This is a genomic window from Enterobacter cloacae complex sp. 394I7, from assembly GCF_057320345.1.
This window is the reverse complement of record NZ_JBXWCR010000009.1, coordinates 1-57671: the sequence shown is the minus strand read 5'-3', so window position 1 is coordinate 57671 and position 57671 is coordinate 1. Positions and strand designations below refer to the sequence as shown.

Genomic DNA, 57671 nt, shown 5'->3' with positions numbered 1-57671 from the left:
CCTTCCTGGTTTGCGATACCTCGCCCTTAACCACGCTGTTTTATATGCTCGACCAGTTTGACAGCGCGCCACGCGAGCTAGAGGAATTAGCCGGGCGCGCATATTCTCTGGTGGTGCTCTGTGGCGATGAGTTTCCTTTTGTTCAGGATGGTACCCGTCAGGGGGCTGCATTCCGCCAGCGACAACAGGCATGGTACATCCGCGCGTTAACAGACAGAAATATCCCCTATCTGCCTGTTTCTGGTTCGCTTGCTGAACGCATTGAACAGATTCGACGACATCTGCAGGAACGGATCTGATATCGCTCTCGATCTTCTGTCATATCCGGTTTATTGTTGAAATCCCTGCCTCATCGAATTCCGGAGAATCATCGCGTGTTTCAGAAAGTTGACGCCTATGCCGGCGACCCCATTCTCTCCTTAATGGAGCGTTTCAAAGAAGATCCTCGCAGCGACAAAGTTAACCTCAGTATTGGTTTGTATTACAACGAGGAGGGCATTATTCCTCAGCTGCAAGCTGTGGCAGAAGCGGAAGCGCGTCTTAACGCCGTCCCGCACGGGGCCTCGCTCTATCTGCCAATGGAAGGGTTAAACAGCTACCGCAACACCATTGCGCCGCTGCTGTTTGGTGCCGATCACGCCGTGCTGACACAAAAACGGGTGGCGACCATCCAGACGCTGGGTGGTTCGGGCGCATTAAAAGTTGGCGCTGACTTTCTGAAAAAATACTTCCCGGATTCTGGTGTGTGGGTCAGTGACCCGACGTGGGAAAACCACGTGGCGATTTTTGAGGGTGCGGGCTTTACGGTGCAGACCTATCCGTGGTTTGACAGCGAAACCAACGGTGTGCGCGTTGACGCGCTGCTGGAAAAACTGAATACGCTGCCGGAGCGCAGTATTGTTCTGCTGCATCCGTGCTGCCATAACCCGACCGGTGCAGATCTGACTAATGCCCAGTGGGATGCGGTAATCGACGTGCTGAAGACGCGTAACCTGATCCCCTTCCTCGACATCGCCTATCAGGGCTTTGGCGCGGGCATGGAAGAAGATGCCTACGCTATCCGCGCCGTTGCCAGCGCCGGACTGCCTGCGCTGGTCAGCAACTCGTTCTCAAAAATCTTCTCCCTGTACGGTGAGCGCGTCGGCGGCCTGTCAGTGGTCTGTGAGGACGCTGAAGCGGCCGGGCGAGTGCTCGGACAGCTGAAGGCGACCGTGCGCCGCATTTACTCCAGCCCGCCAAACTTTGGTGCGCAGGTAGTCGCCACGGTGCTGGGTGACGATCGGCTGAAAGCGTCGTGGCTCGCCGAAGTGGAATCTATGCGCAAGCGCATCCTGACGATGCGTCAGGAGCTGGTCGATGTGCTGAAAGAGGCCGTCCCAGGGCATAATTTTGACTATCTGCTTAAGCAGCGTGGGATGTTCAGCTACACCGGCCTCAGCGCGGCTCAGGTCGATCGCCTGCGTGAAGAGTTCGGCGTCTACCTGATTTCCAGCGGCCGTATGTGCGTGGCGGGGCTTAATGCCAGCAACGTTCATCGTGTTGCGCAGGCGTTTGCTGCAGTGATGTAAGCGCTCACTATCATCCCTCTCTCCCTGCGGGAGAGGGCCGAGTGAGAGCATCAGGACGCACAAAAATCTTGCCCGGTGGCGCTGCGTCTACCGGGCCTTCAGACCTCATCCGCGCTTTGTGATCTTCTTCTTTTTATTCAGCTTCATAAGTAAAAACTCCTTCCCTTCATCTCCCCCCGGGGTTATGGTCGGATAGTTTTTTGACCATTCACTCAAAATAAAACGATAACAAACTGAATATTCAGGGGAAAACATGCGCAAGATCACACTGGCGCTCAGCGCCGCCTGCTTATTGTTCTCGCTAAATAGTGCCGTCGTGGCGCGCGCTTCCGCACCGACGCCGCTTTACACCGGCACAACAGCCGCCATGCTTGCCGAGCAGGCACCTGTTCACTGGGTATCCGTAGCCCAAATCGAAAATAGCCTGTTAGGGCGCCCGCCAATGGCTGTAGGCTTTGATATCGACGATACGGTCCTGTTTTCCAGCCCGGGATTCTGGCGGGGCAAAAAAACCTACTCACCGGACAGCGAAGCGTATCTGAAGAACCCCGAGTTCTGGGAAAAGATGAATAACGGCTGGGACGAGTTCAGCATTCCTAAAGAGGTGGCGCGCGCGCTTATCGCCATGCACGTTAAACGCGGTGACAGCATTTACTTTGTGACCGGACGCAGCCAGACCAAAACCGAAACCGTCTCTAAAACGCTGCAGGATGATTTTCAGATCCCGGCTTCCAGCATGAATCCGGTTATTTTTGCCGGCGACAAACCCGGCCAAAACACCAAAACCCAATGGCTGGAACAGAAGAACATCAAAGTCTTCTATGGCGATTCAGATAACGATATCACCGCCGCGCATGACGTCGGAGCCAGAGGGATCAGGGTGTTACGCGCCTCAAACTCTACGTATCGACCGTTGCCAATGGCCGGAAAGTTTGGCGAAGAAGTAATTGTTAATTCTGAGTATTAACCGCCGGGCGGCGAGGCTGCCTCTTTTTTAATCAAATCTCGCCGCTGTGGGTTTTACCTTTCGCTTTCTTGCTGCACACTTAGAAAGATTCATCTTTCATAACGGAGCAGCACATGTGGTATCAACAGACCCTGACCTTAAGCGCGAAACCTCGTGGATTTCATCTGGTGACTGATGAAGTCATTGGGCAAATTCGCGACCTCTCGCGCATCAGGACGGGGTTACTGCATCTGCTGCTTCAGCACACGTCAGCCTCTCTCACGCTTAATGAAAATTGCGATCCCACCGTCCGGTCTGACATGGAGCAGCATTTTCTCAAAACCGTTCCGGACAACGCCCCTTATGAACATGACTATGAGGGAGCAGATGACATGCCGTCGCATATCAAATCCTCTCTGCTGGGCGTATCGCTGATGCTGCCGGTGCACAATGGTCGGTTACTGCTGGGAACGTGGCAAGGGATCTGGCTGGGAGAACATCGTATTCACGGTGGTTCGCGTAAAATTATCGCAACGCTACAAGGGGAATAAAGATGACAATTTCGGAGCTACTTCAGTACTGCATGAGTAAACCTGGCGCGGAGCAAAGCGTTCACAGCGACTGGAAAGCCACGCAGATTAAAGTGGGGGATATTCTGTTTGCGATGGTGAAAGAGGTTGAGGGTCGCCCGGCGGCGTCGCTGAAAACCAGCCCGGAACTGGCGGAGCTGTTACGCCAGCAGCACCATGACGTCCGGCCAAGCAAGCATCTCAACAAAGCGCACTGGAGCACCGTTTATCTCGACGGTTCACTGCCGGGTTCGCAAATTTACTATCTGGTGGACGCGTCTTATCAGCAGGCGGTAGAGCTGCTGCCGGAAGCGACCCGACAGCAACTCTCCGTGTGACAATTACAGCAACGGTTTGAGGAAGCGCGCGGTGTGCGAGGCTTCGCACTCTGCCACGGTCTCTGGCGTACCGGAGACGAGGATTTCACCGCCGCCGCTGCCGCCTTCCGGGCCGAGATCGACAATCCAGTCCGCGGTTTTAATCACGTCCAGGTTGTGTTCAATGACCACAATTGTGTTGCCCTGATCGCGAAGCTGATGCAGAACATCAAGCAGCTGCTGGATATCGGCAAAGTGCAGACCGGTGGTCGGCTCATCGAGAATGTACAGCGTCTGGCCGGTACCGCGTTTGGAGAGCTCACGCGCCAGCTTCACGCGCTGTGCTTCACCGCCAGACAGCGTGGTGGCAGACTGCCCCAGACGAATATAGGTCAGGCCCACATCCATTAGCGTCTGCAGCTTACGCGCCAGCGCAGGGACCGCGTCAAAGAATTCACGCGCCTCTTCGATGGTCATATCCAGCACTTCGTGGATGGTTTTGCCTTTGTACTTAATCTCCAGCGTTTCGCGGTTATAGCGTTTGCCTTTGCACTGGTCGCACGGCACGTAAATATCCGGCAGGAAGTGCATCTCAACCTTGATAACCCCGTCTCCCTGGCACGCCTCACAGCGTCCGCCGCGCACGTTAAAGCTGAAACGTCCTGGCGTATACCCGCGTGAACGCGCTTCCGGCACACCTGCAAACAGTTCACGTACGGGTGTGAACACGCCCGTATAGGTGGCAGGGTTGGAACGCGGAGTCCGCCCGATTGGACTCTGATCGATATCGATCACTTTATCGAAATGCTCCAGCCCCTGGATGTCACGGTACGGCGCCGGTTCGGCCAGCGTCGCGCCGTTCAACTGCGTCTGCGCAATCGGGAACAGCGTATCGTTGATCAGCGTCGACTTACCGGAACCGGATACGCCGGTGATACAGGTAAACAGCCCAACCGGCAGCGTCAGCGTCACATCTTTCAGGTTGTTGCCGCGAGCACCGGTCAGCTTCAGCACTTTTTCCGGGTTCGCCGGTACACGCTGTTTCGGCACTTCAATCTTGCGCTTGCCGCTCATGTACTGGCCGGTCAATGACTCCGGCACCGCCATAATATCTTTCAGCGTTCCTTCCGCGACCACCTGGCCGCCGTGTACGCCAGCGCCCGGGCCGATATCGATAACGTGGTCAGCGGCGCGAATCGCGTCTTCATCGTGCTCAACCACAATCACCGTGTTACCGAGATTACGCAGGTGGACAAGCGTGCCGAGCAGACGCTCGTTGTCACGCTGGTGCAGGCCGATTGAGGGTTCATCCAGCACATACATCACGCCGACGAGGCCTGCGCCAATCTGGCTCGCGAGGCGGATACGCTGAGCTTCGCCACCGGAGAGGGTCTCTGCGGAGCGGGAAAGCGTCAGGTAATTCAGGCCGACGTTCACCAGGAACTTCAGACGATCGCCGATCTCTTTCAGCACTTTTTCCGCGATTTTCGCGCGCTGGCCGGAGAGCTTCAGGTTGTTGAAGAAGTCCATCGCGTGACCGATGCTCATGTCTGAGATGGTCGGCAGCGCCGTGTTTTCAACAAACACATGGCGAGCTTCACGGCGCAGACGCGTACCTTCACAGGTCGCACAGGAACGGTTGCTGATAAACTTCGCCAGCTCCTCGCGAACCGCGCTGGATTCGGTCTCTTTGTAGCGGCGCTCCATATTATGCAGCACCCCTTCAAATGGGTGACGGCGCACGGAGGTATCACCGCGATCGTTCATGTACTTGAACTCGATGTTCTCTTTGCCGGAACCGAACAGCACCACTTTGTGCACGTTCGGGTTCAGGCTGGCCCACGGGGCCTCGACGTCGAATTTGTAGTGCTCTGCCAGCGACTTCAGCATCTGGAAATAGTAGAAGTTGCGGCGATCCCATCCGCGGATCGCACCGCCAGCCAGCGACAGCTCCGGGTTTTGGATCACGCGGTCCGGGTCAAAATATTGCTGTACGCCCAGTCCGTCACACGTCGGACAGGCGCCCGCCGGGTTGTTGAACGAGAACAGACGCGGCTCCAGCTCGCGCATGCTGTAACCACAAATCGGACAGGCAAAGTTGGCGGAGAAGAGCAGCTCTTCCGCTTTCGGGTTGTCCATATCGGAGACCACGGCCGTACCGCCAGAGAGTTCCAGCGCGGTTTCGAAGGATTCGGCCAGGCGGGTCGCCAGATCGTCACGGACTTTGAAACGGTCAATCACCACTTCGATGGTGTGCTTCTTCTGCAGCTCCAGCTTAGGCGGATCCGACAGGTCACACACTTCGCCGTCGATACGGGCGCGGATATAGCCCTGGCTTGCCAGATTCTCCAGCGTTTTGGTGTGCTCGCCCTTACGCTCTTTAATGATGGGAGCCAGCAGCATCAGGCGTTTACCTTCCGGCTGCGACAGCACGTTATCCACCATCTGGCTTACGGTCTGCGCGGCCAGCGGGACGTCGTGATCCGGGCAGCGCGGCTCACCCACGCGTGCATACAGCAGACGCAGGTAGTCATGAATTTCGGTAATCGTACCAACCGTTGAACGCGGGTTATGCGAGGTGGATTTCTGCTCAATGGAGATAGCAGGTGATAACCCTTCAATATGGTCTACATCCGGTTTTTCCATCAGTGACAGGAACTGACGTGCGTATGCAGAGAGTGACTCCACGTAACGACGCTGTCCTTCGGCATATAAAGTGTCGAAAGCCAGTGAGGATTTGCCAGACCCCGAAAGCCCGGTCACGACGATGAGTTTGTCGCGAGGGATTATGAGGTTGATATTCTTGAGATTGTGGGTGCGGGCGCCCCGAACTTCGATCTTATCCATTCACCTTTCCCGGTTGGAACACGGATTGCCTGGTTTGTTTGAAGGACAAACGGCTGTCAGAAACGGCTAATTATGACACAAAATGACCTGTTTGAATATACAGTATTGGAATGCATTTTCTGATTCACTGTGTAACAATGTCGAGTTCGCGAGAGATTTCGGAACCGACTACGCAACTATGCAAATTGCAGCGTGGAAATGGTACACTCGCGCGTTTACACTATTAAGAAACGTATTCAGGAGACACGAACATGGCCAGCAGAGGCGTAAACAAGGTGATTCTCGTCGGTAATCTGGGCCAGGACCCGGAAGTACGCTACATGCCGAGTGGTGGCGCAGTTGCCAACATTACGCTGGCTACTTCCGAATCCTGGCGTGATAAAGCGACCGGTGAGATGAAAGAGCAGACCGAATGGCACCGCGTTGTGCTGTTTGGCAAACTGGCGGAGGTGGCTGGTGAGTATCTGCGTAAAGGTTCACAGGTTTATATTGAAGGCCAGCTGCGTACCCGCAAATGGACCGATCAAGCCGGCGCTGAGAAGTACACCACGGAAGTTGTGGTTAACGTGGGTGGCACCATGCAGATGCTCGGTGGCCGTCAGGGCGGTGGCGCACCAGCAGGTGGCGGTCAGCAGCAGCAGGGCGGTTGGGGTCAGCCTCAGCAGCCACAGGGCGGCAACCAGTTCAGCGGTGGCGCGCAGTCTCGCCCACAGCAGCAGTCCGCGCCAGCACCGTCTAACGAACCCCCAATGGACTTCGACGACGATATTCCGTTCTGATATCCGACGGTTTAAAATAAAAAACCCAGACCTCGGTCTGGGTTTTTTTATTCATCTCAGGGATCAGGTAATCACCATCGGCCAGTCTGGCGGGGTATGGCTCATGGCTTCCACCATGACCACTTTAATATTTTCCCAGACGGCAGCGAGATCCAGCAGGGTGATGCCAAGCAGGCCCGTTGCGAACCAGCATGCTGCGCCCAACCCCAACAGGGTGCTGATGACAGCAAGGCCAGCATAGTCAGATTTACGAAACTGAATGTTTAGCGTGCTGGCCAGGAACATCAGCACCGCACTTAACAAAGGCCAGCGCAGGAGAACCATGCTGGTAGTAATGGTTGCCATAAAACCCATCCTCAACAAAGCAGACGAACTGAATGAAACAGTGTTTCTCGTTACACAATATGTGTGAACTATATCACATTTGCTGATTTATTCGCCAGCCTCAGACGGGTGAAAAAAGCAGGAATTATCACAGCCAGGCGTCGCACGAGGATTGAGGGGAAAATATATCTTTGCACGCTAATGACCCCCTTTTATCGCTTCCAGGTAATAAATTCATTGAGATAACAAAACCTCTGCAAATTGAGGTGTGCTGTAGAACGTTTACAGCAACAACCCTTTGGATTATGCTTGAGTGGATAAATAAATTTACTCGCATTCTATAATTCAGGTTTTTGAATTTTATTGGGTTTTTCTCTTTGTACGTTTTTAATTACACACAACGTCTCGCACTCCAGCTGTGCTGATATTCAGCATCCTGCTCTGGCTCGCCGATTTTTGAATCTGAAGAAAGTTGCGTCCGGTTTAACGCTTAATAATCTGCGAAAAAAATGAAAGAAAAACGACGTGAGATTGTTAATGACAGCCTGCGGGCGTTGCATGCGCTGGCAGATCTGATGCCCCAGCTTCACGCCCATTGTTCGCTGAGTGAGATGCTTGAGACGATCAACCGGGCCTTCGGGGCAAGCCTGGCCTGGATTAGCGTTGATACTGACGGGCTACAGCGCGTGGTCTGTGCCGGTGAAGTGACCTGTCACTCATTTGAGGTGGCCGATTTTCTTGCCGGTACCCTGCTGGAGAAGCATCACCGTGCGTGGCGGGTCGTCTACTGGAAAGAGAATATCGGCCGCGCATTATTCTCCGCTCATCATCCTGGCTATTCGCAATTGCAAAGCGGGGTGTTATGTAAGCTTTCAACCCATAACGGACAAGGCAGCGGCTATTTCTTTCTGGCGTTTGCTGAGCCGTTATATTCTCTGGCCATCCTGAAAAGTATTGTTGCGGTGCTGGTCGAAAAATTAAAAGACTATTTTTCAGAAATTATCGTTCGTGAAAAAACAGCGCAGGAAATGCAGCGTGTGGTGACCCAATATAAAACCCTGTTTGAACGAGCGCCTGTTTTAATGAACTCATTCGATAAATTTAACCGCTGCGTGCTGTGGAATGCTGAGTGTGAAAAAGTGTTTGGCTGGACAATGGCGGAGATCAGCGCCCATGCCGATCCGCTCTCACTGTTTTACCCCGACCCGGAAGAGCGGCGACGGGTCAGGGAGTCGGTAAATGTCTCGCCGCTAAAGGATATGTACGAGTGGCATCCACTGCGTAAAGACGGTACGCCGTTGACGGTTTTGTGGTCAAACATTCTGCTGCCGGACAGCTCAGTCCTGAATATCGGGCTTGATATTACCGAGCGTAAAAAAGCCGAACAGCAACTGGAAGTGAAAGCCACCACGGACGATCTTACCGGGTGTTTTAACCGTTCAACCATTTTACAGCAGCTGGAATCCGCGCTGGCGGCAAATGCCAGGCAGGATGCTGACAGCCATTTTTGCGTGCTCATGTTTGACCTTGATTTTTTCAAACAGATCAACGATCGGTGGGGGCATCAGGTGGGCGATCGGGCGCTTATCCACTTTTGCCAGGCTATCCGTGAGTTAAGCCCCGAGAACGCTGCGCTTGGCCGTGTGGGCGGCGAGGAGTTTTTGCTCCTGCTGGCACGAACCGACGGCAACGCGGGCGCCCTTTTTTCGGCGAGGCTACGTACTGCCCTCAAAACCAACCCGCTCGTGGTGGGAGAGAAAAAGCTGGTGCTGTCATTCAGCGCCGGGGCGGTGGAGGTTTGCCAGGGCCAACGCGATACTTCAGGATTACTGATGCGTGCCGATAAAGCATTATATGACGCCAAGCGTACGGGTCGGGGGAAAACGGTGGTGGCTGCTGATTATTTATAAATCAAAAAACAAAATACGCGCGAGTAAATAGCATAAAATGTCATGTTGCCGTTGTTGTTTTTTCACACTGCCAGAAGTTTGGCTTAATCAACGATCCTCTGTTGTGTTATCTTCAAACCTCCCGTACCCGCTGGATAATTATTTTCCTTAATTGAAACGGAACGAATACTTACAGTTTAGCTTACGGGAAAATATTATCGTCATAACGAAAATTAAGATTTTTAATACTAAAAGTCAGTTGCTAACTTCGCATGATTCATGCAACGTAATCACCTGTTAAACAAAGCATCCGGCCTTCATTACTACAGGCGTACAACATGCAGGGATATAGGGCGGGAAATGAATCGTAGCGCGCGGCGCAAGATGCTCAGGGTGGTAGGGATCATCATGGTAGTTATGCTGCCGGTGATGCTTGCGCTATGGTTTGCCCAGATAAGAGCCGTGTCGGAAACAAGCGCCCAGCTACGCACCTTTGCTGAACTGGCGTTAGACAAAACAGAGCTGGTAATTCAACAGGTTGATCTGGCCCGCGACGAGGCTGAAAAATATCAGGGTGAGCGTTGTACACCAGAACATCGCCAATATATGTTGAACGTTGTTCGCGGTCGTCTGTTTGTTGCGGATTTAATTTATGCAGAAGGTCAGAATTTTCTTTGTTCGACCGTTTTTACACCCGCCAAACCTTATCTGATATCCACGGCTAATTACACACGTAAACCTGACGTTGCTATCTATTATTATCGCGATACGCCATTTTTTACTGGCTATAAAATGACATATATGCAGCGCGGAAATTATGTTGTGGTGGTCAATCCGCTTTCCTACAGCGAAGTAATGTCGACAGATCATTCCCTTTCGTGGGGGGTATACGACACGGTAACGAATGCATTCTTTTCCGTCAGTCAGCGCGCGAATGTTTCTTTATTAAGTTCGATGATTCGGGATAAGGAATCGGTATTTCAAAAAGATAACCGTTTTTATACGGTCGTCAAATCCCCAAAACGGCCTATTGCCGCTATCGTGTCGACGTCGAATAAACGTTTTTATGAAATGCTTTATCACCAGGCGACGTTGACGCTACCGCTGGGGATGATCTGCAGCATAATTATTTTGCTGGTGTGGTCTCGCACCCATCGTGAACTCAATTCTCCCGGGCGGTTACTGCAGCGAGCGCTCAATAAACGCCAGCTTTGTGTCCACTATCAGCCGATTATTGATATCAAGAACAACCAGTGCGTGGGAGCCGAGGCGTTATTACGCTGGCCTGGCTTTAACGGACCGGTCATGAGCCCGGCTGAATTTATTCCGCTGGCGGAAAAAGAGGGCATGAGCGAGCGAATTACGGATTATGTTGTCGAAGAGGTATTCAGCGATCTGGGCACATTCCTGGCAACGCATCCGCATCTCTATATTTCGATTAACCTGTCGGCCACGGATTTCCACTCTTCACGGCTGATCGCCATGATTTCGGACAAGGCCCGACACTACGCCGTGCGTGCGCAGCAAATTAAAATCGAAGTCACGGAGCGCGGTTTTATTGATGTCCCTAAAACCACTCCGGTTATTCAGGCGTTCCGTCAGGCGGGTTACGAAGTGGCGATTGATGATTTTGGAACGGGTTACTCTAACCTGCACAACCTTTATTCGCTGAATGTCGATATTCTGAAAATCGACAAATCCTTTATCGACACCCTAACAACCAACAGCACCAGCCACCTTATCGCCGAGCATATTATTGAGATGGCACAAAGCCTGCGGCTTAAAACCATTGCGGAAGGGGTGGAAACGGCAGAACAGGTGAGCTGGTTGTTGAAACGTGGCGTTCAGTTCTGTCAGGGATGGCACTTCGCGAAAGCGATGCCGCCCCAGGAGTTTATGACCTGGCAGCAGCAACCTTTGCATTGAGAGCCATTAATTCAACTGGTGGCGATAGTCGCTCGGTGTGCGGTCAAACTCGCGGCGAAACACGCGGGAAAAGGTTTGTTGCGACACATATCCCAGATCCATCGCGATATCAAAAATGGGCCGCTGCGTTGAGCGTAAGGCCTGCGCTGCCAGCAGCAGTCTGCGCTGACGAATGTACTCACCCAGCGTCTGGTGCATAACGGTACGGAACATTCTCTGTAAATACCATTTCGAATAGCCGGATTTTTTAGCGACCACATCAATGTTCAACGGTTGGTCGATATGTTCATCAATCCATTCAATAAGTGTCTGAATAATTTGCTGATGCGACATAAGGTTGCCCCTCTGTAGATACAACTGCCCTGGTTGATTCGTCGTTTTCTCTGCGGGCGAGTATAATTCCTCAAGTTAACTTGAGGTAAAGAGGTTTTATGGAAAAGAGATTGCCGCGAATTAAAGCGTTGTTAACCCCCGGCGAAGTGGCGAAGCGAAGCGGCGTTGCGGTGTCGGCGCTCCACTTCTATGAAAGCAAAGGGTTAATTAAAAGCATCCGAAACGCCGGAAACCAGCGACGCTACACGCGTGACGTGCTCCGTTATGTCGCGATTATCAAAATTGCCCAACGAATCGGAATCCCCCTGGCCACCATCGGCGATGCGTTCGGCGTGCTGCCGGAAGGGCACTCTCTCAGCCCGAAAGAGTGGAAAGAGCTTTCCTCTCAGTGGCGTGAAGAGCTGGATCGACGCATTCACACGCTGGTAGCGCTGCGTGATGAACTGGACGGATGTATTGGCTGCGGCTGTTTGTCGCGCAGTGATTGTCCGTTGCGTAACCCGGGCGACAGGCTGGGTGAGCAGGGGACAGGGGCGCGGTTGCTGGAGGAAGACTGAGATGCGGCAGAAAACCGCACCTCATACCGCACCTCATAAAGAACTAAAGCGCCACAAAAGGGCGCTTTAGTTTTTCCCGGTCTTTGTCTTTCACTCTATCCCGCTGGTTCACGGGAGGGTTTCCCCCGACATCAGCACCCCTCATGTCGAGCGTGTTGGGGAGGTTCCGGATTGTGCTGACACTTTAATTCTATGCAAGACCCGTCTTTTCGCCAGTCGGTCAGGCCGTTTTTTAGGCGAATTTTTTTCGCGGTGTTGTTCGATTTTCTATAGTTAAAAAGTATGAATAAAAGGAGAACACAATGCTCACGGTACACCACCTGAACCAGTCCCGCTCACACCGTGTGATCTGGGCGCTGGAAGAACTTTCCCTGCCCTATGAGATTGTTCGTTACCAGCGCGAAAAGAGCATGCTGGCGCCTGAGTCGCTCAAAAAAGTGCACCCGCTGGGCAAATCGCCGGTTATTGAAGATAACGGCCTGATCCTCGCCGAGTCGGGGGCCATCCTCGAATATCTTCAGGAAACCTACGATCCTGAGTCGCGGCTTAAGCCTCTGGATCCTGCGCATAAGGTGCAGTACCGCTTCTGGTTGCACTATGCCGAAGGTTCGCTAATGCCGCTGCTGTTGATGAAGCTGGTTTTCAGTAGCCTCGGTAAGCCGCCCGTGCCGTTTGGTATCCGCACGTTGGGTAAAGCGCTGGGGCAGGGAGTGCAAAAAGCGTATCTCAACCGCCAGCTTGAAACCCATGCACGCTTTATTGAGTCGCATCTTGCCGAAAACAGCTGGTTTGCCGGCGACGCGCTCAGCATGGCGGATATTCAGATGAGCTTCCCGATTTTTGCCCTGCTGGCGCGCGGTGGCATCGATAACCTCCCGCATACCCAGGCCTGGAAGAAAAAAGTGGAGAGCAGCCCTGGCTGGCAAAAAACGCTGGAGCAAGGTGGCCCGTTATCGATTCCGGGTGGGGAGTGAAATGTAAACAAATTGCGCACAGACGATAACGTTTGCGCATCCTCTGTTTATTTCTTCAGCGTCATAAGGGAATTTTAGCGAAAAACGATAAAGTTCAGTTGAAAAGGGCGGGGATTAGGCTAGATAATCGTTTGCCTTAATTTGACCACCCGTTTGTAAGCGCGGAGCTAAACGTTTGCTTTTTCTGTGACGCCCCTTTCGTCGCAAATGCAAAACACGGATTTGACGTTTAGCTGGCAGTGGCGTCTCCACCACGCTTACGGACTTTCTATAAAAACTCTCAGGGGATGTTTTCTATGTCTACGCCATCTGCGCGTACTGGCGGTTCGCTTGACGCCATCTTTAAAATTTCGGCTCGCGGCAGCACCGTGCGTCAGGAAATCGTTGCCGGTCTGACCACGTTTCTGGCGATGGTTTACTCCGTCATTGTCGTTCCGGGTATGCTGGGTAAAGCGGGCTTCCCGCCGGCTGCTGTCTTTGTTGCTACCTGTCTCGTGGCGGGCGTTGGCTCCATCGTGATGGGCCTGTGGGCGAACCTGCCGCTGGCGATCGGTTGTGCAATCTCGTTGACCGCCTTTACCGCTTTCAGCCTGGTTCTGGGTCAGCACATCAGCGTACCGGTTGCGCTCGGTGCCGTGTTCCTGATGGGTGTACTGTTTACCGTTATCTCCGCCACCGGCATCCGTAGCTGGATTTTGCGCAACCTGCCTCACGGCGTGGCGCATGGCACCGGCATTGGTATCGGGCTGTTCCTGCTGCTGATTGCCGCAAACGGCGTCGGCCTGGTGATCAAGAACCCGCTGGACGGTCTGCCGGTGGCGTTGGGGCACTTCGCGAGCTTCCCGGTCATTATGTCCCTGATCGGTCTGGCGGTAATTATTGGTCTGGAAAAACTGAAAGTCCCGGGCGGCATTTTGCTGACCATTATCGGGGTGTCCATTGTTGGCCTGATTTTCGATCCTAACGTTCACTTCTCCGGGATTTTCGCCATGCCGTCGCTGAGCGATGACAAAGGCAACTCTCTGATTGGCAGTCTGGATATCATGGGGGCATTGAACCCGGTGATCCTGCCAAGCGTGCTGGCGCTGGTGATGACCGCGGTGTTTGATGCAACGGGTACCATCCGTGCCGTCGCGGGTCAGGCGAACCTGCTGGATAAAGACGGTCAGATTATCGATGGCGGCAAAGCGCTGACCACCGACTCCCTGAGCAGCGTCTTCTCGGGTCTGGTGGGCGCGGCTCCGGCTGCGGTGTATATCGAGTCCGCTGCGGGTACGGCGGCAGGCGGTAAAACTGGCCTGACGGCCATTACCGTTGGCGTGCTGTTCCTGCTGATCCTGTTCCTCTCTCCGCTCTCCTACCTGGTGCCGGCCTACGCGACCGCACCTGCGCTGATGTACGTTGGTCTGCTGATGCTGAGCAACGTGGCGAAAATCGATTTTGCTGATTTTGTGGATGCGATGTCAGGCCTCATCACGGCGGTCTTTATCGTGCTGACCTGTAATATCGTTACCGGCATCATGATCGGTTTCGCGTCGCTGGTGATTGGGCGTCTGGTCTCCGGCGAGTGGTGCAAGCTGAACATCGGCACCGTTGTGATTGCCGTCGCGCTGGTGGCGTTCTACGCGGGCGGCTGGGCAATCTAAGTTGTCCATTGATGCGAAAACGGGTGGCTCAGGCCGCCCGTTTTTATTTTCAGGACTCATCCCGTTGTCTTTTGCGTTACTCTGGGGAAGATAGAATAACAGGCACGACGCCTTAGGTTTGGCTTTTAAGAAACACAGCAAACAGGGAACGCATGGAAATCTTCTTCACAATACTCATCATGACTCTTGTGGTCTCGCTATCCGGGGTAGTCACACGCGTACTGCCCTTTCAGGTCCCCCTGCCATTAATGCAAATTGCCATCGGCGCGCTGCTGGCGTGGCCGACGTTTGGCCTGCACGTGGAGTTCGACCCCGAACTGTTCCTCGTGCTGTTTATTCCGCCGCTGCTGTTTGCCGATGGCTGGAAAACGCCCACGCGTGAATTCCTTGAGCACGGGCGAGAGATATTAGGTCTGGCGCTGGCGCTCGTGGTGGTCACGGTGGTCGGGATTGGCTTCCTGATCTACTGGGCGGTACCGGGCATTCCGTTAATTCCGGCCTTTGCGCTGGCCGCGGTGCTGTCACCAACCGATGCCGTGGCGTTGTCCGGCATTGTCGGTGAAGGCCGTATTCCGAAGAAAATCATGGGGATTTTACAGGGTGAGGCGCTGATGAATGACGCCTCTGGCCTGGTTGCCCTGAAATTTGCCGTGGCCGTCGCGATGGGCACGATGATCTTTACCGTAGGCGGCGCGACCCTGGAATTCTTCAAGGTGGCGATTGGCGGTATCCTGGCCGGGTTTGTGGTGAGCTGGCTGTATGGTCGTTCGCTGCGCTTCCTCAGCCGCTGGGGCGGCGATGAACCGGCGACACAGATTGTGCTGCTGTTCCTTCTGCCGTTTGCCTCTTACCTGATTGCCGAACATATCGGCGTGTCGGGCATTCTGGCGGCGGTGGCGGCGGGGATGACCATCACCCGCTCCGGCGTAATGCGCCGCGCGCCGCTGGCCATGCGCCTGCGTGCGAACAGCACCTGGGCGATGCTGGAATTTGTCTTTAACGGGATGGTGTTCCTGCTCCTGGGCCTGCAGTTGCCGGGCATCATGGAATCCTCGCTGGTGGCGGCCGAGGCCGACCCGAACGTCGAAACGTGGATGTTGTTCACCGATATCGTGCTGATCTACATGGCGCTGATGCTGGTGCGTTTCGGCTGGCTGTGGACGATGAAAAAATTCAGCATGCGCTTCCTGACGAAAAAACCGATGGAGTTCGGCTCGTGGACCACGCGGGAGCTGCTGATTGCTTCTTTTGCTGGCGTTCGCGGGGCGATTACGCTTGCCGGTGTGCTGTCCATTCCGCTGCTGCTGCCCACGGGCGATGTCTTCCCGGCGCGCTATGAACTGGTGTTCCTGGCGGCAGGGGTGATTCTGTTCTCACTGTTTGTCGGCGTGATAATGCTGCCTCTTCTGCTGCAGCATATTGAGACGGGTGACTCGACTCAGCAGCATAAAGAGGAGCGTATTGCCCGCGCGGCGACCGCCGAAGTGGCGATTGTGGCCATTCAGAAGATGGAAGAACGTCTTGCGGCGGACACGGAAGAGAACATCGACAACCAGCTGCTGACTGAAGTGAGTTCGCGCGTGATTGGTAACCTGCGTCGTCGTGCCGATGGCCGCAACGATGTGGAAAGTTCGCTGCAGGAGGAGAACCTGGAGCGCCGGTTCCGTCTGGCGGCGCTGCGCTCAGAGCGTGCCGAGCTGTACCATCTGCGCGCCACGCGGCAAATCAGCAATGAGACGCTGCAAAAACTGCTGCACGATCTGGATTTGCTGGAAGCCTTGCTGATAGAGAATCAGTAGCCCGTGCGGGCTGATGCCCTCACCCTGACCCTCTCCGCCCGGAGAGGGTCAGGGAACCCAAAACCCTTCACAGCATTTCAGCCACGCCTGCGCGCTGTGCGATAAATAAACCCCTTCGCGCCAAATCATCCCTAACTGCCAGTGCAAATCGCTTTCCAGCGGGATCCAGCGCAGGGTATTTTTATCGAGCCGTTCGCAAATCGGCTGCGGCAATATCGAAATGCCGACGCCTGCCTGCACCATCGCAGCCAGGAAATCCCACTGCCCGCTGCGCACCGCAATGCGCGGCTTCACGTTGTGTTGATTAAACAGCGCCATCAGCTGGCGGCTGAGGGCGAAATCTTCGTTGTAAATCAGCAGCGGGTGTTCACCGAGCCGTTCGGGTTTCACCGTGTCGACCTTCAGCCAGTCACCAGAGCGGGGCACCAGCACGCACAGCGGGTGGCTAAAGAGCGGCAGCGTCGCCAGACCGCTCTCTTCCTCCACAGGGAGGGCGGTCATGGCGACATCCAGCTCGCCGTTGGTGACCGCCTGTTGAACCGTTAAGCCGCCAAACTCGGAAATTTTCAGTTCAACGCCGGGATAACGCTGGCGAAACAGGCTGATGGGGCCGGCCATCATCATCCCAACCATCGGCGGGATGCCGAGGCGCAGCAGCCCTTTTGTCAGGTGATTGATATCGCCAAGCTCCGCTTCCAGCTGGCGGAACTCCGCCAGGATCGCCAGCCCGCGTTCAAAGACGACCCGCCCGGTATCGGTCAGCAGCAGCTTGCGTCCGTCGCGGATAAGCAGGGTGCAGTTCAGTTCATCTTCGAGGTTTTTCAGCATCTTGCTGATGGTGGGTTGGGTGACAAACAACTTCTCCGCTGCGCGGGTAAAACTTTGCTGACGAACCACTTCGACAAAATAGCGCAGCGTTCTTATGTCCATGATTATTCCTCGGAACTATACCTTTGATGATTTTAATTCATTTCAGTCCATTACGTGCGCTCACTATACTGGCGCCTCGTCTCATTTTTGAGGAAAACCCCCATGGCCATGGCGTTAAGCCGTGTTACGCCTGCCGTTGTGCAACGACTTCAGGTACCGGTTCAGGTACTGCTTTATGCGGGACTGTTTGTTTTCGCGGAATATCTTGTCAACTGGTTGCATCTGCCGCTGCCTGCCAACCTGGTCGGAATGGTGCTGATGCTGACGCTTATCCTCTGCCGCGTTATCCCCCTCAACTGGGTACGCGCCGGCGCGCGCTGGCTGCTGGCGGAGATGCTGCTGTTCTTTGTGCCTGCCGTGGTCGCGGTGGTGAACTATGCGCAACTGCTGAGGGTAGATGGCTGGCGCATCTTCGCGGTCATTGCGCTGAGCACGCTGATGGTGCTGGGGGCCACCGCCTGGGTGGTTGATAAAGTGTATCGGTTTGAAATCAGCAGGCAAAAGCATGACTAACTTCCAGATAAGCGTGTTGTGCCTGATTGCCACTCTGGCGATCTACTTTGCCAATAAACGCCTGTATCGCCGTTTTCACGCGCTGCCCCTGATGCCGCTGGTCTTCACGCCGATCCTGCTGGTCCTGATGCTGGTCTTCGGGCATATCTCCTGGCAGAACTACATTGGGGAATCCCACTGGCTGCTGTGGCTACTGGGGCCTGCGACCATTGCCTTTGCGGTACCGGTGTATGACAACCTGGCGATCATCAAACGCCACTGGATGTCGCTCAGCGCTGGCGTGATCACGGCCACGGTGGTGGCGGTCTGCAGTTCCGTCTGGCTGGCACGGCTGTTTACGCTGCCCGATGAAATTCAGCGCAGCCTGGCCGTCCGTTCGGTCACCACCCCGTTTGCGCTGGCCGCGGCCAAGCCGCTCGGTGGACAGCCGGATCTGGTCGCGTTATTTGTGGTCGTGACGGGTGTCTTCGGGATGGCGGTTGGCGACATGCTTTTTTTGCGGCTGTCGATCCGTGAAGGAATGGCGAAAGGGGCGGGATTTGGCGCGGCATCGCACGGTGCGGGAACGGCACGTTCGTATGAACTCGGGCAGCAGGAAGGGGTGGTGGCAAGCCTGGTGATGATGCTCTCGGGCGTGGTGATGGTATTGATTGCACCGCTGGTGGCGTGGGTGATGTTCTGATTTCCCCGGCCGGTAAGGCCGGGGAGACGAGGTTAGTGCGCACGGCCTTGCTCGACGCCCAGACCCGTTTGTGAGCGGATAAACTGGGCGCGGAATTTCTCACGCTCCAGGTTACCTTCCGGCGAGTTATCGGTCGCGGAGAAGACCCAGATACCAATAAACGCCACGGCAATGGAGAACAGCGCCGGGTATTCATACGGGAAGATAGCGCTTTCGTGACCGAGGATCTGTACCCAAATCGTCGGGCCAAGGACCATCAGAATCACTGCCGTCAAAAGCCCCAGCCAGCCGCCAATCATCGCCCCACGGGTGGTCAGTTTTGACCAGTACATGGAGAGCAGGATGATAGGGAAGTTACAGCTTGCCGCAATGGAGAAGGCCAGCCCCACCATAAAGGCGATGTTCTGCTTCTCGAACAAAATCCCCAGCAGAATAGCGACCACGCCCAGCACCAGCACGGTGATTTTCGAGACTTTCAGCTCATCACGTTCGCTTGCACCTTTGCGGATAACGTTGGCATAGAGGTCGTGCGATACCGCAGACGCGCCCGCCAGCGTCAGCCCGGCAACCACCGCGAGGATGGTGGCGAAGGCCACGGCCGAGATAAAGCCAAGGAACAGGTTACCGCCTACCGCGTCGGCCAGATGCACTGCCGCCATGTTGTTACCGCCAATCAGCCCGCCCGCCGCGTCTTTAAACGCCGGATTCGCCCCCACCAGCATGATGGCGCCAAAACCAATGATAAAGGTCAGGATGTAGAAGTAACCCATAAAGCCCGTGGCGTAGAAGACGCTTTTGCGCGCTTCACGCGCATCGCTCACGGTGAAGAAACGCATCAGGATGTGTGGCAAGCCGGCCGTACCAAACATCAGACCCAGACCGAGCGAAAGCGCAGAAATAGGGTCTTTCACCAGCCCGCCAGGGCTCATGATCGCTTCCCCTTTCGGGTGTACCGCCATCGCTTCAGTGAACAGATTATTGAAGCTGAACCCGACGTGTTTCATGACCATAAAGGCCATAAAGCTGGCGCCGAACAGCAGCAGGACCGCTTTGATGATTTGCACCCAGGTCGTGGCCAGCATGCCGCCGAACAGAACGTACATCACCATCAGCACACCCACCAGCACCACCGCGATGTGGTAGTTCAGGCCGAACAACAGTTCGATCAATTTACCCGCGCCGACCATCTGCGCAATCAGATACAGCGCGACCACCACTAGCGAGCCGCAGGCGGAGAGGGTACGAATCGGCCCCTGCTTCAGCCGGTAGGAGGCCACGTCTGCGAAGGTATAGCGGCCCAGGTTGCGCAAGCGTTCTGCGATCAGGAACAAAATAATCGGCCAGCCCACGAGGAAGCCGAGGGAGTAAATCAGACCATCGTAGCCGGAGGTGTACACCAGCGCGGAGATACCGAGGAAGGAGGCAGCGGACATAAAGTCGCCTGCAATCGCCAGCCCGTTCTGAAAACCGGTAATGTTGCCGCCTGCGGTGTAGTAATCATTACGGGAGCGCACGCGTTTCGAGGCCCAGTACGTGATGTACAGCGTCAGCAGCACGAAAATCAGGAACATGATAATCGCCTGCCAGTTGGTTGGCTGGCGCTGTACCTCGCCGGTGATGGCATCAGTGGCGTTGGCGGCAAAGGGAAGTGTGGCGGCAAGCGCCGTCAGGACTCTCTTCATGATGCTTTTACCTCTGCCAGGACTGCTCTGTTAAGACGATCGAATTCGCCATTGGCGCGCCAGACGTACACGCCGGTCAGCACAAACGAAATGATTATCACGCCAATCCCAATCGGAATTCCGCGCGTGACGCTGGTGCCCGCGTGCAGCGGCGTACCGAGCCAGTGTGGGGCAAAGGCAATCAGCAGAATAAAGCCGACGTAAATAATCAGCATGATGATGGAAAGTAAGAAGGCAAACCGTTGCCGTTTATCCACGAGCTCCCTGTAGTGCGCACTATTCTCTATCTGCTGACAAATATCGTTATTCATCAGAGGTCTCCAGAAGTATTTATAGGGGAGGTTTTTTTATTCCCTCTCCCGGGGGGAGAGGGGAGATCGCGTTACGATGGCATTGCGATGGACTGCTTCTCTTCGAGCAGTTTTTCCACCACGCCAGGATCGGCAAGCGTTGAGGTATCACCGAGGTTGCTGGTGTCACCGGCTGCGATTTTGCGCAATATGCGGCGCATAATTTTGCCTGAGCGGGTTTTCGGCAGAGAGTCGGTCCAGTGCAGCACGTCCGGCGTGGCAAGCGGGCCAATCTCTTTACGTACCCAGTTGCGCACCTCGGCATACAGCTCTGGTGACGGCTCTTCGCCATGATTCAGCGTGACGTAGGCGTAAATCGCCTGGCCTTTAATGTTGTGTGGGATCCCGACGACGGCGGCTTCGGCGATCTTCGGATGAGATACCAGCGCGGATTCAATCTCCGCGGTACCCAGACGGTGGCCGGAGACGTTCAGCACGTCGTCCACGCGCCCAGTTATCCAGTAATAACCGTCCTCGTCACGCCGGGCGCCGTCACCGCTAAAGTACATATTTTTAAAGGTCGAGAAGTAGGTCTGCTCAAAGCGCTCGTGGTCGCCGAACAGGGTACGCGCCTGGCCCGGCCAGGAATCGGTGATCACCAGATTGCCTTCGGTGGCCCCGTCCAGCGGATTACCTTCGTTATCCACCAGCGCAGGTTGTACGCCGAAGAACGGTTGAGTTGCTGAACCGGCTTTTAACTGCGTCGCACCCGGCATAGGGGTGATCATAAAGCCGCCGGTTTCGGTCTGCCACCAGGTGTCCATTACCGGACATTTTTCGTTGCCGATTTTCTTCCAGTACCACTCCCAGGCTTCCGGGTTGATGGGCTCGCCAACGGAACCGAGGATGCGCAGCGAAGAGCGGTCAGTGCCTTCAATGGCCTTATCGCCTTCCGCCATTAATGCGCGGATCGCCGTTGGGGCGGTGTAGAGAATATTGACCTTGTGTTTGTCGACCACCTGACACATGCGTGCCGGCGTTGGCCAGTTCGGTACGCCTTCAAACATCAGCGTAGTGGCACCACAGGCCAGCGGGCCGTATAGCAGGTAGCTGTGACCGGTGACCCAGCCTACGTCGGCAGTACACCAGTAAATGTCGCCCGGATGGTAGTCGAATACGTACTTGAAGGTGGTAGCGGCATAGACCAGATAGCCGCCGGTGGTGTGCAACACGCCTTTCGGTTTGCCGGTTGAGCCGGAGGTGTAAAGAATAAACAGCGGGTCTTCCGCGTTCATCTCTTCCGGCTGATGCTGGTCGCTGGCTTTTTCAATCAGATCGCTCCACCACAGGTCGCGTCCTTCGTTCCAGTCAATCTTGCCGCCGGTACGCTTGAGGACGATGACGTTGCTGACGGTTTTCACGTTCGGATTTTTCAGCGCTTCATCGACGTTTTTCTTCAGGGGAATGCCACGGCCAGCGCGCACGCCTTCATCGGCCGTGATCACCAGTTTCGAGCTGGAATCGACAATACGTCCGGCGACCGCTTCCGGTGAGAAGCCGCCAAAAATCACCGAGTGAATCGCACCGATGCGCGCGCAGGCCAGCATGGCTACCGCCGCTTCAGGCACCATTGGCATATAGATAGCCACTACGTCGCCTTTTTTAATGCCCCTTTCCAGCAGAACGTTGGCAAAGCGGCACACGTCGCGGTGCAGTTCTTTATATGTAATGTGTTTGCTTTGAGAGGCGTCGTCGCCCTCCCAGATAATGGCCGTTTCATTACCGCGTTCGGCAAGGTGGCGGTCAAGACAGTTTGCTGCCAGGTTCAGCGTGCCGTCTTCGTACCATTTAATGGAGACGTTGCCGGGCGCAAAGGAGGTGTTCTTCACCTTCTGATAAGGTTTAATCCAGTCAAGAATATGGCCCTGCTCACCCCAGAAGACGTCCGGGCTGGAGACGGAGTGCTGATACTTCTCGTGGTACTGCTCCGGGTTTATCAGGCAACGGTCCGCAATGTTGGCGGGAATGTCGTGTTTATGTACTTGGCTCATGGCTTTTTTTCTCCTTGTAAGATGTTAATAATATGTCGCAAAAACGTTAATAGTAGGGGCTTTACAAGCTTTGTTTATTATTTGGGCTACAGATCACGCATTGTTTGAAGAGTATGAAAAATGAGCGAATGAAACTTTGAAGGAAAATAATTCACCGTGCCGATTATTCACAATTTCGATTAAAAAAGCCTTTTTATAACAAAAAGTTATTGATTGGAATTGTGACAAACTCACGTCATGACCGCTTTTTGCAGCGAAATGTGCCGTTCTTTAAGGCTTGCGCAACATGCCGCGCAAATGATACTCATACGCCGCGTTAAAAAATCCCATAAACCAACGCAACACAATTCATACCCTTTCAGTATGTATCCATATTCATGCAGTTTATGTGAATAGGGCGCTTCATTGAGGAAGTCAGTTTCTATGAAAAACGTTAAAGTCAGCCTGGCCTGGCAAATCTTGCTAGCCCTTGTGCTGGGTATCCTGCTGGGTAGCTACCTGCATTATCACAGCGACAGCCGCGAGTGGCTGATTGCGAACCTGCTCTCGCCGGCAGGGGATATCTTTATTCATCTGATCAAGATGATTGTCGTACCGATTGTTATCTCAACGCTGGTCGTCGGCATTGCCGGTGTGGGGGATGCAAAACAGTTAGGCCGTATCGGCGCGAAGACAATTCTTTATTTCGAAGTGATCACGACGATTGCCATCATTCTGGGCATCACACTGGCGAACGTGTTCCAGCCAGGATCCGGGATCGATATGTCGCAGCTGGCGACGGTGGATATTTCGAAATATCAAAGCACTACCGCTGAAGTACAGAGCCACGCGCATGGCCTGATGGGAACCATCCTTTCGCTGGTGCCGACCAACATCGTGGCTTCCATGGCGAAGGGCGAGATGCTGCCGATCATCTTCTTCTCGGTGTTGTTTGGTCTGGGTCTCTCCTCCCTGCCTGCCACGCACCGTGAACCGCTGGTCACCGTGTTCCGCTCAATTTCTGAAACCATGTTCAAAGTGACTCACATGGTGATGCGCTACGCGCCGGTTGGGGTGTTTGCGCTTATCGCGGTAACCGTGGCGAACTTCGGTTTCGCCTCCCTGTGGCCGCTGGCGAAGCTGGTGATTCTGGTTCACTTCGCCATCCTGTTCTTCGCGCTGGTGGTGCTGGGAATTGTGGCGCGCCTGTGTGGGCTGAGCATCTGGATCCTGATCCGTATTCTCAAAGATGAGTTGATTCTCGCGTACTCCACGGCAAGCTCTGAAAGCGTACTGCCGCGTATTATCGAGAAGATGGAGGCCTACGGCGCGCCGGCGTCGATTACCAGCTTTGTGGTGCCAACCGGCTACTCCTTTAACCTGGACGGCTCAACGCTGTACCAGAGTATTGCGGCTATCTTTATTGCTCAGCTGTACGGCATTGACCTGTCTCTGTGGCAGGAGATCGTGCTGGTGCTGACCCTGATGGTGACCTCAAAAGGCATCGCAGGCGTACCTGGCGTCTCCTTTGTCGTGCTGCTGGCAACCCTGGGCAGCGTAGGGATCCCGCTGGAAGGTCTGGCGTTTATCGCCGGTGTCGACCGTATCCTCGACATGGCGCGTACGGCGCTGAACGTGGTGGGTAACGCCCTGGCGGTGCTGGTTATCGCTAAGTGGGAGCACAAATTCGACCGTAAAAAAGCGCTGGCGTATGAACGCGAAGTGCTGGGTCGTTTTGATAAGACCGCAGACCAGTAAAATAAAAAGGCCGGGGTTAACCCGGCCTTTTCGCATTCCCTCTCTGCCAAAAGAGAGGGCCGTGTAAGAGATTTTACTCCCCACTCAACGCGTCAAATTCTTCACATCCCGTATCAAACCCTTCGGTACAGCTCAGGTTCAGCCAGTAGAGCGCTTTCTGCTTATTCGGCGTTATAAAGCCTTTCTCGCCCTGCTGGAACAGCATTCCGGCCCAGTACTCCGCGTAACCCGTACGCGAAAGGGAGGAGCTGCGTTTGAACCACGACGCGGCTTTGACGTCGTCCTGCGCCACCTCAACGCCGTTGGCATAAATCATCCCCAGCAGCATTTGCGCATCCACCGCGGAGTCGTTGTCGATATCTTCGGTTGCCGTTTGCAGCAGTGCGATGGCCTGTGGGTAGTCAGTTTTCCCTGCCTGGGTGTTGACCAGCACGCGCGCCAGCATAATTGCGCCGCGTTTACTGCCGGCGATAGTGGCCTGCTGCGCCAGCGCTTTGGCCTGCGCGTAATCGCCCTGTGTAAACTGGATTTGCGATAACAACGCCATGGCGTCGACATCGCCCCCTTTTGCTGCTTTCTCTGCCCACTGCGCGGCCTGCTTGCTGTCGCCGGAACTGAAGTAGGTATCGGCAAGGTAATACTGGGCGCGGGCGTCACCCGCTTCCGCCTGTTGCTTGTACTGGCTGCCAATCTCATCCGCGTGGACGAGTGACGTAAAAAATAACAACATCAGAAAAATTGATTTCATGGATTCTTATCATCTGGGTACACGCCGCGCAGTATAATCGTCGTCGCAGAAGAAAAAAACGGGCGCGGTAAAGGTGAATGAACATTTCCGGGTGTCCGCCGCGTTTTGTCTCACAATAATGCTTGTGAAAGAGGGTATTAGACGCTCGCGGGAGAGATTCTCTCACTGAATTAAAATACAAAGCCGGGTATTTATTTCGGTGCTAATGACATTATTGCTGCGGGGCAGCGTGCACAATATATATTGATAATATAAATAGCTTATTAAGAAATAAAAAAGGGGTGAATAAGTCACCCCTTTTATTCATCAATTAATTAACGGCATTAACCCAACGCGCTTTCACGCAGTCTGGCTTTCAGCTTGCTATATTCGTCAATCACATACTGTTCCGCGGCGTGCTGGTCAGCAATCGGCTCCACGCGTACGGCGCAGTACTTATACTCCGGCGTTTTGGTTATCGGGCTTAAGTTCTCCGTCACCAGTTCGTTGCAGGCACCAATCCACCACTGGTAGGTCATATAGACCGCCCCTTTGTTAGGTCGGTCGCTGACCTGCGCACGGGTAATGATGCGTCCTTTACGCGAGTGCACCCAGATCAGGGCTTCATCTTCAATACCCAGACGCTTTGCGTCAGCGGTGTTGATCTGCGCATAGCCCGGTTCATCCGCCAGTGCCGCCAGCGCAGCGCAGTTACCGGTCATCGAACGACAGGAGTAGTGGCCCACTTCACGCACGGTAGAGAGCACCATCGGATACTCATCGGTGAGTTTATCGATTGGCGCGACCCAGTCGCAGGTGAAGAACTGCGCCAGTCCGTTCGGGGTGTCGAACTTCTCTTTAAAGAGATACGACGTGCCCTGATCGGCCTCTGACTCATCGCGGCACGGCCACTGGATATACCCCAGCTCACCCATTTTCTCATAGGTGGCACCGGTGAAGTCCGGACACAGTTTGCGCAACTCGTCCCAGATTTCCTGAGTGTTGTTGTAATGCATCGGATAACCCATGCGGGTGGCGATTTCGCTGATGATCTGCCAGTCGGTTTTCAGATCCCACTTCGGCTCCACCGCTTTGAAGAAGCGCTGGAAGCCGCGGTCTGCCGCCGTGTAGACACCTTCATGCTCGCCCCATGACGTTGACGGTAAAATCACATCCGCCGCCGCCGCGGTTTTGGTCATAAAGATATCCTGGACAATCACCAGTTCGAGATCCTCAAAGCCTTTACGCACCGCTGACAGCTCGGCGTCGGTCTGCAGCGGATCTTCACCCATAATGTAGGCGGCACGCACTTCACCGTGCGCCGCACGGTGCGGCAGCTCGCTGATGCGATACCCGGTATGTTCCGGCAGGCTCTCCACGCCCCAGGCCTTCGCGAATTTCTCACGATTTTCCGGGAACTTAACGTACTGATAGCCCGGATAGGTATCCGGCAGTGCGCCCATGTCACACGCACCCTGCACGTTATTTTGACCACGTACCGGGTTCACGCCCACATGCGGTTTGCCCAGATTTCCGGTCAACATCGCAAGGCTTGTCAGGGAGCGTACGGTTTCCACGCCCTGATAGAACTGGGTTACGCCCATGCCCCACAAAATGGCCGCGGTTTTCGCTCCGGCGTACATCCGCGCTGCCTGACGGATCTCTTGCGCGCTTACGCCGGTTATCGCTTCGACGGACTCCGGCGTGTAGCCTTCGACAATTTTCCGATACTCGTCAAACCCTTCCGTACGGGTCGCGACGAACGCCTGGTCGTAGAGATTCTCCTCAATAATGACGTGGCCCATCGCATTCAACAGCGCGATATTCGAGCCGTTTTTCAGTGCAATGTGCATATCCGCAATACGTGCCGTTTCAATTTTGCGCGGATCGCAGACGATGATTTTCGCCCCATTCTGTTTGGCGCGAATCACGTGGTTCGCGACGATAGGGTGAGAATCCGCCGGGTTATAGCCAAAAATAAACACGAGATCGGTGTTATCTATCTCGTTGATCGCGTTACTCATAGCGCCGTTACCGACCGACTGGTGCAGACCTGCAACCGATGGGCCGTGTCAGACGCGAGCGCAGCAGTCGACGTTATTGGTACCAATAACGGCGCGCGCGAATTTTTGCATTACATAGTTGGTTTCATTACCGGTACCGCGTGATGAGCCGGTAGTCTGGATCGCATCCGGGCCATACTTGGCTTTGATGGCGCTCAGGCGCGTGGCGACATAATCCAGCGCCTCGCTCCAGGAGACGGCTTCCAGCTTGCCACCGCGCTCGCGGCGGATCATAGGGGTTTTCAGGCGTGGGGTAAGGATTTGGGTATCGTTAATAAAATCCCAGCCGTAGTAGCCTTTCAGGCACAGCGTGCCCTGGTTGGTTTTCCCCTGGGCGGCCTCCGCCCGGACGATTTTGCCGTTATCGACCACCAGGTTGATCTTGCAACCCGAGGCACAATAAGGGCAAACCGTGACGACTTTTTTCATCAGTCTGCTCCAGTTAATCAATGCTTACGCCCCACTATGCAGCTTCTATGCCATGTTTTTATTGTGGGTATCAGCAGACTTTACGGCCAACAGAGGGGCAAAACCCTGACGAAAAACAGCCAATCGTCAAAATTGACGTGTCGAATGGGCAGTGGATGTGACATGGGTTGTAATTCCGTCATGTAAAAGTCAAATTGGCTGGAGCCGACGGCAGAATAGTTCAGACTTAACATAATCCCCTGATGGAAGCATGCGATGAAACCGGCGATTCTGGTGGTTGATGACGATACCGCAGTTTGCGAGCTGCTGCAGGATGTGCTGAGTGAGCACGTCTTTAGCGTGCTTGTCTGCCATAACGGCCAGGACGCGCTGAGTCTGGTTCAGCATGAGCCACACATCGCCCTTGTCCTGCTGGATATGATGCTGCCGGATATCAACGGCCTGCAGGTATTACTGCACCTGCAAAAGCAACGTCCGGAGCTGCCGGTGGTGATGCTGACCGGGCTGGGCAGTGAGTCAGACGTGGTGGTGGGGCTGGAGATGGGGGCCGACGATTATATTGGCAAACCGTTTAACCCGCGCGTGGTGGTTGCCCGTGTTAAAGCCGTGCTTCGCCGTACCGGGGCGCTGGCCGCAGACACCCCGGTGCCACGCGTGGCGGGCGTGACGTTCAATGGCTGGACGCTGGATACCTCCCGCTGTGAACTCAGCGATCCGCAGCGTAACCCCGTACCGTTGACCCAGGGAGAATATGGTCTGCTGCTGGCGCTCACCCAGAACGCCCGGCGGGTGCTCAGCCGGGAACAACTGCTCGAGCTGACGCACAGCGAAAGTGCCGAGGTGTTCGACCGCACAATCGATGTGTTGATCATGCGCCTGCGCCGTAAAATCGAAGCCAACCCGCATCAGCCCGCACTCATTAAAACCGTCCGTGGGCTGGGCTACGTCTTTGCTGCCGATGTGTCTCACAGCGAGAAAGCGGCTTAAATATTCTCTTTAATAAACAGCTGCAACTCGGCCAGCGTTTTTGCCCCATCAATGGCGTTCGCAGCCAGCAGGCTTGCCCGCGCGCAGGCATGGGCCAGATAAATACTCTCGACCAGCGGCAACGCTTCATGGCAGCCGTATAAGAAGCCTGCGCAGAAGGCATCACCCGCCCCGACGCTGCCGATAATCTCTTCCCGCTCCAGCAACCAGGAGGGGATCCAGCGCCCTTCATCGTCCGGTGTTAACCCCCACGCCCCTTCCGGACAGTGGATCACCACCCGCTGACGCACGCCAGCCGCCAGAAGCTGTGAGGCGGCTTCCGCGATATGGGCAATGTGCGGAGCATCGTTCTCGTCGCGCATCTCCAGCCCGCTAAACTCGCCGGCTTCCAGTTCGTTGATGACCAGATAATCAAGATGGCGCAGGGCAGGGAGGACCAGCGGCTGATAGCGCGGGTCACCCTTTCGCGAGACCAGGTCGAGCGAGGTTTCATACCCCTGATCGCGCATCTGGGCCAGCAGCCGTGCGCTGCGGGTGCCGTACTCGTCATCGGGCATATCCAGGCTGTCGAGCAGTAACAGGTAGCCGAGATGGAAAATCTTCATCGCGCCGTCGAGGCGGTCGAAGGCGGGCAGATCCAGAAGACGGTTGGCGCCCGGGGAGTGGAAAAAAGTGCGCTGCCCGCTGGGGTCGGTCATAACCTGCGACATAGAGGTTGGCGGAAAGGTCGTGCGCTGCACCCGCTGGCGGTTGACGTGATACTGGTCGAGCATCGCCAGGATGTAATCGCCGTCGCTATCTTCGCCAATCAGGCCGACGGCCTGCAGCGGCAGGCCAACGTGCATTTTGGCCAGCGTCAGCAGGACGTTCAGCGGCGCACCGCCGGTTGAACGTTCGCTGTGGGTAATTTCCGCCAGCCAGCCGCGCTCCGGCCATTGCACAATCTGGTGGACGTGATCCACCAGCATATTGCCGGCGGCGATAATCCCTTTACGTTCCATTATGCCTGCCCCGCGCTGCCAAAGATGCGCATTTGCGCGGCGACCGTATCGGTAATCGCCTCTTCTATACCCAGCAACAGTTCTGCAAATTCATCGTACAGAGGCTGACGTTTTGCCATCCGTTGCTCAACGGCAGAGAGCGCGGCCTGTGACATACCGGTATAAAAGTTGATTTTATGGATCCCCAGTTCGATGGCGCGACGAAAATCGGCATCGCTGATCCCGGAGCCGCCGTGTAAGACCAACGGCAGGCCGGTCTGCTGGCGAATGGCGTCCAGACGAGGGAAATCGAGTTTTGGCTCGCCTTTGTATTTACCGTGCGCGTTGCCAATGGCGACCGCCAGCGCATCAATGCCGGTGGCATCGACAAACTCGCGCGCCCGCAGTGGGTCCGTAAACAACGCTTCATCCGCATGGCCATACAACGCGCCACCTTCGTCACCGCCTACCGCACCCAGCTCCGCTTCTACCGATACGCCAACCGCGTGGCACATCTTCACCACCTCCCGCGTCTGGCGAATGTTTTCTTCGTAGCTCAGGGTGGAGCCATCAAACATCACGGAGCTGAAGCCTACGCGCAGCGCACGTACCACCGCCTCGAAATGCAGGCCGTGATCGAGGTTGAGCACCACCGGAATATCATGACGGGCGGCTTCAAACCTGACCGCTTCGACCAGCGACTCCAGGGAGACATACTTAAAGTGGACTTCCGCAATATTAATGATAAACGGCGAGCGTTCCTGTTTCGCGGCAGCAAACAGCGCGCGCAAAAAATGGGAGTCGAGAACGTTAAACGCGCCGAGCGCGTAGCGGTGTTTCCTGGCGTGCTCAAGACCGTCGGCAAGAGAAATCAATGGCATTATTTACTCCTTATTTCCGAAACAGGTTGTACTCGTTGCACAACACCAGCACCGCCGGTTCGTCTTCTTCGATATTGTTATAGCGGGCAATGGGCTGTAAAAAATGGTTATCGTGTTCATCGTCATTCACCGATGACACTTCCCCCACCAGTACGTCGCCAAAACCGCGTTCGCCCCAGAAACTGTGGTACAGGCCGGGGGTGAGGCAGATGCTGTCCCCGGGTTGCAGGCGTAACTGACTGCCGGGCGCGTGGGTCTGCAGACAGCCGTCGAGGGTAACGGTCACGTCGGTATTTTCAGGTTCTTGATGTGCGCCGGCATTCCATAACTCGACGATCAGGTTTCCGCCGCCACGGTTGATGATGTCTTCCCGTTTACGCCAGTGAAAATGCATGGGCGTCACCTGACCATCCCGGACGTGCATGATTTTTTCGGCATAGCACTTTTCATAGGGCACGCCGTTCGGTGAGCCATTGCGCAGGGTAAAGAGCGTTAGCCCCTGTGAGGCAAAATGGTCGCTGCCGAATGCCGTTACGTCCCAGCCAAGCCTGAGATCAAACACTTCCTGCCAGGCGGCCGGGTCAAGCTGCTGCCATTTCGTTGGCGGAAAACTGGCAAAGGGAGGGAGATGCACATCGTGCATGGAGAAGAACTGCCGCGTGTGGCCAAGGATTTCATTGATTTCGGAGCGTTTCATGGGGCCCCCTGGACGCTATGTCAGGCCTCACCCCAACTCTCCCGCGAAGAGAAGATCAGGGTGAGGGCATCAAACCGCACTACATCACTTAACTGTCCACCCCTTATAGGATCCGACGTTCTTTTTATCGATCATCGTCACCGGGATCAGCACAGGCTCTTTAGGCGCAGGTTTGCCCTGCAGAATGTCATAGCCGATCTCAACCGCTTTTGCCGCCATTACCTGCGGATCCTGAGCCGGCGTTGCGACAAACAGGGAGTTCTCACGCTTAAGCGCTTCCTCGCCGTCCGGGCTGCCGTCTACACCAACGATAAAGAATTCATTGCGTTGGGCCTGTTTTGCCGCCAGATCGGCACCGATCGCCGTCGGATCGTTAATCGCGAACACGCCGTCGATCTTCGGATTGGCCGCCAGCAGTGAGGTCATCACTTCCAGACCGCCTTCACGGCTACCTTTGGCGTTCTGGTTATCAGAGAGCACCTTGATATCCGGATGTTTTTTGAACTCGGTCTGGCAGCCTTCGACGCGGTTTTGCACTGCGGACACTGGCGGCCCGTTGATGATGACCACGTTGCCTTTGCCTTTCAGGCGGTCAGTAATGTATTTACAGGCCATTTCCCCCGCCTGGGTGTTATCGGAGGTGATGGTGGCATCCGCCCCTTCCGCCGCGACGTCAACCGCGACAACCACGATCCCGGCCTCTTTCGCGCGTTTAACCGCCGGGCCGATCCCTTTGGAATCCGCGGCGTTAAGGATGATCATGTCCACTTTGGCGGCAATAAAGTTGTCGATCTGCGCCACCTGCTGGCCGAGATCGTAACCGCTGGAGACCAGCGTCACTTTGACGTTATCCCCCGCCAGTTTGCGCGCTTCCAGCTCGGCACCTTTGGTGATCTGCACGAAGAATGGGTTGGCCAGGTCGCCCACCGTCACGCCGATGGACTTCAGATCTTTCGCCTGCGCAAACGGCGTTGCGGCAAGCAGCGCGCCAGCACAGAGCGCGGTCACTAACGGTTTCAAACGCATCTTCTCTTCCTCGCTTGTAGGGTATTGTTGTTATGCACTTTGATGGTGTCGGGTACGGTATTTGTCGATCAGCACCGCTATGATGATCACCGCCCCTTTGATCACCAGTTGCCAGAAGTAGGAGACGCCCATCAGCGTCATGCCGTTGTTAAGCGTGGCGATGATCAGCGCCCCCACCAGCGTGCCGGTGATCGTGCCGATCCCGCCGACAAAGCTGGTGCCGCCGAGGATCACCGCCGCAATCGCATCCAGCTCGTAGCCCATGCCCAGGTTGCCGTTGGCGCTGTAGAGACGCGAGGCACTCATCACGCCGCCCAGGCCCGAGAGCAGCCCGCTCATGCCGTACACAAACAACAGCACCAGCCAGACCTTAATGCCTGTCAGACGCGCCGCCTGCATGTTGCCGCCAACCGCATAGATGTGAACGCCAAGCGTGGTGCGACGCAGAATAAACCAGCACAGCACAATGACCGCCAGCGCGATCACCACCAGCCACGGAATGGGTCCAAGATAGTTATTGCCGATCCACTCAAAGCTAATGTTGGAGTTAATGACGGTCGTACCGTCCGCCAGCAGGTAAGCCGCACCGCGCAGGGCCGTATAAGTACCGAGCGTCACGATAAACGGCGGCAGCCCGGCAAAAGCCACCAGCGCGCCGTTGAACAAACCCAGCACCAGGCCGAGCATGAGCGCTGCCGGAATAGAAAGCATGGCGAACTCAGGTATTAACGACACCACCATCGCCGCCACGGCCGTGGTGCCCAGAATGGAGCCGACGGAGAGGTCGATCCCGCCGGTCAGAATGATGAAGGTCATCCCTGCGGCCAGTACGATGTTGATCGACGCCTGGCGGGTGATATTGAGCAGATTACTTTCGGTAAAGAAGTTAGGCGCGATAAAACCAAATACCGCCACAATCAGGATCAAGATGGGCAAAATGCCGACCGTCTGCATCAGATCGCTCATCAGCATTTTTTTGGCAGAGGCGGACTTCGCCACCTGCTGCGGATGGGTTGAATTTGTCATAGTTGCACCGCCTGATGATGAGAGTCGTTCACGCCGGTCGCCAGCGTCATGATGTTTTCCTGAGAAATTTCTGCTCCGTGAAGTTCACCTGCAATGCTGCCTTCACGCATGACATAGACGCGGTCGCTCATGCCGACGATTTCCGGCAGCTCGCTGGAGATCATCAGGATCGCCACGCCCTTGCGCGCCATCTGGTTCATGATGCGGTAGATTTCACTTTTCGCCCCGACGTCGACGCCGCGCGTCGGTTCGTCCAGAATCAGAATGCGTGGGCCGATGGCCACCCAGCGGGAGATAAGCAGCTTTTGCTGATTGCCCCCGGACAGGCCACCCGCGCGGACCTGTGAATGCGGCACGCGGATGTTAAGCAGGGCGATTGCATCGTCAGAAATGGTCTGCGCTTTTTTGCGGTTCAGCATGCCGAAGGTGGCGTCGCGCTCCAGCGTCGCCATGGTGATGTTCTCCTGTGCGGCCAGCTCGAGGAACAGCCCTTGTTCTTTGCGGTTCTCGGTGAGAAAACCGATCCCGTTGTCGATGGCGGCACGCGGGGAGTGGATCACCACCGGTTCGCCGTCGACCTCAATCATGCCGCCCGTGGCTTTGCGCGCGCCGAAGATCAGCTGCGCCAGTTCGGAACGTCCGGCGCCCACCAGACCTGCCAGCCCGACAATTTCTCCGGAACGCACCTGCAGACTGCAGGGGAGCACTTTCTTGCCGTCGGTAAGGTGATGCACGTTAAGACGCGGGCTGCCGAGCGGGATATCGCGCCCTTTGTTAAACAGATCGCTTAGCGGACGGCCGACCATCATCTTCACCAGCTCAGAGGCGTTCAGTTTGTCGCGCGTCAGGCTACCGACGTACTGCCCGTCACGCAGAACGCTGACGCGATCGGAGAGTTCATACACTTCCGCCATGCGGTGGCTGATATAGATAATCGCCATTCCTTCCTCTCGCAGGCGCAGTATCAGCTCGAACAGGCGATGGGTTTCACGTGAGGAGAGGGCGGCGGTGGGTTCATCCATCACCAGAATGCGGCTGTTACGGTGCAGCGCGCGGGCAATTTCAACCTGCTGCTGCTCGGCGATGGTCAGCCTCATTACCAGGTCGGTCGCCTTGAAGTGCGCGCCCAGACGGTCAATCACCGCCTGCGCCTGTGCGGCCATCTCTTTGCGCTGTACCAGCCCGGCGCGCGACAGCTCGCTGCCCAGGAAAATGTTTTCAGCGACGGTCAGATTGGGGGCAAGCTGCATCTCCTGATAAATGAGGGTGATACCCGCGGCCAGCGCATCCTTTGGGCCTTTGATGTGAAACGGCTGTCCGTCAATCAGGATCTCGCCGCGGGTGGCGGTATAGGCCCCCGCGAGGATCTTCATCAGGGTACTCTTTCCTGCGCCGTTTTCCCCCATCAGCGCGTGGATCTCACCGGGGTACACCGTCAAATCCACACCCTTGAGCGCGTGGAAATGGCCAAACGTTTTGGCAATGTTGCGCATCTCCAGTACCGGGGTTCTGCTCATGGCGGATCTCCTTGAATGTCGATATCCGCACTTCATCACAGGTTGGTAAATGCAAAATGTCAGAAGCCGTTCATATTTGTCATAGTTATGAATAGTTAACTTACATCACAATTCCCCGCTTTTTCCCTCTCAGCAGGAGAGGGCCAGGGTGAGGGCATCACATTGCACCGGAGCTTACCGTATGCCATCACACCGTCCGCCCTTCTTTGCCAGCGCCCGTGGTCGCCTGCTGATTTTTAATCTGCTGGTGGTGGCGGTGACGCTGATGGTCAGCGGCGTGGCGGTGCTCGGCTTTCGTCATGCCAGCGAGATCCAGGAACAGGTGCAGCAGCAGACGCTGGATGACATGACCGGCAGCATGAACCTCGCCCGCGATACCGCGAATGTGGCAACGGCGGCGGTGCGGCTATCGCAAGTTGTAGGCGCGCTGGAATACAAGGGCGAAGCCGAGCGCCTGAAGCAGACGCAGATGGCGCTGCGTCACTCGCTGGAACAGCTTGCCGATGCGCCACTGGCGCAACAGGAGCCCGCGCTGGTGGCGCGAATTATTCAGAGAAGTAATGAGTTACAGCAGAGCGTGACGGGCATGCTGGAGCGCGGGCAGCGGCGTCATCTGGAGCGTAACGCACTTCTCAGCGCGCTCTATCAAAGCCAGAGCTATTTGCGCCATCTGCAGGACATTAACCGCCGTTACGCCAGCAACGTCCCGGATGCGCAACAGCTTATGGAAATGGACAGACTAATCATCGCCGCTATTGAAACGCCCTCGCCGCGCGCCACGGTTCAGCAGCTGGATGCCGTGACCGCAGCGCTGCCCCGGAGCGTGACGCAGTCCGTGGTGAACGTTATCCTGCCCGATTTTAATGCCGAGCTTCACAAGCTTGTTCCGCTCTCGACGCAGCTGGAGGAGAGCGATCTGGCGATCAGCTGGTATATGTTCCACATCAAGGCGCTGGTGGCGATATTAAACAGCGACATCAATCAGTACGTTGAACAGGTGGCGCAGGCCTCCCGGCTGCGCACTGCCCAGAGTCACCAGGAGCTGCGCTCCATCAGCGTATTTATCAGCGTGTTCGCCGTGCTGGCGCTGATCATCACCGGGTGCGCCTGTTGGTATATCTACCGTAATCTGGCCTCCAACCTGACGGCCATCTCCCGGGCGATGTCGCGCCTTGCTCACGGCGAGCAGGATGTTTCCGTCCCCGGGCTGCAGCGCCGTGATGAGCTGGGTGAGCTGGCGCGAGCGTTTAACGTTTTTGCCCGCAACACCGCCTCGCTTGTCCACACCACCCGCCTGCTGAAAGAAAAAACCACGCAGATGGAGATCGACCGCATCGAGCGTCAGGGGCTGGAAGAGGCGTTGGTGCACAGCCAGAAGATGAAGGCCGTCGGGCAGCTGACGGGCGGTCTGGCGCATGACTTTAACAACCTGCTGGCGGTGATCATTGGCAGTCTGGAACTCACCGATCCTGACTCACATGACGCCCCGCGTATCACCCGGGCACTCAAGGCCGCCGAGCGTGGTGCGGTGCTGACCCAGCGCCTGCTGGCGTTTTCCCGCAAGCAATCCCTGACCCCGCACGCGGTAGAGATGAAACCGCTGCTCGAGAACCTGCGGGAGTTGATGTACCACTCGCTGCCGGCCACCCTGACGCTGGAAATTGAAGCGCAATCACCGGCGTGGCCGGCGTGGATAGACGTCAGCCAGCTGGAAAACGCCATTATTAACCTGGTGATGAACGCCCGCGATGCGATGGAGGGACAGACGGGAGTTATTAAGATCCGCACGTGGAATCAGCGCGTGACCCGCAGTGACGGACGCAGGCAGGATATGGTGGCGCTGGAGGTTATTGACCGGGGAAGTGGAATGTCGCAGGAGGTCAAATCCCGGGTCTTCGAACCGTTCTTCACGACCAAGCAAACCGGGAGCGGTAGCGGATTAGGCCTGTCGATGGTCTACGGTTTTGTACGCCAGTCCGGTGGGCGCGTGGAGATTGAAAGCGCGCCGGGGCAGGGGACCACCGTGCGGCTGCATCTGCCACGCTCGACGCTGCCTGTTCGTTCTGCTGATGAAACCCAGGCCGCCGCGGCTGCCGTTGAAAATGAACGCCTGGTACTGGTGCTTGAAGATGAAGCCGATGTCCGCCAGACCCTGTGCGAGCAGCTGCATCAGCTGGGCTATCTGACGCTTGAAGCGGACAACGGCGAACAGGCCCTGAAGATGCTGGACGCGTCACCGGATATTGGCATGTTTATTAGCGATTTAATGCTGCCCGGCAACCTCAGCGGCGCCGAGGTGATCAACCATGTGCGCAGCCATTATCCGCAGCTTCCGGTGTTGCTGATCAGCGGCCAGGATCTGCGTCCGACGCATAACCCGCAACTGCCGGACGTGGCGTTACTGCGTAAGCCTTTTACCCGTGTACAGCTGGCGCAGGCGTTGCGCAAGGTGATGGTAATTTGAGATTCCTCCGCTACCCCAGCCAGCTGTTGTTCATTACCGTAAGGCCAGTCCACCTGCGAGTCTGGTCTTATGAAACGTTACTCTACCGCTCTGTTATTTGGTCTGCTGTCACTTACCAGCCAACTGGCTCACGCCGATGTTATTGATGAAGCCATTGGCAATATTCAGCAGGCGATCAACGATGCCTATAACCCCAGCAGCAGTCGCAGTAGCGATGACGACGACGATCGCTACGATCGCAGCCGCCAGACCGACAGCCGTCAGTATGACGATCGCCGCAGGCAACTGGAGGATCGCCGTCGCCGTCTGGATGAGCGTCAACGCCAGCTGGATGATGACAGACGTCAGTTAGAAGAAGATGAGCGCCGGTTAGAAGACGATTACGATCGCTGATACGCGCGGTTTAGCATCCCTACGCCTCGCCCTCTCATTCAGAGAGGGAGTGACCTAATCCAGCAACAACGTCATTCCGTCATATCCCGCCTCGAACCCGTCGGGTAGCGGGTTATCCATCATCCATACGTCGAACTGATGACTGATATGGGTCAGGATCACCTGTGGACAGCCGATGATCTCATTTAAGGCAATAACCGTATTCAGATCGCAATGGTTGCGCGGCGTTTCGTCACGCGGCTCGTGGCTGCAGTCGATGATCATCGCCTGCGGCCGGTTATTGAGCAGGAATTTTACCGTTTTATCGGGTAATCCGGCGGTGTCGGAAAGCCAGGCCACACGGCTGTGGGCGGACTCCAGCAGGTAGCCAAAGGTGATTTTCGAGTGATTCAGCGGCAACGGTGTGACCCGCAGGCCCTGCAGTTCAAACACCACAAACGGCTCTACCGTATGGCTGAAATCCAGAATCCCCGGGTGTTTAAACAGGTCGTCACACCCCGCCTCGTCTGGTGGGCCGTACACCGGAACAGGGGCACCGACGCCCCAGCGCAGGGGGAACAGCCCCTGGACGTGATCCATATGGTAGTGGGTCAGTAAAAACTGCTGAAAGCTGCCTGCCGGCCAGTCGTCCATCAGGTGCGGGATACCGGCGTCCAGCAGCGTTACCGCATCGTTGAATTTGACTACCGCGCTACAGGGGCGACGGCGATGGTTATCCTGCAGACGCGCCCGGCGACACGCGGCGCAGTCGCAGCCAAACACCGGCACCAGCTGAGCGCTACCGGTTCCCGTTAACGTAATCGTCAGACTCATCGTGCACCTCTACAACAGTTTGGTGAAACGAAAATGGCTCTGCGTATACCCTTCACGCGCATAAAAACGGTGAGCGTCCAGGCGCTTCACGCTGGTGGATAGCTCTGTCAGTTCAGCACCCGCCTGCCGCGCCACGTTCTCCGCCCAGGCCAACAGCTGGCTGCCCACCCTGAGACCGCGCGCCTGTGGCATGACCACCAGCTCCTGGATCTCGCCAATCCATCTGGCGTGGTGCAGGTGAAACTGCATATGCAGTCCAATCATGCCCACCACCTGGCCGTTTAATTCAGCCAGCTGGTAGCGCATATTGTGGTCCTGCAGATTGGCAATATACCCGGCGTGGAACGCCTGATGATCAAACTCACTCTGCTTGAGTTCGCAAATCAGCGCGTAAACAATCTGCGCATCGTCGGCAGTGGCGGGGCGAAGCTGGCAGTCAGGCATGCTGTCTCTCCTTCTGACGGATAAGCGTTAAAAAGTTATCGACTGACTGTAGCAAACTTCCGTCGTTATTGAGGATATGACAGTTCGATGGGGTATAGCGCGCCGCACGTTCAAGCCGCTGCTCGATCTCTTTGGCGTTTTCGCGACCCCGGCTCTGCAACCGGCTGCGCAGCACATCAGGCGAGACCTGCAGACAGACCGGCAACAGCGCTGCTTCATAGCGGGCGCGCGCTTGTTGAAGGTGTGCGCGTGAGCCGTTGACCAGCACGTCGAACCCGGCGTGCAGCCACAGGTCTGTCTCGATGCCTATCCCGTAGTAATAACCGTTGGCGTGCCAGCTGAGCGCCAGCAGATTTTGCCCGGCGCGCGTGAAAAATTCCGGCTCGCTCAGGGCGATATGGTTCTCACTCCCGGCATTCGCCGCACGGGTGATATAGCGGTGCGCAACCAGAAGCTGGGGATGTTCCCGCTGCCGTAACGCGGACAGCAGGCTGTCCTTACCAGAGCCTGACGGCCCCATTAGCCAGATTAGTCTTCCCATCAGAACACCCGTTTTCCCTGACGCCAGACGTGGTCGATATGGATGTGCTCGCCCTTACGGTGAACCAGCACCAGATCCGCCCGTTTACCTTCAGCTATCTCTCCACGATCGTGAAGATTGAGTGCCGTTGCCGGGTTTTTCGTTACCAGACGAATCGCCTGCGGCAGCGTAAAGCGATTGTTTTCGTCAGCCGCGACCCGGAAGGCGGCGTCCAGCAGGCTGGCGGGGTAGTAGTCGGACGAGAGGATATCCAGCAGACCTAGCGACGCGAGCGCGCTTGCCGCCACGTTGCCGGAGTGTGAGCCGCCGCGCACGATATTCGGCGCCCCCATCAGGACGTTCATGCCATGGGTGCGGGAGGCTTCTGCTGCTTCAAACGTGGTGGGAAATTCAGCGATTACGCTGCCAAGCTGGTGTGATTCGCGCACATGTTCATGCGTCGCATCATCATGGCTGGCTAAGGCAATGTTGCGATCCCGACACATGGCGGCAATGGAGAGTCGGTTTGGTTGAGACCACTGCGCCGCAAGCTGTCGCTGTTCCTCTTCATAACGCGCCATTTCCTCGTTGGTCAGCGCATATTTTCCCTGATAGTACTCGCGGTATTTCTCTATTCTGGCGAACTGACGCTGCCCCGGCGAGTGGTCCATCAACGAGACCAGTGAGACCGGCTCGCGGTCCACCAGCTTTTCAAACAGCGGCAGAGTGGTGTGATGCGGGAGTTCACACCGCAGGTGCAGACGATGCTCGGCGCGGTTAAGGCCGCGTTTTTGCGTCTCTTCCACGGCGTTGATCATCTTCTCAAGGTTTTCCAGACGGTCGCCGCCGTCGCGCACGTCGCCAATCGCTACGGCGTCCAGCACGGTAGTGATGCCGCTGGCGACCATCAGCGCGTCATGGCTGCTCATCGCGGAATGAGCTGGCCAGTCGACTTTCGGACGCGGGGTAAAGAATTTATCCAGATTATCGGTGTGCAGTTCGATAAGGCCCGGCAGCAGCCAGCCCCCTTCACCGTCCATCGCTTCCGGGGCGCGGCTCTGGGTTTCCGCAAAGGCGCGGATCTCTCCGGCCTGGATCTCAATCGAGCCATCAACGACTTCATTTTCCAGCACCAGCTTTACGTTATTCACGATCATGCGAGCGTCCCCATCGGGTGCAGCCTGTCTGCGACGCGGGAGCGAACGGTGTCGTCGTGGAAGATCCCCACGATCGCCGCGCCGCGTGCTTTGGCCTGTTCGATCAGTTCAACCACCGCCGCGCTGTTCTTACTGTCGAGCGAGGCAGTGGGTTCATCAAGCAGTAAAATCGGGTAGTCGACGATAAATCCGCGGGCGATATTCACCCGCTGCTGCTCGCCACCGGAAAAGGTCGACGGGGCAAGGTGCCAGAGGTGTTCCGGCACGTTCAGGCGCGTGAGCAGGCCGGCGGCTTTCGCGGCACAGGTCTCGCGCGGAACGCCCAGGTCCAGCAGCGGCTGCATGACCACGTCCAGGGCGGAGATCCGTGGGATCACCCGCAAAAACTGGCTGACCCAGCCGATCGTCGAGCGGCGCACGTCCAGCACCTTACGCGCCGGCGCCTGCACCAGATCGACCCATTCATTGCCATGACGAATATAGATGTGGCCTTCGTCCGGCAGATAGTTGGCGTACAGGGAGCGCAGCAGCGTCGATTTGCCGCTGCCGGAATGGCCGTGCAACACCACGCATTCACCCTTGCTAACCTCCAGAGAGGCGCTGTGCAGGACCGGCAGGCGCACGCCGTTTTGCTGGTGGAGCACAAAGGTCTTACTGACATTTTCTACGCGGATCATGGGGGCCTCTTAATTCTGCAATACCGATGACACCAGCAGCTGGGTGTACGGATGATGGGGATCGTCGAGTACGCGGTCGGTCAGCCCACTTTCCACCACCTGACCCTGCTTCATCACCAGAAGACGGTCCGCCAGCAGGCGGGCAACGCCTAAATCATGGGTGACAATCACCACGGCCAGGTTCAGTTCCACCACCAGGCCGCGCAGCAGGTCGAGCAGACGCGCCTGAACGGAGACGTCCAGCCCACCGGTGGGTTCGTCCATAAACACCAGCTTCGGGTGAGTGACGAGATTGCGGGCAATCTGCAGGCGCTGCTGCATACCGCCGGAGAAGGTGGTGGGCAGGTCATCAATGCGCGAGGTGGGGATCTCCACATCGCTCAGCCATTGCTGTGCCGTGGCGCGGATGTTGCCATAATGGCGTGCGCCGGTGGCCATCAGCCTTTCACCGATATTGCCTCCGGCCGAGACCTGGCGGCGCAGGCCGTCCATGGGATGTTGATGCACCACGCCCCATTCGGTGCGCAGCAGGCGACGGCGTTCGGCCTCGCTCATGCCGTACAGCGACCGGCCCTCATATAAAATGTCGCCCTTTTGCGGCGTCAGTCGTGCAGAGATAGATTTCAGCAGGGTGGTTTTGCCCGAGCCGGACTCGCCGACAATGCCCAGCACCTCACCTGGCCACAGCTCAAACGAGACGTCGCTGAAGCCTTTGCCCGGCGCGTAAAGGTGGGTCAGGTTATTAACCGAAAGCAGCGGTTTCATTGGCTTTTCGCCTCGCTCTGTTGGCGGCAGAAGTCGGTGTCGGAGCAGACAAACATCCGTTTGCCCGTGTCATCCAGCACCACTTCGTCCAGATAGCTGTGTTTTGAGCCGCAAATGGCGCACGGCTCGTCCCACTCCTGCACCGTAAACGGGTGGTCGTCGAAATCGAGACTTTCCACGCGGGTGTAAGGCGGTACGGCGTAGATGCGTTTTTCACGCCCGGCACCAAACAGCTGCAGGGCAGGCATCATGTCCATCTTCGGGTTGTCGAATTTGGGGATGGGGGACGGGTCCATCACGTAGCGTCCATTGACCTTGACCGGATAGGCGTAGGTTGTGGCGATATGGCCGAAGCGGGCGATATCCTCATACAACTTCACCTGCATGACGCCGTACTCTTCCAGGGCGTGCATGGTGCGGGTTTCCGTTTCACGCGGCTCGATAAAGCGCAGGGGCTCCGGAATAGGCACCTGAAAAATCAAAATCTGATCTTCCGTCAGCGGTGTTTCCGGAATGCGGTGACGGGTCTGGATCAGCGTCGCATATTCGGTTTTTTCGGTGGTATTGACGCCCGTCACCCGTTGAAAGAACTGGCGAATCGACACGGCGTTGGTGGTGTCATCAGCCCCCTGGTCGATGACCTTCAGCACGTCCGACTCGCCAATGACGCTGGCGGTCAGCTGAATGCCGCCGGTACCCCAGCCGTATGGCATGGGCATTTCGCGGCCGCCGAACGGCACCTGATAACCGGGGATAGCCACCGCTTTCAAAATGGCGCGGCGGATCATGCGTTTAGTTTGTTCATCCAGATAAGCAAAGTTGTAGCCGCTTAAGTTAGTCATGTGCGCGCTCCCGTTGCAGGCGTTTCAGCAGTTCCAGTTCGGCCTGGAAATCGACGTAGTGCGGCAGCTTGAGGTGGGAAACGAAGCCCGCGGCCTCGACGTTATCCGCATGGGCCAGCACGAACTCCTCGTCCTGCGCCGGGCCGGAGACCGCTTCGCCGTAGTCCGGTGCCTGCAGGGCACGGTCGACCAGCGCCATCGCCATCGCCTTGCGCTCACTCATGCCGAACACCAGCCCGTAACCGCGGGTAAAATGCGGGGCCTCGTTCTCGGGGGCGACAAATCCATTCACCATTTCGCATTCGGTCATGAGCAGTTCGCCGATGTTCACCGCAAAACCCAGCTCTTCGGGCACGATCTCGACGTTAAGGTAGCCGCTACGAATCTCCGCCGCGAACGGATGGTTGCGGCCGTAGCCACGCTGGGTGGAGTAGGCCAGCGCCAGTAAATACCCCTCGTCGCCGCGCATCAGCTGCTGCAGGCGCGACGAGCGTGAACAGGGGTAAACCGGCGGCGTGCGGGTGATGTCGTCAGGTTGCGCGCCAGTATCGTCTTCGGCCTTCGCCAGACCCTGTTTCGCCAGCAGGCTAAAAACGTGCGGGGAGGGAACCTGCTCTGCATCCGAGGTGCTCAACTGGGGCGTTTCGCCGTTCGCCAGCAGGGTGAAATCCAGCAGACGGTGGGTGTAGTCATAGGTGGGCCCAAGCAGCTGGCCACCGGGGATGTCTTTATAGACCGCCGAAATACGACGTTCCAGACGCATTTCTGCCGTATTGATCGGTTCGCTCACCGCCAGTTTCGCCAGTGTGGTGCGATAAGCACGCAGCAGGAAGATGGCTTCGACGTTGTCGCCGCTGGCCTGTTTCAGCGCCAGCGCCGCCAGTTCGCGATCAGCGACGCCGCCTTCAGTCATTACCCGGTCGACGGCCAGATTGAGCTGCTGCTCAATCTGGGTGACGCTGAGCTCGGGAAGCGCGTCATCACCCCGTCGTCTGTGCGCCTGCAAGGCATGGGCGGCGGCGATAGCCTTCTCGCCCCCTTTGACGGCAACGTACATCAGCACACCTCCACATGAGTGGTACGAGGGATGGCCAGCAGGCGTTCTCCGCAGGTGAGGATCAGGTCTATACCGAGCGGGAACGGGTGCGGGCGTTCGGTCAGTTCATGAATGATGCACTCCGGCAGCTGTGGCGCGACCATGCGCTCTTCGGCAATACCCGCCCCCGTGAGGCGCAGCATGCGGCCACCGCTCAGGCTTGATACCTGCAAAATCAGCGTGGCGCTGGTCTCCGGTGCCACCGCGCTTCCTTCGCTCAGGGCATTAAGCTGCTCGTGGCTGATTTGCTCGTCGGCCACGGCAAACACCGCCTGCCGGGGTTGTTCAACCAGCGGGGCGTTGGTGTGAAAGCGCAGGTTCTGGCTGGCGATATCATTCGATAACGCGCCAGAGAGCCACACCGGGGTGTCGTTGTCGGCGAGCGTCAGCAGTACGCTGGTGGTCGCCAGATTCAGCGGCAGCCAGCCCTGAGAGAGCTGATGCAGCGAGACGATGACGCCCGGTTCGCTCATGGCTTTCAGCAGGCGACGAAAACTTTGTTGGGCATCCTGGACGGCCAGGGTAAAAGCGGGTTGAAGCGTCATGCGTTATCTCCGCGAACGAGCGTAAAGAAGTCGACCCGGCTGGTGTTTATCTGGGCCTGGCGGGCGGCAATCAGTGCGGCACGGTCGGCTTCCAGCGGGGCAATAAGGGTTTCCATCAGAGTCTGGAAATGAGGGTGTTCCTGTAACAGGGCGTCAATCACCGCGCAGCGTTCGGCGTGTGGTTTGTCGCGCCCGAGCACGTAGCTGTAGCCCAGCGTGCCGCTGTTCAGGCGGATCACTGCGCGGGTGAGGGTGGCATCGCCGGCGAAGAAGCGCTCACCGGTACCGCCCATACGCGCCTGGATCTGCACCAGACCGATTTCCGGCGCGCGGATGAGGTCATATTCCGGCGTCAGATTCAGCGCCTGCATGCGGTCCGAAAGCGCTGCGGGCTGGCTGTGCGCCAGGACGCCCATCCAGCGCTGGCGGGTGGAGGTATCGAAATGCATTCAGTGCTCCATGGTGAATTCGATCATGTCGGCGCGGGTCAGGCTGACGGAGTATTCCGTCGCGTCGATCTCGCCGTCACGGTGGTTGAGGGTGCGAACGCAGAGCAGCGGAGCCATGTTGGGGATCTCCAGCACGTTGCTCTCTTTGGCCTGCGCGCGGCGGGCGCTGATGCGCGTCTGGGTACGTTTAAGCGCGATGCCCGTGGCATCCTGAAGAAAATCATGCAGCGAGCCGCTGGAGAAATTTTGCAGCACCGGCCACAGCGCCAGGTCGGCGAAGTAGTGGTCTATCTGGCACACCGCCACGCCGTTGACCCGACGCAGGGTACGCAGGTGGATGACATTGTCGCCCTCCTGAATGCCCAGCGCGTCCGCGACGTGGCTTGAGGCCGGGCGCAGCACCGACAGCAGTTTTTCGCTGGTCGGGTGGCTGCCCTGATCCAGCAGGTTCTGGCTAAAACGCGCCTGCGCATTGAGCGGATAGTCAAACGGACGCATCAACACCAGCACGCCGACACCCTGACGGCGCTGCACCCAGCCGCGCTCGACCAGCTGATCAATGGCGCGGCGCAGCGTGTGTCGGTTCACTTCATAGCGGTCGGCAAGCTGCTGCTCGGCAGGCAGGTAGTCTCCGCAGCGGTAGTGGGTGCGAAGTTCCACCTCGAGTTTTGCCGCTATCTCTTGCCAGCGGGTGGGGTAACTGGTCGGATGTCTGGATAAGTGCATACAAATCAAAGCCTCGCTTCTCAGATGAAGTGCTTACGCAAACGTTGAGACATAAAATCCAGCAGGCTGACGGTGATGATAATGAGCACCATCAGGGCGCAGGTTTGCTGGAACTGGAACCCGCGAATCGCTTCCCACAGCGTGACGCCAATACCGCCTGCGCCCACCATGCCGACGACGGTGGCGGAACGAACGTTGGATTCGAAACGGTACAGGGAGTAGGAGATCAGCAGCGGCATCACCTGGGGCAGTACGCCGAAGAGAATTTCTTCAATTTTGTTGGCGCCCGTTGCGCGGATCCCTTCGACCGGGCCCGGCTCAATAGCTTCCACCGCCTCGGAGAGCAGCTTGGAGAGCACGCCGGTGGTATGAATAAACAGCGCCATCACCCCGGCGAACGGACCCAGGCCCACGGCCACCACGAACAGCATGGCAAAGACCATTTCGTTGATGGCGCGGCAGGCGTCCATCAGGCGACGCATCGGCTGGTAAATCCACCACGGAACGATGTTCTCGGCGCTCATCAGGCCGAACGGAACAGAAAGGATGACGGCCAGGGCGGTGCCCCAGACGGCGATTTGCAGAGTGACCGCCATTTCGCTGAGGTAATCCTGCCACTGGCTGAAATCAGGCGGGAAGAAGTCGGCGGCAAAAGTGGCCATATTGCCGGCATCTTTAAACAGCAGCAGCGGATCCATTTCCGCGCCCTGCCAGGAGATAACGAGCACCGCAAGCAAAATGGCCCAGCTAAAAAGCGAGAACCAGCTGCGTTTCGGCGGTGGGAGGGTGATGGTTTGCATGTGTGCCCCTTTGGTCTGAATGCCCTCTCCCACCGGGAGAGGGCGGTAAGCGTTATTGCACCGCTTTATTCACGCTGCTCATGGCGCCGAGCGCCGCGGTCAGGCGGTCAAGGTCTTCGAGCTGAGCCTGAATCGCAGCCACTTTGCTGCTCTTCTCCTCCTCCTTCAGACCCTTGTTGTCCTTCACGCCCTGCATCTCTTTAAACAGCGCCAGCTGGCGAATCGGGACCAGCTGCAGGTCGCTTGACGGGCGGAAAGGTGCCCAGCCCAGACGTTCCAGAACCGTTTTTTCTTCCGGCGTTTTGCCGTAATTCATAAAGAAGTCGTACACCTTGTCTTTGGTGGTCTCAGACAGGTTTTTGCGCCAGACGATGGGGTCGCCCGGGATCAGAGGGGATTTCCAGATAACCTTCAGCGCTTTCAGCTTGTCCGGTGCCGAGGTTTTCAGCTTGTCGAGGTTCTCGGTGTTATTCGTGGCGACATCCACCTGCTTATTGGCCACGGCCAGCGCGTTGGTTTCATGGCTGGCGTTCACGGTGCGCTTAAACTCGCTGGCAGAGGCGTTGTTTTTAGCAAAGACGTAATAGCCCGGCACCAGGAAACCAGAGGTGGAGTTGGGATCGCCGTTACCAAACGTCAGCTCTTTACGTTTGGCGAGCATGTCGTTCAGGTTGTTGATGGGGCTGTCTTTATTGACGATCAGTACGCTCCAGTAACCCGGAGAGCCATCCGCGGCAACGGTCTGGGCAAAGACCTGGCCGTTCGCGCGATCCACCGCTTCCATGGCGGAGAGGTTGCCGTACCAGGCGATGTCGACTTTGTTAAAGCGCATCCCCTGAATGATGCCCGCATAGTCCGGGGCGAAGAAGGCGTTCACTTTGATCCCCAGTTTGGTTTCCATATCTTTCAGGAACGGTTCCCACTGAGGTTTCAGGTTCTGCTGTGATTCCGTCGAAATAATGCCAAAGTTCAGCGCTTTTTCCTGCTCCTGGGCGTACGCAGGGCTTAACAGAGTGCTTATGCTGAACATGCTGGTAAACGCCAGCGCGGCAACGGCTTTGTAGCTCATGTACTTTCCTCGGATCGGTTTTAATTAAGCAGCCTGCGCGTTCTCTTCGACGCGGTTAATGCTGCGGTAGAGATGGTCGAAACGGTCGTTATCAAACTGATGGCTTGGGCCATCAAAGAACACATGCCCCTGACGCAACGCGACGATGCGCTCGCAATAGCGCAGGGCGTAATCCACCTGGTGCAGCGTCACCACCACGGTGATGCCGTCGTTGAGGTTGATGTCGCGCAGGGTTTCCATCACGATGCGAGCCGATTCCGGGTCCAGCGAGGCGATGGGTTCATCGGCAAGAATGATTTGCGCTTTTTGCATCAGGGCACGGGCGATAGCCACGCGCTGCTGCTGTCCACCGGAAAGTGTGGAGACGCGCTGGTGGGCGAAATGCGCCATTCCGACGCGGGTCAGCGCCTGCAACGCTTCCTGCTTTTGAGAGGGGGAGAACCAGCGCAGACAGGTACGCCAGAACGGGGTGCTGCCGAGCGCGCCAATCAGCACGTTCTCCAGTACCGTCAGGCGATTGACCAGGTTGAACTGCTGGAAGATATAGCCCGTCTGGGCGCGGCTTTTGCGGATATCCCGCGCCAGGCGTCCTGCACGCTGCACGGTGTTGCCCAGCAGCTCGACGTGGCTTTCTGAGGTCTTATCACAGGTGATAAGGCCGCTTAAATGACGCATAAGGGTGGATTTACCAGAGCCGGATGGCCCCAGGAGCGCCACCATTTCGCCCTGCAGGACGGTCAGATCAACGGCATGCAGGGCCTTGTTGTGATGAAAGGTCTTGCTCAGTTTCTCGACGCGGATAACAGTTTGCATATGCTGGGCCTCACAATAAATGTGGCCTCATGCTGGCGCATCAATATGACATTTGGGTTAAGTCTCGGTTGCGGGAGTTTGAAGAGTTGAGGGGAGTTTGATGACAGGCGGGGGCAGACTGCCCACCGCCAGAAGATCACTGCTGTTGCTTAACGACGTTAATCATCCACGGCACGCCGTATTTGTCGGTGACTTTACCGAAACCGTGCGCCCAGAAGGTCTCCTGCCAGGCCATTTCGATATGGCCTTCCGCGGCCAGATTGTCGAACCAGCGTTTGCCTTCTGCCACGTCCTGGGTGTCCAGCACCAGCGTGAACCCGGCATACTGCGCTTTGCTGCCGGGCGGCTGCCCATCACTCATCATGATATCGCTGCCCGCAATGCGAACATTCGAGTGGGCGATCGCCGAATCCGGAAACTGCATGCCAGACGGACAGCCTTCTTCGCTGCTGTCGCCTTTTGGCATTTCACCGAAGGTGATTTTATAGAGGAGCTCTGCGCCGACGGCGTGCTGATAAAAGGCGGAGGCCTCGGCACAGTTACCGGCGAAAGAGATGTAGGGACTTAACGGCATAATCTATACCTCACGTAAGAAGAGCCCGTTAAGTGTAGTTCTCGCCAGCCCGGTAAGCGAAGCGCCACCGGGCGGGTAAATCAGTTCTTTTTCACAAACTCTGATTTCAGTTTCATCGGGCCAAAGCCGTCAATTTTGCAGTCAATATTATGGTCGCCTTCTACCAGACGGATATTCTTCACTTTAGTGCCGATCTTCAGCATGGAAGAGCTGCCTTTAACCTTCAAATCTTTAATCACGGTGACGCTGTCGCCATCAGCCAGCAGATTACCGTTCGCATCTTTTACAACAAGCGTATCAGTATCGTGCGACGGCTCGGCGTCATTCCATTCGTGAGCGCATTCCGGGCAGATGAACATGCCATTATCTTCATAGGTGTATTCAGAATTGCATTTCGGGCAGTGTGGGAGTTGCATTAGGGTATCCTCAAAAAGTGCGTAACACGCTGGAAAGTGCCAGCAAAATGACGGCTGGGTGCCGAAAAAGGGGGCAAGTATAACGCAAATCCACACCGTTGTCGGTGATATTCTATTTAAAAAAAAAGCAAAAAGCGTGTCGCCAGTGACATTTCCTGTCAGTCAGTTAAGCGATGCTTACGGCATTAACACGGTGGAAAGAAATGGCAGTAAATATATCGAATATTTTATTGCAGCAAATTGCTACGCACCTCCATTTCGGATAAGGTGAAGCGACACATTGTTATTTATCTCCTGACTTCCCCGTCATCCATATCTTATGGCGGTGACGCATTACCTCTCTTTTTAGGTGGGTAAATAATGATGATATATCCTGAAGTTTCTTAAAAATGGGCCATGCTTTTATCTTTTGGCTGTCATGCCAGAGGGGAAGCTTTACACGCCATGCAAGGATAGCGATTTATTTCTGATTATCTTCAATCAGTTATATTTCGGTGAACATGTTTTCCACACGTGATCATATAAGCCTGAACAACATAATTAAAACCAGTGGCTTAATAAAAGTAATAAATTTGCGTTAAGGAAAGGCTTTTATCATGCACACACAGACCATTTTTGAATTAAGCCAGGAAGCAGAGCGTTTGTTACAGCTCGCCCTGCAAAATCTTGATACGTTGAAATCAATGCCGACGGCGAAGCTAGAAAGCACCGCCGCAGCCATTACGGGTGAAAAGAACAACGTCTTACCTTTGCATTTTAGTGCGCGGGGTGTCGAAGCCCAGCAGGCTATGCTGAATAATGAATTACGGAAAATAACCCGTCTGGAAATGGTGCTGGCAATTGTGGGCACCATGAAAGCGGGGAAATCGACCACCATTAATGCCATTGTCGGAACCGAAGTGTTGCCGAACCGCAACCGACCGATGACGGCGCTTCCGACATTGATTCGTCATACGCCGGGTCAGAAAGAGCCGGTGCTCCATTTTGCTCACGTCTCTCCTATCGATGAATTAATCCTCCTGTTACAGAAAAAGCTCTGCGATTACGATCGCGGTAAGCTGGCGCAGCGTCTGGAAATTGATAAGGACATGATTACGCTGCTGGAAAGAATTGAAAAAGGGGAGGCTTTCGAGAAGCATCACCTTGGTGCGCAGCCAATATTTCATTGTCTGAAAAGCCTTAACGACCTGGTGAGGCTCTCACAGGCGTTAGGCGTCGAGTTTCCGTTCTCTGAATATGCGGCCATCGAACACATTCCGGTGATCGAAGTGGAGTTCGTGCATCTCGCGGGTCTGGATGCCCACCTTGGGCAACTGACGCTGCTTGATACCCCCGGGCCGAATGAGGCCGGGCAACCGCATTTGCAAAAAATGCTGAGCGAGCAGTTATCTCGCGCGTCGGCGGTGCTGGCGGTGATGGATTACACCCAGCTCAAATCGATTTCCGATCACGAGGTCCGGCAGGCCATTTCAGTCGCCGGTAAATCGGTGCCGCTGTATGCGCTGGTCAATAAATTCGATCAGAAAGATCGTAACAGCGACGATGAAGAACAGGTTAAAGCGATGATCTCCGGCACCTTAATGAAAGGGAATATTTCGCCGGGGCAAATTTATCCCGTTTCGTCGATGTGGGCGTATCTGGCGAACCGCGCCCGTTATGAGATGACTACCCACGGTCAGCTACCGGATCACAAGGAGCAGCGCTGGGTTCAGGATTTTGCCGAAGCCGCGCTGGGACGCCGCTGGCGTACGGAGGATTTGGACGACATCGACCATATTCGTCATGCTGCCGATTTGCTGTGGGAAGATTCGTTATTTGAACAGCCGATCCGCAAGCTTATTTATGCCGCCTATGCCAATGCATCGCTCTTCGCTCTGCGTTCGGCGTCGCATAAGCTGCTTAACTATGCCCAAAACGCCCGGGAGTATCTCGACTTCCGCTACCAGGGGCTGACGGTCGCTTTTGAGGCGCTGGAATTGAATATCGCGCGCCTGGAAGAGGACATGGCCCTACTGCATACGCGTCAGCGCGTGGTGAGCGACGAAGTGAAGCATGAAGTGGAGCAGGCGCTTAACGCCACCGCTGACTTTATGATGTCGCAGAATACTTCACTCCAGCAGGCGATTAGCCATGTGTTTAGCGCCCGCTCTGTTCTCGACCTGGCGGGCATCGAACCGCGGGATCTTCGCCGTGACGAGCCGCAGGCGCTGAAACAGCTGGTACTGGATGATGAAGGGCAGGCGCAAATTGCGCTGAGTAAAATCCGCTCCTCCTGCGAGCTGATCATGCTGGATGCGCAGACGAAGATCGGCCGGGAGCTGGCGTTACGCTTCGATCAACTGGAGTCGACGCTGGCGCGCTCGCTGAATGAAGCCATGCGGCCAATCGAAACGCGTATTAAAGAACAACTCAGCCATGCGGGTTTTCGCGCGCGGATAAGCTTCCCGGCGTTTCAGGCGCATCAACTTAACTTCAACACCCGGGCGCTGTTTAACGATGCCATTGCGCAGGATCACCGCCCGGCAGGCCAGCCAGCGGGCGCGGCGAGCATGCGTGAAACCGTCTCTCGCTGGCTGAATAACCCGGGCTGGGGCTGGGAAGATTATGTTGTTGCACGCACACGCTATGTCATTGACATTGAACCGCTGCATGAAAAATTCAAGCAGCATATCGATCAGTTCTGTGAACAAATCCGTAAAGCTTTGACCGCCCAGGTCGATGTCTCTGTTACGGCGGGGATGGCAACGTTCTTTGCGGAATTTTCGTTATGCCTGACCGGGTTACAGGAAAGTTTGCGTGATAGCCTCGCAGTACGTCAGCAAAATGAGCATTCGACCCGAGCGCTCAGCCAGCTGTTAAAGCAAAGTATCACGACTGCGACGTGGATACAGGAAGATACCCGACTGTTACGCGATGATATTCAAACCCTATTCGCGGCAGAACAACCATGACAACACAACTACTGGACGGCCCCGGGCGAACGCTGGAGTGTATTCATCCAAAATTTATGGTCGATCTGGTTCAGGGGGTGGACGCGGCGCGTCATCCCCACCCGGGACCACAACAGCTGCAGTTTCGTGAGCGTTTGACCCAGGAGATCATGACGCATACCCGGCTAAGGCCTTGGGCGATGGCGGGTATGCTTAATGAAAATGCGGCGCTGCGCCTGGGGCTGGCGGAAAAGCTGGCCGGTATGCTTGACCCCGGGCACCTTGCGCTGACGCTGATGGCAGACAAATTGATTGCGCTGCGTCAGCAGACTAACCCGCGGGCCCAGCAGTCGCCCGGCCTGATTCAGCAGTACGCTGAGCTTTCCGCTCATTTTACGCAACGAGCCGCCTATAAAGAGAAGGCGCTCTCCCAGCGAGGGCTGACGGTGCAGGCGGGTGAGCACAGTGAACAAATTTTTACCCGCTGGCGAGCCGGCCACTACGATGGCTGGTCGCTGGCCGGGCGTTGCTATGTCGTCCTGGAAGAGCTGCGCTGGGGCGCATTTGGTGATGCCTGTCGCCTGGCGAATGAAGACGTGGCGGCGATGCTCAAGGATAACTTACGCAGTATGGCGGCAAACTATCTTGCGCAGGGCATCAACGCTTCTCCTTCCACCCGCCATTTCTACCATCAGTGGCTGACAACGCCCGCGTCGCCGGGACTGATAGATCATAAAGACATGCTCGGTTGGCTGGGCGACTGGTGTCAGGCGGATAACCATCCGGTGAGCTGGTCGGTGACGCAAAGCTGGCACACTGTCGCGCTGGGTATGCCGAGGCTGTGCTCGGCAAAACGGCTTGTGGATGGGATGGTGGAAGAGATTTTTGGTGGCTGAAATCCCCCTCTCACCGGGAGGGGGAGCATCGGTTAGTGGTGTGTTTCAACAGGCTTAGGCTCTGTCTGAACCTCAGCAACATGTCCGACACGTTTTGCGTACAGTGCGGTGATGATGGGAACCAGAATCGCGGTCACAATCACGCTGGCTGCAACCAGTGCCGTCGCGGACGCGGCCACCGGTTCAAAAGCTGGGTTAATCTGCGCAATGATCACCGGGTTGGCCACGGCTGCACCTGCGGCTGAAGAGGCGGCTATCCCCGCCGTTCCGTTTCCTCCCCCAATGACCCGGTCGGCAATAATCAGCGGAATACCGGTGATGATGATCACCGCCACGCCCAACACGATACCCAGCAGACCCGTATCGAGGATGACATTCAGGTTGATGGTGTTACCCAGCGCAAAACCGAAGAACGGGATCAGCACCGGCGTGGCTTTGCTGAAGAAATCACGCAGATCGTGATCCAGGTTACCCAGAGCAAAACCGATCAGGAAGGGCAGGATCGCGCCGATAAAGTGGTGGGGTTCAAAGGACGCCAGGCCAGCAGAGCCCAGAATCAGCATGGTCATCAGCGGACCGGACTCCAGAGACATCAGGACAAATGCACCTGACTCTTCTTTGGTGCCGTACTGGTTCATCAGGCTGGCATACAAACCGCCGTTGGTCATATCCATCGCAGAGACAATTGCCAGAACCGATAATCCGGCGAAGAATCCGGTCTGAATTCCATTCTCCGGAATGAACATCGCACAGATCATTGCCACTACCCAGGCCACGGCAATTTTCGTAATCACCAGCGTGCCGGATTTCCGTAATACGGTGCCTGTTGCCCGTAAATTAATTGAGGCGCCGATACAAAAGAACCAGACGGCCAGAATGGGAACGGTGCCCGTAATCATCCCTTTTGTGAACCCGCCAAAATAAGCGCCGGTTTCAGGAGCCAGGGTATTCAGGATAGCGCCCAGTACAAGCGGAACTAGCATCATACCGCCCGGTATGCGTTCAATCGTGGCTTTAATCTTCATAGATAACCCTCAAATCGTATCCCGCATGGCGGGCGGCAAAAACTAAAAAATAAATCAATAAATTCAATGAATTGAATGTCTTTGGGTTCGATGGTGTCATTACCCATGCAATAAAACTAAAAAAGCGATCCTGGTAAACGCGGTGCCACAGCACCGGGAACGTGGTATTCGGAATTATCATGCGATCATTGGAATGATGATTCAATGAAAATAAAACAGTGTTTTAGTTATCTGCATCACATATTGACGTAAACGTTTTAAACGCGCGTCGGAGGGTTAGAATTTATGTAAATCTGATGTGAAGTAATGGGGTTTCATTTTCCGTTGTCCGGGAAATAATGACGTGTGTGAGGATGTGTTTTTATGGCGATTGAGAACGTGTAGATTTGCGCTAATTGACAAAAACTGCAGCCAGCTGACGTAACATAAATATATGTGTGAAGTTGATCACAAATATAAACGCTGGTAGGGTAAAAAGGTCATTAACTGCCCAGGCAGGCGTCAACAGGTTCGGTTGTATCGACGTAAAACGTCAATGTAAGTAAACCTGCTACGCTTGAATAAGGCGATTCGCATGGAGCGGATCCCATGGTTCACAGATCGCATACGGGACTGTGAAACGGACAGGGCCGAGTCTACGAGGATAGCTATGCTCAGAAGGAAAAAAATCAAACCCATCACGCTTCGCGACGTCACCATTATTGATGACGCCAAACTGCGCAAAGCGATCACCGCCGCCTCGCTGGGTAATGCGATGGAATGGTTCGATTTTGGTGTTTACGGCTTTGTGGCCTATGCGTTAGGTAAAGTGTTCTTCCCCGGCGCCGACCCCAGTCTGCAGATGATTGCCGCGCTGGGTACGTTCTCCGTCCCCTTCCTGATTCGCCCGCTGGGTGGTCTGTTCTTCGGTATGCTTGGCGATAAATATGGTCGCCAGAAGATCCTTGCTATCACCATTGTCATTATGTCGATCAGTACGTTCTGTATCGGCCTGATACCGTCCTATGCCAGCATCGGCATTTGGGCTCCGATTCTGCTGCTGCTTTGTAAGATGGCCCAGGGCTTCTCCGTAGGCGGTGAGTATACGGGTGCCTCTATCTTTGTCGCAGAGTATTCCCCGGACCGTAAGCGCGGCTTTATGGGAAGCTGGCTGGACTTCGGCTCGATTGCCGGGTTTGTCCTGGGGGCGGGCGTAGTGGTGCTGATTTCTACCGTCGTCGGTGAAGAGAACTTCCTCTCCTGGGGCTGGCGTATTCCGTTCTTCCTGGCGCTGCCGTTAGGGATTATCGGTCTTTACCTGCGTCATGCTCTTGAAGAAACGCCGGCGTTCCAGCAGCACGTTGAGAAGCTGGAGCAGGGCGACCGCGAAGGGCTGCAGGATGGCCCGAAAGTCTCCTTTAAAGAGATTGCGACGAAGCACTGGCGCAGCCTGCTGACCTGTATTGGTCTGGTCATCTCCACGAACGTGACCTACTACATGCTGTTGACCTACATGCCGAGCTATCTGTCGCATAACCTGCACTATTCAGAAGACCACGGTGTGCTGATTATTATCGCCATCATGGTGGGTATGCTGTTTGTGCAGCCGATTATGGGGCTGTTGAGCGACCGCTTTGGCCGTCGACCGTTCATTATTCTGGGGAGTGTCGCGCTGTTTGCCCTGGCAATCCCGGCCTTTATTCTGATTAACAGTAATGTGCTGGGTCTGATTTTTGCCGGTCTGCTGATGCTGGCGGTGATCCTTAACTGCTTTATCGGGGTGATGGCCTCGACGCTGCCTGCGATGTTCCCGACACACATTCGGTACAGTGCGCTGGCGGCTGCCTTTAACATCTCGGTGCTGATTGCCGGTCTGACCCCGACGCTTGCCGCCTCTCTGGTGGAAAGTACGCAGAACCTGATGATGCCGGCTTATTACCTGATGGTTATCGCGGTGATTGGTTTGATTACCGGTATTACCATGAAGGAGACGGCGAATCGTCCTCTTAAAGGGGCCACGCCTGCGGCGTCTGATATCCAGGAAGCGAAAGAGATCCTGCGCGAACACTACGATAATGTAGAGCAGAAGATTGAAGATATTGATGCAGAGATTGAAGAGCTGCAGCAAAAACGCTCCCGCCTGGTGGACCAGCATCCACGAATCAACGAGTAATAAAAAACCCGCCGCTGGCGGGTTTTCTTTTATTAGCAGCCTGCGGCGATGTAATCGCCATTGGCGCTGATGGGGAGTACCGTCAGGAACAGCACGGTCGCGAACAGGATCAGGACTATCCCTCCGGCTATTTTAAAGACCGGGACCAGCCAGCTGAGTGAAGCCCCGCCGCCAAACCAGGCCACCGTCCGCTCTCGGGCATAACGTACCGCCAGTGAGAGGCCCATAATCGACAACGCCGTTCCCAGCGACATGGTCATGACCGCGGCCATCCCCCAGGTAACAATACCCAGCGCATTTGAAAACATCAGGATCATGATCGCCCCGCTGCACGGACGCGCACCAATCGCCAGTATGACGCCCAACCGGGTTTTCCAGTCGCCTTGCGCCAGGTCTGCACCTACACCGTGATGACCACAACCACAGTGTTCATTATGTTGATGAAGGGGCGTGATGGCTGAGATAGCCATCCGGCGAGGTCGCAGGCTTTTCAGCGCCTGGTAAATGACAAATACACCAAATGCACCGATGAGCACCGCGCTTATCTTCTCGACGTACCAGCGGCTGGTACTGATATCCCCCGATGCGAGGTTAAACCCTACCGCCAGAATAAAGACAAAGAGAATGGCGCTGACGCCCTGCATCAGGCTGCCAAGAAAAGGAACGACCCGGGCGGCCCGTTCGCTTTCTTTATTTGTCGTGAGGTAGGTCGTCACAATGAATTTCCCATGCCCCGGCCCGATGGCGTGCAATACGCCATAGAAGAAGGCGCCGGTTAATAGCCATAACCCGCCGCTGTACTGGTGGTTGTTAAGCTGGAGCAGGTACATCACCAGATAACGGTGCAGGGTAATTTGCGTGGCAAGGCACCACTGAAGAAAGGTGTTCCAGTGCGTATGCAGGGTAAACCCGGCTAAGAGGATCGCCAGCAACATGATGCCTGCTGTAGGAAGGCGCCAGTCACGCGTCAGTTGTTGTGTGGTCATGGGGTGGCCTGGTGGGGGAATATTTGTCGCTAGTATAGTTGATCTTGCCTGTTAATCCGTAGGATCGCACAGAGATCCCGCCTCAATTGTGGATAAGTCTGTGCGTAAAAGGGTATAAAGCGGGGTTTTGCTGGGGAATACAGCAGTCAGTCATCTTTTTGCAACTTTTAGGTTGCGGCCTGCAGAGAACTCCCTATAATGCGCCTCCATCGACACGGCAGATGTGAATCACTTCACAGATAACCCGGTCGGTTGAAGAGAAAAAATCCTGAATTTCAGGGTTGACTCTGAAAGAGGAAAGCGTAATATACGCCACCTCGCGACGGTGAGCTGTAGGCCGCGTCGCAACTGCTCTTTAACAATTTATCAGACAATCTGTGTGGGCACTCAAAGTGACATGGATTCTTAATGTCTTCGGACACTAAAT

Annotated in this window: 54 protein-coding genes (1 of these 54 running past the window's edge); 21 read left to right on the top strand and 33 right to left on the bottom strand. The window is 56.0% G+C overall.

Annotated features, from left to right (window positions below):
- From AC2FAP_RS21245 to AC2FAP_RS21225, 5 genes are all read left to right on the top strand, one after another.
- Positions 1-299, top strand: the final stretch of a protein-coding gene (locus AC2FAP_RS21245; protein ID WP_279258780.1) for an AAA family ATPase. 712 nt of this gene lie to the left of the window's left edge; 299 of the gene's 1011 nt are visible here — the last part of the coding sequence; its start codon lies off the left edge, out of view; it ends in the stop codon at positions 297-299.
- 75 nt (positions 300-374) lie between these two features.
- Entirely contained in the window at positions 375-1568 is a 1194-nt protein-coding gene (gene tyrB, locus AC2FAP_RS21240) for an aromatic amino acid transaminase (protein ID WP_032679391.1), read from the top strand.
- 253 nt (positions 1569-1821) lie between these two features.
- Positions 1822-2535 carry an acid phosphatase AphA gene (gene aphA, locus AC2FAP_RS21235; protein WP_014168217.1) on the top strand — a complete coding sequence of 238 codons (714 nt, stop codon included), beginning with the start codon at positions 1822-1824 and terminating at the stop codon, positions 2533-2535.
- A 113-nt stretch (positions 2536-2648) separates the two neighbouring features.
- Positions 2649-3065, top strand: coding sequence for a secondary thiamine-phosphate synthase enzyme YjbQ (locus tag AC2FAP_RS21230; RefSeq protein WP_014168218.1), 417 nt, complete (start codon positions 2649-2651; stop codon positions 3063-3065).
- 2 nt (positions 3066-3067) lie between these two features.
- A complete protein-coding gene (locus tag AC2FAP_RS21225; protein ID WP_014168219.1) occupies positions 3068-3421 on the top strand; it encodes an MmcQ/YjbR family DNA-binding protein in 354 nt (117 codons plus the stop codon).
- A gap of 3 nt (positions 3422-3424) precedes the next feature.
- Here AC2FAP_RS21225 and uvrA read toward each other — a convergent pair whose 3' ends face one another.
- On the bottom strand, positions 3425-6247 hold the full coding sequence (gene uvrA, locus AC2FAP_RS21220) for an excinuclease ABC subunit UvrA (RefSeq protein WP_014168220.1): 2823 nt from the start codon (positions 6245-6247) through the stop codon (positions 3425-3427).
- 251 nt (positions 6248-6498) lie between these two features.
- Between uvrA and ssb1 the strand changes: the two genes are divergently transcribed.
- A complete protein-coding gene (ssb1, locus tag AC2FAP_RS21215) occupies positions 6499-7026 on the top strand; it encodes a single-stranded DNA-binding protein SSB1 (RefSeq protein WP_020882840.1) in 528 nt (175 codons plus the stop codon).
- A 63-nt stretch (positions 7027-7089) separates the two neighbouring features.
- Here ssb1 and AC2FAP_RS21210 read toward each other — a convergent pair whose 3' ends face one another.
- Positions 7090-7371: a YjcB family protein gene (locus AC2FAP_RS21210; protein WP_020882839.1), complete on the bottom strand. Its 282-nt coding sequence runs from the start codon at positions 7369-7371 to the stop codon at positions 7090-7092.
- Positions 7372-7859: 488 nt separating this feature from the next.
- On the opposite strand from AC2FAP_RS21210, the gene AC2FAP_RS21205 reads away from it, so the two are divergent.
- Complete coding sequence (locus AC2FAP_RS21205; protein ID WP_044857504.1) at positions 7860-9260, top strand: sensor domain-containing diguanylate cyclase; 1401 nt, start codon at positions 7860-7862, stop codon at positions 9258-9260.
- Between the two features lie 339 nt (positions 9261-9599).
- Positions 9600-11165 carry an EAL domain-containing protein gene (locus AC2FAP_RS21200; protein WP_063858548.1) on the top strand — a complete coding sequence of 522 codons (1566 nt, stop codon included), beginning with the start codon at positions 9600-9602 and terminating at the stop codon, positions 11163-11165.
- A 6-nt stretch (positions 11166-11171) separates the two neighbouring features.
- Here the strand turns inward: AC2FAP_RS21200 and soxS are convergent, their stop codons facing one another.
- The gene (gene soxS, locus AC2FAP_RS21195; RefSeq protein ID WP_013095071.1) at positions 11172-11498 is read right to left on the bottom strand and encodes a superoxide response transcriptional regulator SoxS; all 327 of its coding nucleotides are present in this window, start codon (positions 11496-11498) and stop codon (positions 11172-11174) included.
- Positions 11499-11596: 98 nt separating this feature from the next.
- On the opposite strand from soxS, the gene soxR reads away from it, so the two are divergent.
- From soxR to AC2FAP_RS21175, 4 genes are all read left to right on the top strand, one after another.
- The gene (gene soxR, locus AC2FAP_RS21190; protein WP_014168225.1) at positions 11597-12055 is read left to right on the top strand and encodes a redox-sensitive transcriptional activator SoxR; all 459 of its coding nucleotides are present in this window, start codon (positions 11597-11599) and stop codon (positions 12053-12055) included.
- 302 nt (positions 12056-12357) lie between these two features.
- Positions 12358-13029 (top strand): glutathione S-transferase family protein, encoded by a 672-nt coding sequence (locus tag AC2FAP_RS21185; protein WP_025206386.1) that lies wholly within the window; start codon positions 12358-12360, stop codon positions 13027-13029.
- A gap of 296 nt (positions 13030-13325) precedes the next feature.
- Positions 13326-14675 (top strand): guanine/hypoxanthine transporter GhxP, encoded by a 1350-nt coding sequence (ghxP, locus tag AC2FAP_RS21180; RefSeq protein WP_449541541.1) that lies wholly within the window; start codon positions 13326-13328, stop codon positions 14673-14675.
- Positions 14676-14827: 152 nt separating this feature from the next.
- On the top strand, positions 14828-16474 hold the full coding sequence (locus AC2FAP_RS21175) for a Na+/H+ antiporter (protein ID WP_014168228.1): 1647 nt from the start codon (positions 14828-14830) through the stop codon (positions 16472-16474).
- 48 nt (positions 16475-16522) lie between these two features.
- On the opposite strand, the gene AC2FAP_RS21170 is transcribed toward AC2FAP_RS21175, so the two are convergent.
- Positions 16523-17404: a LysR family transcriptional regulator gene (locus AC2FAP_RS21170; protein ID WP_449541542.1), complete on the bottom strand. Its 882-nt coding sequence runs from the start codon at positions 17402-17404 to the stop codon at positions 16523-16525.
- 102 nt (positions 17405-17506) lie between these two features.
- Here AC2FAP_RS21170 and AC2FAP_RS21165 point away from each other — a divergent pair, with 102 nt between their 5' ends.
- Together AC2FAP_RS21165 and AC2FAP_RS21160 are read left to right on the top strand one after the other, a co-directional pair.
- The gene (locus tag AC2FAP_RS21165) at positions 17507-17917 is read left to right on the top strand and encodes a CidA/LrgA family protein (RefSeq protein ID WP_020882833.1); all 411 of its coding nucleotides are present in this window, start codon (positions 17507-17509) and stop codon (positions 17915-17917) included.
- The gene (locus AC2FAP_RS21160; RefSeq protein WP_023310063.1) at positions 17910-18599 is read left to right on the top strand and encodes an LrgB family protein; all 690 of its coding nucleotides are present in this window, start codon (positions 17910-17912) and stop codon (positions 18597-18599) included. The genes AC2FAP_RS21165 and AC2FAP_RS21160 overlap by 8 nt, the downstream gene beginning before the upstream one ends.
- Before the next feature lie 32 nt (positions 18600-18631).
- Here the strand turns inward: AC2FAP_RS21160 and actP are convergent, their stop codons facing one another.
- From actP to acs, 3 genes are all read right to left on the bottom strand, one after another.
- Complete coding sequence (gene actP / locus AC2FAP_RS21155) at positions 18632-20281, bottom strand: cation/acetate symporter ActP (RefSeq protein WP_449541543.1); 1650 nt, start codon at positions 20279-20281, stop codon at positions 18632-18634.
- On the bottom strand, positions 20278-20592 hold the full coding sequence (locus AC2FAP_RS21150; RefSeq protein ID WP_014168233.1) for a DUF485 domain-containing protein: 315 nt from the start codon (positions 20590-20592) through the stop codon (positions 20278-20280). Before AC2FAP_RS21150 ends, actP begins: the two co-directional genes overlap by 4 nt.
- A gap of 71 nt (positions 20593-20663) precedes the next feature.
- Complete coding sequence (acs, locus tag AC2FAP_RS21145; RefSeq protein ID WP_414149395.1) at positions 20664-22622, bottom strand: acetate--CoA ligase; 1959 nt, start codon at positions 22620-22622, stop codon at positions 20664-20666.
- A gap of 423 nt (positions 22623-23045) precedes the next feature.
- Here acs and gltP point away from each other — a divergent pair, with 423 nt between their 5' ends.
- Positions 23046-24359 (top strand): glutamate/aspartate:proton symporter GltP, encoded by a 1314-nt coding sequence (gltP, locus tag AC2FAP_RS21140; RefSeq protein ID WP_013095082.1) that lies wholly within the window; start codon positions 23046-23048, stop codon positions 24357-24359.
- A gap of 73 nt (positions 24360-24432) precedes the next feature.
- Here gltP and AC2FAP_RS21135 read toward each other — a convergent pair whose 3' ends face one another.
- Positions 24433-25107, bottom strand: coding sequence for a tetratricopeptide repeat protein (locus AC2FAP_RS21135; RefSeq protein WP_014168236.1), 675 nt, complete (start codon positions 25105-25107; stop codon positions 24433-24435).
- 323 nt (positions 25108-25430) lie between these two features.
- Positions 25431-27578, bottom strand: coding sequence for a formate dehydrogenase subunit alpha (gene fdhF, locus AC2FAP_RS21130; protein ID WP_138013413.1), 2148 nt, complete (start codon positions 27576-27578; stop codon positions 25431-25433).
- A 255-nt stretch (positions 27579-27833) separates the two neighbouring features.
- Here fdhF and AC2FAP_RS21125 point away from each other — a divergent pair, with 255 nt between their 5' ends.
- Complete coding sequence (locus AC2FAP_RS21125) at positions 27834-28565, top strand: response regulator (protein ID WP_014168239.1); 732 nt, start codon at positions 27834-27836, stop codon at positions 28563-28565.
- On the opposite strand, the gene AC2FAP_RS21120 is transcribed toward AC2FAP_RS21125, so the two are convergent.
- The 6 genes from AC2FAP_RS21120 to AC2FAP_RS21095 all read right to left on the bottom strand — a co-directional run bounded on the left by AC2FAP_RS21120 (position 28562) and on the right by AC2FAP_RS21095 (position 34692).
- Complete coding sequence (locus AC2FAP_RS21120) at positions 28562-29569, bottom strand: carbohydrate kinase family protein (RefSeq protein ID WP_485453020.1); 1008 nt, start codon at positions 29567-29569, stop codon at positions 28562-28564. The genes AC2FAP_RS21125 and AC2FAP_RS21120 overlap by 4 nt on opposite strands.
- Entirely contained in the window at positions 29566-30426 is an 861-nt protein-coding gene (locus AC2FAP_RS21115) for a ketose 1,6-bisphosphate aldolase (RefSeq protein ID WP_025206378.1), read from the bottom strand. Before AC2FAP_RS21115 ends, AC2FAP_RS21120 begins: the two co-directional genes overlap by 4 nt.
- Positions 30427-30436: 10 nt before the next feature.
- Positions 30437-31123, bottom strand: a complete 687-nt coding sequence (locus tag AC2FAP_RS21110) for a D-lyxose/D-mannose isomerase (RefSeq protein WP_449541544.1) — start codon at positions 31121-31123, stop codon at positions 30437-30439.
- A gap of 84 nt (positions 31124-31207) precedes the next feature.
- Positions 31208-32149 (bottom strand): ABC transporter substrate-binding protein, encoded by a 942-nt coding sequence (locus tag AC2FAP_RS21105; protein WP_014168243.1) that lies wholly within the window; start codon positions 32147-32149, stop codon positions 31208-31210.
- 30 nt (positions 32150-32179) lie between these two features.
- The gene (locus AC2FAP_RS21100) at positions 32180-33175 is read right to left on the bottom strand and encodes an ABC transporter permease subunit (protein WP_073397722.1); all 996 of its coding nucleotides are present in this window, start codon (positions 33173-33175) and stop codon (positions 32180-32182) included.
- On the bottom strand, positions 33172-34692 hold the full coding sequence (locus AC2FAP_RS21095; protein WP_449541545.1) for a sugar ABC transporter ATP-binding protein: 1521 nt from the start codon (positions 34690-34692) through the stop codon (positions 33172-33174). Before AC2FAP_RS21095 ends, AC2FAP_RS21100 begins: the two co-directional genes overlap by 4 nt.
- A gap of 181 nt (positions 34693-34873) precedes the next feature.
- Here AC2FAP_RS21095 and AC2FAP_RS21090 point away from each other — a divergent pair, with 181 nt between their 5' ends.
- Both AC2FAP_RS21090 and yjdP read left to right on the top strand, forming a co-directional pair.
- Positions 34874-37156, top strand: coding sequence for an ATP-binding protein (locus tag AC2FAP_RS21090; protein WP_449541546.1), 2283 nt, complete (start codon positions 34874-34876; stop codon positions 37154-37156).
- A 69-nt stretch (positions 37157-37225) separates the two neighbouring features.
- Entirely contained in the window at positions 37226-37549 is a 324-nt protein-coding gene (yjdP, locus tag AC2FAP_RS21085; protein ID WP_014168254.1) for a DDRRRQL repeat protein YjdP, read from the top strand.
- A 54-nt stretch (positions 37550-37603) separates the two neighbouring features.
- Here the strand turns inward: yjdP and phnP are convergent, their stop codons facing one another.
- The 16 genes from phnP to AC2FAP_RS21005 all read right to left on the bottom strand — a co-directional run bounded on the left by phnP (position 37604) and on the right by AC2FAP_RS21005 (position 49255).
- A complete protein-coding gene (gene phnP / locus AC2FAP_RS21080) occupies positions 37604-38362 on the bottom strand; it encodes a phosphonate metabolism protein PhnP (RefSeq protein ID WP_040018698.1) in 759 nt (252 codons plus the stop codon).
- 9 nt (positions 38363-38371) lie between these two features.
- The gene (gene phnO / locus AC2FAP_RS21075; protein WP_059306463.1) at positions 38372-38806 is read right to left on the bottom strand and encodes an aminoalkylphosphonate N-acetyltransferase; all 435 of its coding nucleotides are present in this window, start codon (positions 38804-38806) and stop codon (positions 38372-38374) included.
- Positions 38799-39350: a ribose 1,5-bisphosphokinase gene (phnN, locus tag AC2FAP_RS21070; protein WP_126547811.1), complete on the bottom strand. Its 552-nt coding sequence runs from the start codon at positions 39348-39350 to the stop codon at positions 38799-38801. Before phnN ends, phnO begins: the two co-directional genes overlap by 8 nt.
- Complete coding sequence (phnM, locus tag AC2FAP_RS21065) at positions 39347-40483, bottom strand: alpha-D-ribose 1-methylphosphonate 5-triphosphate diphosphatase (RefSeq protein WP_014168258.1); 1137 nt, start codon at positions 40481-40483, stop codon at positions 39347-39349. Before phnM ends, phnN begins: the two co-directional genes overlap by 4 nt.
- Positions 40480-41160: a phosphonate C-P lyase system protein PhnL gene (phnL, locus tag AC2FAP_RS21060; RefSeq protein WP_020882817.1), complete on the bottom strand. Its 681-nt coding sequence runs from the start codon at positions 41158-41160 to the stop codon at positions 40480-40482. The genes phnM and phnL overlap by 4 nt, the downstream gene beginning before the upstream one ends.
- 9 nt (positions 41161-41169) lie before the next feature.
- Positions 41170-41925, bottom strand: a complete 756-nt coding sequence (gene phnK, locus AC2FAP_RS21055; protein ID WP_020882816.1) for a phosphonate C-P lyase system protein PhnK — start codon at positions 41923-41925, stop codon at positions 41170-41172.
- Positions 41922-42767, bottom strand: coding sequence for an alpha-D-ribose 1-methylphosphonate 5-phosphate C-P-lyase PhnJ (gene phnJ, locus AC2FAP_RS21050; protein WP_449541547.1), 846 nt, complete (start codon positions 42765-42767; stop codon positions 41922-41924). The genes phnK and phnJ overlap by 4 nt, the downstream gene beginning before the upstream one ends.
- Positions 42760-43824, bottom strand: coding sequence for a carbon-phosphorus lyase complex subunit (locus AC2FAP_RS21045; protein WP_059306466.1), 1065 nt, complete (start codon positions 43822-43824; stop codon positions 42760-42762). Before AC2FAP_RS21045 ends, phnJ begins: the two co-directional genes overlap by 8 nt.
- Entirely contained in the window at positions 43824-44408 is a 585-nt protein-coding gene (gene phnH, locus AC2FAP_RS21040; protein WP_014168263.1) for a phosphonate C-P lyase system protein PhnH, read from the bottom strand. The genes AC2FAP_RS21045 and phnH overlap by 1 nt, the downstream gene beginning before the upstream one ends.
- A complete protein-coding gene (gene phnG, locus AC2FAP_RS21035) occupies positions 44405-44857 on the bottom strand; it encodes a phosphonate C-P lyase system protein PhnG (protein WP_047355928.1) in 453 nt (150 codons plus the stop codon). The genes phnH and phnG overlap by 4 nt, the downstream gene beginning before the upstream one ends.
- The gene (gene phnF, locus AC2FAP_RS21030) at positions 44858-45583 is read right to left on the bottom strand and encodes a phosphonate metabolism transcriptional regulator PhnF (protein ID WP_032679404.1); all 726 of its coding nucleotides are present in this window, start codon (positions 45581-45583) and stop codon (positions 44858-44860) included.
- Between the two features lie 20 nt (positions 45584-45603).
- Positions 45604-46383, bottom strand: coding sequence for a phosphonate ABC transporter, permease protein PhnE (gene phnE, locus AC2FAP_RS21025; protein WP_025206369.1), 780 nt, complete (start codon positions 46381-46383; stop codon positions 45604-45606).
- A gap of 52 nt (positions 46384-46435) precedes the next feature.
- Complete coding sequence (gene phnD, locus AC2FAP_RS21020) at positions 46436-47452, bottom strand: phosphonate ABC transporter substrate-binding protein (RefSeq protein ID WP_014168267.1); 1017 nt, start codon at positions 47450-47452, stop codon at positions 46436-46438.
- Positions 47453-47476: 24 nt separating this feature from the next.
- Positions 47477-48265: a phosphonate ABC transporter ATP-binding protein gene (phnC, locus tag AC2FAP_RS21015; RefSeq protein WP_020882811.1), complete on the bottom strand. Its 789-nt coding sequence runs from the start codon at positions 48263-48265 to the stop codon at positions 47477-47479.
- A 136-nt stretch (positions 48266-48401) separates the two neighbouring features.
- Positions 48402-48839, bottom strand: coding sequence for a VOC family metalloprotein YjdN (yjdN, locus tag AC2FAP_RS21010; protein ID WP_014168269.1), 438 nt, complete (start codon positions 48837-48839; stop codon positions 48402-48404).
- A gap of 80 nt (positions 48840-48919) precedes the next feature.
- Entirely contained in the window at positions 48920-49255 is a 336-nt protein-coding gene (locus tag AC2FAP_RS21005; RefSeq protein ID WP_020882810.1) for a zinc ribbon domain-containing protein YjdM, read from the bottom strand.
- 596 nt (positions 49256-49851) lie between these two features.
- Here AC2FAP_RS21005 and crfC point away from each other — a divergent pair.
- The gene (crfC, locus tag AC2FAP_RS21000; RefSeq protein WP_485453019.1) at positions 49852-52206 is read left to right on the top strand and encodes a clamp-binding protein CrfC; all 2355 of its coding nucleotides are present in this window, start codon (positions 49852-49854) and stop codon (positions 52204-52206) included.
- Positions 52203-53081, top strand: coding sequence for a diguanylate cyclase regulator RdcB family protein (locus tag AC2FAP_RS20995; RefSeq protein WP_014168272.1), 879 nt, complete (start codon positions 52203-52205; stop codon positions 53079-53081). Before crfC ends, AC2FAP_RS20995 begins: the two co-directional genes overlap by 4 nt.
- A 32-nt stretch (positions 53082-53113) precedes the next feature.
- Here the strand turns inward: AC2FAP_RS20995 and kdgT are convergent, their stop codons facing one another.
- Positions 53114-54106: a 2-keto-3-deoxygluconate transporter gene (gene kdgT / locus AC2FAP_RS20990; RefSeq protein WP_014168273.1), complete on the bottom strand. Its 993-nt coding sequence runs from the start codon at positions 54104-54106 to the stop codon at positions 53114-53116.
- A gap of 649 nt (positions 54107-54755) precedes the next feature.
- On the opposite strand from kdgT, the gene proP reads away from it, so the two are divergent.
- The gene (gene proP / locus AC2FAP_RS20985) at positions 54756-56258 is read left to right on the top strand and encodes a glycine betaine/L-proline transporter ProP (RefSeq protein WP_020882807.1); all 1503 of its coding nucleotides are present in this window, start codon (positions 54756-54758) and stop codon (positions 56256-56258) included.
- A 32-nt stretch (positions 56259-56290) separates the two neighbouring features.
- Here the strand turns inward: proP and AC2FAP_RS20980 are convergent, their stop codons facing one another.
- Positions 56291-57244, bottom strand: a complete 954-nt coding sequence (locus AC2FAP_RS20980; RefSeq protein WP_025206367.1) for a nickel/cobalt transporter — start codon at positions 57242-57244, stop codon at positions 56291-56293.
- Positions 57245-57671: the final 427 nt, after the last annotated feature.

Bases quoted from the DNA above. Each gene is read 5' to 3' on its own strand.
- AC2FAP_RS21160 (WP_023310063.1), top strand. From the start codon at position 17,910: ATGACTAACTTCCAGATAAGCGTGTTGTGCCTGATTGCCACTCTGGCG.
- yjdN (WP_014168269.1), bottom strand. From the start codon at position 48,839: ATGCCGTTAAGTCCCTACATCTCTTTCGCCGGTAACTGTGCCGAGGCC.
- AC2FAP_RS21185 (WP_025206386.1), top strand. From the start codon at position 12,358: ATGCTCACGGTACACCACCTGAACCAGTCCCGCTCACACCGTGTGATC.
- AC2FAP_RS21150 (WP_014168233.1), bottom strand. From the start codon at position 20,592: ATGAATAACGATATTTGTCAGCAGATAGAGAATAGTGCGCACTACAGG.
- phnO (WP_059306463.1), bottom strand. From the start codon at position 38,806: ATGCCTGACTGCCAGCTTCGCCCCGCCACTGCCGACGATGCGCAGATT.
- soxS (WP_013095071.1), bottom strand. From the start codon at position 11,498: ATGTCGCATCAGCAAATTATTCAGACACTTATTGAATGGATTGATGAA.
- AC2FAP_RS21095 (WP_449541545.1), bottom strand. From the start codon at position 34,692: ATGAGCAGAACCCCGGTACTGGAGATGCGCAACATTGCCAAAACGTTT.
- AC2FAP_RS21170 (WP_449541542.1), bottom strand. From the start codon at position 17,404: ATGGACATAAGAACGCTGCGCTATTTTGTCGAAGTGGTTCGTCAGCAA.
- AC2FAP_RS21090 (WP_449541546.1), top strand. From the start codon at position 34,874: ATGCCATCACACCGTCCGCCCTTCTTTGCCAGCGCCCGTGGTCGCCTG.
- aphA (WP_014168217.1), top strand. From the start codon at position 1,822: ATGCGCAAGATCACACTGGCGCTCAGCGCCGCCTGCTTATTGTTCTCG.
- ghxP (WP_449541541.1), top strand. From the start codon at position 13,326: ATGTCTACGCCATCTGCGCGTACTGGCGGTTCGCTTGACGCCATCTTT.
- AC2FAP_RS20980 (WP_025206367.1), bottom strand. From the start codon at position 57,244: ATGACCACACAACAACTGACGCGTGACTGGCGCCTTCCTACAGCAGGC.
- AC2FAP_RS21175 (WP_014168228.1), top strand. From the start codon at position 14,828: ATGGAAATCTTCTTCACAATACTCATCATGACTCTTGTGGTCTCGCTA.
- AC2FAP_RS21230 (WP_014168218.1), top strand. From the start codon at position 2,649: ATGTGGTATCAACAGACCCTGACCTTAAGCGCGAAACCTCGTGGATTT.
- phnE (WP_025206369.1), bottom strand. From the start codon at position 46,383: ATGCAAACCATCACCCTCCCACCGCCGAAACGCAGCTGGTTCTCGCTT.
- phnF (WP_032679404.1), bottom strand. From the start codon at position 45,583: ATGCACTTATCCAGACATCCGACCAGTTACCCCACCCGCTGGCAAGAG.
- proP (WP_020882807.1), top strand. From the start codon at position 54,756: ATGCTCAGAAGGAAAAAAATCAAACCCATCACGCTTCGCGACGTCACC.
- phnM (WP_014168258.1), bottom strand. From the start codon at position 40,483: ATGATCGTGAATAACGTAAAGCTGGTGCTGGAAAATGAAGTCGTTGAT.
- phnC (WP_020882811.1), bottom strand. From the start codon at position 48,265: ATGCAAACTGTTATCCGCGTCGAGAAACTGAGCAAGACCTTTCATCAC.
- actP (WP_449541543.1), bottom strand. From the start codon at position 20,281: ATGAAGAGAGTCCTGACGGCGCTTGCCGCCACACTTCCCTTTGCCGCC.
- ssb1 (WP_020882840.1), top strand. From the start codon at position 6,499: ATGGCCAGCAGAGGCGTAAACAAGGTGATTCTCGTCGGTAATCTGGGC.
- AC2FAP_RS21205 (WP_044857504.1), top strand. From the start codon at position 7,860: ATGAAAGAAAAACGACGTGAGATTGTTAATGACAGCCTGCGGGCGTTG.
- AC2FAP_RS21135 (WP_014168236.1), bottom strand. From the start codon at position 25,107: ATGAAATCAATTTTTCTGATGTTGTTATTTTTTACGTCACTCGTCCAC.
- phnP (WP_040018698.1), bottom strand. From the start codon at position 38,362: ATGAGTCTGACGATTACGTTAACGGGAACCGGTAGCGCTCAGCTGGTG.
- AC2FAP_RS21200 (WP_063858548.1), top strand. From the start codon at position 9,600: ATGAATCGTAGCGCGCGGCGCAAGATGCTCAGGGTGGTAGGGATCATC.
- AC2FAP_RS20995 (WP_014168272.1), top strand. From the start codon at position 52,203: ATGACAACACAACTACTGGACGGCCCCGGGCGAACGCTGGAGTGTATT.
- phnK (WP_020882816.1), bottom strand. From the start codon at position 41,925: ATGAAACCGCTGCTTTCGGTTAATAACCTGACCCACCTTTACGCGCCG.
- acs (WP_414149395.1), bottom strand. From the start codon at position 22,622: ATGAGCCAAGTACATAAACACGACATTCCCGCCAACATTGCGGACCGT.
- phnD (WP_014168267.1), bottom strand. From the start codon at position 47,452: ATGAGCTACAAAGCCGTTGCCGCGCTGGCGTTTACCAGCATGTTCAGC.
- AC2FAP_RS21165 (WP_020882833.1), top strand. From the start codon at position 17,507: ATGGCCATGGCGTTAAGCCGTGTTACGCCTGCCGTTGTGCAACGACTT.
- yjdP (WP_014168254.1), top strand. From the start codon at position 37,226: ATGAAACGTTACTCTACCGCTCTGTTATTTGGTCTGCTGTCACTTACC.
- gltP (WP_013095082.1), top strand. From the start codon at position 23,046: ATGAAAAACGTTAAAGTCAGCCTGGCCTGGCAAATCTTGCTAGCCCTT.
- kdgT (WP_014168273.1), bottom strand. From the start codon at position 54,106: ATGAAGATTAAAGCCACGATTGAACGCATACCGGGCGGTATGATGCTA.
- AC2FAP_RS21105 (WP_014168243.1), bottom strand. From the start codon at position 32,149: ATGCGTTTGAAACCGTTAGTGACCGCGCTCTGTGCTGGCGCGCTGCTT.
- phnG (WP_047355928.1), bottom strand. From the start codon at position 44,857: ATGCATTTCGATACCTCCACCCGCCAGCGCTGGATGGGCGTCCTGGCG.
- AC2FAP_RS21005 (WP_020882810.1), bottom strand. From the start codon at position 49,255: ATGCAACTCCCACACTGCCCGAAATGCAATTCTGAATACACCTATGAA.
- AC2FAP_RS21115 (WP_025206378.1), bottom strand. From the start codon at position 30,426: ATGCCATTGATTTCTCTTGCCGACGGTCTTGAGCACGCCAGGAAACAC.
- phnH (WP_014168263.1), bottom strand. From the start codon at position 44,408: ATGACGCTTCAACCCGCTTTTACCCTGGCCGTCCAGGATGCCCAACAA.
- AC2FAP_RS21110 (WP_449541544.1), bottom strand. From the start codon at position 31,123: ATGAAACGCTCCGAAATCAATGAAATCCTTGGCCACACGCGGCAGTTC.
- AC2FAP_RS21225 (WP_014168219.1), top strand. From the start codon at position 3,068: ATGACAATTTCGGAGCTACTTCAGTACTGCATGAGTAAACCTGGCGCG.
- AC2FAP_RS21125 (WP_014168239.1), top strand. From the start codon at position 27,834: ATGAAACCGGCGATTCTGGTGGTTGATGACGATACCGCAGTTTGCGAG.
- AC2FAP_RS21100 (WP_073397722.1), bottom strand. From the start codon at position 33,175: ATGACAAATTCAACCCATCCGCAGCAGGTGGCGAAGTCCGCCTCTGCC.
- AC2FAP_RS21210 (WP_020882839.1), bottom strand. From the start codon at position 7,371: ATGGCAACCATTACTACCAGCATGGTTCTCCTGCGCTGGCCTTTGTTA.
- AC2FAP_RS21045 (WP_059306466.1), bottom strand. From the start codon at position 43,824: ATGTACGTTGCCGTCAAAGGGGGCGAGAAGGCTATCGCCGCCGCCCAT.
- uvrA (WP_014168220.1), bottom strand. From the start codon at position 6,247: ATGGATAAGATCGAAGTTCGGGGCGCCCGCACCCACAATCTCAAGAAT.
- crfC (WP_485453019.1), top strand. From the start codon at position 49,852: ATGCACACACAGACCATTTTTGAATTAAGCCAGGAAGCAGAGCGTTTG.
- phnL (WP_020882817.1), bottom strand. From the start codon at position 41,160: ATGATCCGCGTAGAAAATGTCAGTAAGACCTTTGTGCTCCACCAGCAA.
- phnJ (WP_449541547.1), bottom strand. From the start codon at position 42,767: ATGACTAACTTAAGCGGCTACAACTTTGCTTATCTGGATGAACAAACT.
- soxR (WP_014168225.1), top strand. From the start codon at position 11,597: ATGGAAAAGAGATTGCCGCGAATTAAAGCGTTGTTAACCCCCGGCGAA.